The organism is Lysinibacillus sp. FSL P2-0066, from assembly GCF_037969495.1.
GTDB classification, from domain to species: domain Bacteria; phylum Bacillota; class Bacilli; order Bacillales_A; family Planococcaceae; genus Lysinibacillus; species Lysinibacillus boronitolerans.
Window position 1 is genome coordinate 2,078,344 of record NZ_CP150202.1, and the last position, 57,671, is coordinate 2,136,014.

A 57,671-nucleotide genomic window follows, 5' to 3' on the forward strand; every position below is an offset into this window, starting at 1 on the left:
GGGCATTCATGAATGGTCGATAGGAAAAAAACCTTATCTTTTTAGCCAAACGATGAGCGAGTACGCAAGTAGCGATATTGTCGATAAAGCTGCTGAATGGCATCTACAATTGCATAAGGAAAACAAGGTTGATTTGAGCTTTACCCGCATTGCAGAAATACGTGAGCGCTTAGCTGATCAAAATATACCATTTATCGCTTTTTACCCGTCTCAATATGCAATGCAATTAACATTAGATCATTTTCTCAATCAACTGCGAATTCGACAGCTTAACCAAAATAAAGTAGTGGTAGTGCATATTTTAATTCCGATCGATAAATCGAATATAGAAGACTTAGAATATCGGCAAATTGCCTTATATAAAACTATATTAGATTTCAAACAACTGTATGCTAGCTCATTTATCGTACATCGTGAGGCATCCTTTATTGCAATTATCACGACGTATAAGCAATTTTTAAGTACAACAAATCGTTATTCACATTGTCATTTAGTTGATTTTTTAAATGAGAAGCTATCGTTTCCTGTCAGAATAGGGTGGGGAATTGGTGACTCTCTAATTGAAAGTCAGGAGTTTGCTAAAAAAGCCGCAACCCTCTGCTCTTCAAAGGAAACACAGGGATACATTATTGAAAATTCAAGAGAAATCGGGCCTTTACTATATGGAACGATGCTACAGTTTGACGATGAAAAACAACAGCATCTAAAAAATTTAAGTACGACATATGATATTCCCTTATTACAATTACAAAAAATAGAAGCGATGCTGGAAAAACTAACGACAACGATCGTCAGTGGAGAACTGCTCAGTACACATCTTGGCATTACGGTACGCTCTGCAAACCGTATTTTAAAGCAGCTCCATGAGAAAAATTTAGCACACGAATTACCAAGCAACACGTCCACCACGCGTGGACGCCCAAAAAAGTATTATCAAATTCATTTATATTAGTCAGGATGGAATGGTTCATACGGTGGGGCTACCTGTGCAAGTTGATAGGATGAATAAATCCTGACACAGGAAAAAGAGACATCCATTTACGAATGTCTCTTTTTATATGCACGTCTATGTTAAGTGAAGATTATAGTTTCACTACATTCGTTGCTTGAGGTCCACGGCTGCCTTCTTCTACGCCGAATTCAACTTTTTGGCCCTCTTCTAAAGTTTTGAAGCCATCAGATTGGATAGCTGAGAAATGTACGAATACATCATTGCCACCTTCAACTGCGATGAAGCCAAAACCTTTTTCTGCGTTAAACCATTTTACTGTACCTTGTGTCATGTAAACACCCTCCCAAAAAAATTCAACAATCAATTGCTTCTATCACATATAAAAAACGTATTCAAAAGCTCGTATTACTTTTGAATACGTGTTTTTAATCATAGCAATGAAGTAATGTAATTATTACCCTTATTATAGTACAGAATTGTTTGTATATCCAGTAAATTCCGTTTTTAGTAAGGAAAAATTTACATTTGTAATCTAATAGTAAAGAAACGCTATTTCCTTATTAATTAATCCATGCTTTTTCCTTAGCAACGATGACAGCCTCTGCCCGCGATTCTACATTCAGCTTGACGAATAGCTTGGATAAATAGTTCTCCACCGTACGCTGGGTGACACCTATTGCAGAGGCGATGGCTTTATTTGTACAGCCTTGGGCAACGAGCTGTAGAATTTCCTGTTCCTTGTCGCTCAGAAGAACCTCCTGTTGCACATTCGGCAGATTAGTGCGTTGCTGAACAAAGTCTAAGAAATCGGCTGCAAGTAAAATCTCACCTCTTATGGCTGCTTGAATGGTTTGGATCACTTGCTCCTTTGTCGCTAGCTTCGATAATAGGCCGTCAATTTTTTTCTCAATCAATAGCTCATAATAATCGGAAAGTTCGTAGCCTGTATAAAGAATGATCAGTGCATCTGGTTGTTTTTTCTTAATCATCTCTGATAGTTGAATGCCGTTGATTGGCTTCATATTGATATCAATGAGAAATAACTGAAAGGTATCTGTATCCATTCTTGATAAAACGGCCGCGCTATCCTGCTCTGTTTCGATGTGAACATTGGCTAAATCCTGCAACAATGTTTTCGTACCATCTAAAACGACAGGATGGTCATCTATAATAAGTATGTTCATCATATGAATCCCCGTCCTCTTGTATTTGTATATAAATATGCATGCCCTCGTTAAGGCTCGATTGAATGGTAATGTCACCATTAAAAGCACGGACACGTTCACGAATGCCATTAACGCCCATTGATGCAGAGGACTGTATTAAATCGTCAATATCGCAGCCTATGCCGTTATCATCGTATCGAAGGATAAAGCCTTGAGGGATTGCTTGTAATTGAAGCGAAACCTCTGTTGCTTCGGCATGCTTGATTGCATTATTTAACAGCTCCTGAACGAGACGATAGACAACGAGATGCAGGGTGACATCCTGAAATTCTACACGATCAATTTGTGCGCTTAATAAAAAATCAGCCCTTATTTTTACCTTTTGAATGAGTTTTTTTAATGCCATTTGTAAACCAAAGGTATCCAATAGTGGGGGACTTAAGTTCTCACAATATTCTCGTAAGTCCTTCGTTGCATTTAATAGCTGCTCGCGTATAGCTAGCACGGTTTCCTTTTGAATAGTAGGAGAGCCTGCAAGAACATCAAGCTCTCTGGCTAAATGAAGCTGCTCCTGCAAAATGGTATCATGTAATTCCTGTGCTAAAATGCTCTTTTCTTTCTCAATAATGTTCCATAGCAATTTATCGAGCCAAGGAAGCGGTGTATCACTGGTATTTTTTATATGCTGAATTTCACGTACTAAATCCTCAATTTGCCGTAAGTTATTGATAAACATCGACACATACAGAGCAAGCAATTCTAACCAAAGTAGTTCTTCCTTTTGCAGCGCATGGCGTATTTCTAACATGATCTTTTCCTCACCAGCATCATGTAGCAATAATTGGGGATAGTGGCTTACATGCTTTGGAGATTCGTCTGTTATTGTACGGATATGAAACGCAGTTGTTCCAAGCTTCTCGGTGATTTCATATTTAAAACGATCCAATAATTCTTGTTGGTTTTTTGCTTTGCCCATGCGCTGAACGGCTGCATATAAATTATGTACATAATTTCCAGTAGAGGAGAAGATAATTTTCCGATACTTAAAATCAATGCGTTCTTTTATATAGAAGCTCGCAATGATCACCATAAAGACAAGTAAAAAAATACTTGTGACATGGACGATGGATAGCTGCCCCATAAATAACAGGGCAATTCCTGCTGTTAATAGAAGCGCACTAAAAAAGGCTAATGTTGAATAATAGCGTAATCGTGATAATTGATATTCAATATCGAATAATCGTTCGTTCACCTGAATGAACAGAAAAGAGAACGGAATAAATAATAAAAACAATGCGGCGATTTCAGCGTGTAATATCGGCTTATGTCCTAATATTTCAGGTGTAACGAAGAATAATAAAAAGGGTAAAAACGGCACGATAAAGGCAAGCGCAATTAAACGAATTTTCGCCAATTTTGTGCGTAAATAACTCGTTAATAAAATATAAATTGCATAGACTACCAGGACAGCAAATAAACTTAGGTTCAATATAGGTGTGAACTCACGTAATGATGGCTCAACTTCCTCCATTACATAACAGCCAGGGATGAACAGTATTAATAAGTATAGCCATTTGCTGTGAGGGTAGGTCCACTTAATTTGTAGGTACTTGAAAAAGTGTTGTAAAAAGTGAATAAAGAGAACCAGACATAAAATAATACAAATGCCAATGACAAACATTCCGATCATATTTCCTCTTGCTGATGCGCCAGTACTGATATAGGCCATCGAGCAGGTTAATAAAAATAGGATCAATAAAAACGTTGAAAGATTATTTTGATTGCGTCGCCAAACATAAAGTGCGACACCAAAAGCTAGGAAAAAATAAAAGATAGGGAACAAAATTTGCAAATATAATTCTTCTGGCATGTCTCGATGTTTGACAGCAATGGTTTGAATACTCTTATCAGCCTTTTGGATCGTTAATGCATTGGCGCTTCTAACGATCATTTGCTGTTGAACGTAGCGATTCTCCATGGCTGGCTGCCCATCGATAGCCACAATAATATCCCCTTTTTCAATATTTTTTTGCTCTGCCCATAGAGGGTAATAGCTATCCACAAAAACAGGCTGACCGTTTGTCGTATCGAGAGTGAGACTCACAAAGGGTGTTTTGATGGTAATACCTAACACATAAATACCGAGTATTAAGTATGTAAGAAAAATACAATAAGTATATTTTTTCATTGTTAAACCTCTAATTTGCTTATGATCATAATCTCCTATATATTATCGCTAATTATTGATAAATTTGGAATACCGAAATAACGGGTTTCGGAAAACCACTATTGTTTTTTCGGAATAACGAAATAGTGTTTTCGGACATGGCTATGATAGGGTAAATTTAATCATTAGTGACGAATAGGGGGACTTTTGCGTGAAAAAAGGCATTTTAACACTTATTCTTTTTTTTCTCATCGCTATGATCACCATTCCATTGACCACGAAGGCCAAAACGGTGAATCAGGATAAAGTCGAGGTAGAAATCGGTCTCATTGGCAGCGATCATCATTTTGTTTATAAGATTCCGAAGCATTTACATAAGGATATGCCCTATACAGAAATGAAAAATGGCATTCAAGCCTCCTTAGCTAATCATTGGAAAATTGGAGAGACCCGTTACGAGGCCAATAAATCCGATGTTGCCTATACCTTCTATATTCAGGATTTATTTCAAGAAAAGCAGGATGGTCAGCTAAAAGTAGCCATTCCCTATCGTCATCTAGTAGGGATGTTTGGCGAGCAAGATCCTATTCAATTGCGTATTTTAGCAAGTAAATTGTCCAAGTGGACTGTTAATACAAAGGATTGGACAGCGCTTGGCTTTATGGAGCCATTTACTTTTTTAAGTGAACGTGAATATGTCTATGAGGGAGCAGTCCAAGAGTTATTAAACCAAAGAGTGGGTCATTTTGATGGCACCATTCAAAAAAGTCAGCTGCTTGTATACAGTGTTATCTATTTTAGCTTTATGGCTATTCAACTGCTTGCTTGTCTTATTTTATCCAGACGGTTAAAAAGGAAAGTCATTAAAAACCCAGACAATCTGCATCAGTTCCGTAAACTCAATTACATGTATCAATTGGTGCCAATTTTAATCATTGTCGCACAAATCGTGTTCCTTGTATTATCGGGTCTAATTACAGCATTTGGATTATATTTTAGTCCTGGTATTGATTTATTAGTGATCGTTGGACCTGTTTTATTAAATATCATCTTGCTGCCCACTTTTTTCGTCACAACGGAGAGTGAAATTTCAAGGGAGCTCAACAATAATTCGTTGTGAAATGGTATAATGGTCAACAGCAAACTTGAAGGAGCTGTTGAAGAAAAATGACGCATCCAGAATTCGCGTACTTAAATTTACTACAACATATATTAGAAAATGGCACAAAGAAAGAGGATCGAACAGGGACAGGTACATACAGTGTCTTTGGGTATCAAATGCGTTTTGATTTAAGCAAAGGTTTCCCTCTTCTAACGACAAAGCGTGTGCCCTTTAAGCTTGTAGCAAGTGAATTATTATGGTTCATTAAAGGGGATACCAATATCCGTTACCTATTGCAGCATAATAACCACATCTGGGATGAATGGGCATTTAAAAAATGGGTAGAATCTGATGAGTATACTGGCCCTGATATGACAGATTTTGGTCGACGCTGTTTAGTTGACGAGTCATTTAATGCATTGTATCAAAAAGAGCTTGCTTCATTTTGTGAACGTGTCTTAACAGATGATGACTTTGCACAGCAATATGGAGATCTTGGAAATGTCTATGGCAAACAATGGCGCCATTGGACAACCTCTGATGGCGAAAGCCTTGATCAGCTACAGGATGTCATTCATCAGATTAAGCATCAACCTGATTCACGCCGTATCATTGTCAATGCATGGAATCCTGAGGATGTTATTAATGCGGGCGCAAAAGGCAGTAAAGCTGCATTACCACCGTGCCATGTGATGTTCCAATTTTATGTAGCAAATGGTCAATTAAGCTGCCAGTTAATGCAACGTAGCCTTGATACATTATTAGGCTGTCCATTCAATATTGCATCTTACGCCTTATTAACACATTTGATCGCACATGAGTGTGGCCTAGAGGTTGGCGAATTTATTCATAGCATTGGGGATGCCCATATTTATGCAAACCATGTGGAGCAAGTAAAAGAACAGCTATCACGTGAGCCAAGAAACCTACCAACATTGCACATCAATCCAAATAAAGCATCCATCTTTGATATAGAGCTTGAGGATTTATCGATTGAAGGATATGATCCACATCCTGCGATTAAAGCACCGATTGCCGTATAATGCTAACAGCAGCCATTTTGGTTGCTGTTTTTTTAAACGAATAGCTAGGTCTACCTATTTATTTTGCTAAATAGGTAAGTAGATGGATGACTGGATGAAAAGAAATTGATTATAGTTATTATGGTATAATTAGAATTATTTGGTATAATAGGAATAGTCCATTATATTGTAGGGGTGATAGTTGTGAAAAATACAATGGTACTTCTAGTAAAAGAATATGATCGACAGCAAAGTGAGCCAGAACAAAGCATGGGTTCTGAGCAACATGCATATTCTTGTAACAAGATCGAATTGTCGCAGCAGCAAATTCAAGAAATGATGCAAATCATCGAAAAGATTCGTTTGAAAGGTTATAAAGATACACTATAAATGTAAGCGCCTTCTAAGCTATAATGGCTGTGGAGGTGTTTTTTTATGAATGTTATTTTTATCGATTCTTATTCTGGGGAAGAGCTGCTACATATGGTGTCACAAGATGTAGCAGGCATTTTGGCAGCAGCACAAGGAGAAAGTGTGACATTTCCAGTAGGTCACTTTAAATATGAATTTCATAATTTAGATTTTTATGAGGACAACGGTCAAATACGTCAGGAATTAGTCATTTACGTAAAAAAAATATAAGTGATACATTAGCAACAGCATAACGGGAACAATACATACAGGTGACAGTGCTTGACTTTTTTCTGCACCTGTAACTATAATAGTTACAACAGGTGGTGATACATATGGTGAACAGTCGATTTTCGGTGGCGATCCATATTCTTTCGCTCATTGCTACAACATCTGATAAAAGTCTCCTTACGTCCGATTTTATAGCTGGAAGTGTGAATACCAATCCAGTAGTCGTAAGAAGAATGATTGGTGTGCTAAAAAAAGCAGGGTTACTTTCTTCTCATTCTGGCATGGCTGGCTATGAGCTATTAGTAGAGCCAAAGGATTTAACACTGTTAGCTATTTATCAGGCAATTGATGGGCCAGAGCAGCTATTTGCCATTCATGATGAGCCAAATCCAGCGTGTGCAGTAGGTCAAAAAATCCAGCATACATTGGAGGGAGTCTATACATCTGTTTGGCTGGCAATGGAAGAGCAATTACAGGCACAGACGCTACAGGATGTGCTAGATCAGCTTCGTGCTTAGACGGAGATGGTCTTCTTGTATCTAACCTGTAACTAAAATGGTTACAACTAAACCTTAGGAGGAATAAATCATGAAAATTGCCGTAATTGGTGCAACAGGAAAAGCTGGACAAAAAATAGTAGAGGAAGCGGTACAACGTGGTCATGAGGTCACAGCCATCGTTCGTTCAGCTGCAAAAGTGACAGCTGCTCTTCCAGTAATTGAAAAAGATGTGTTTGATGTGACGCAAGAGGATGTAAAAGGCTTCGATGTCGTTGTCAATGCATTCGGTGCTCCAGCTGGACAAGAAGATTTACACGTCAAAGCGGGTCGTCATTTGATCTCGATTTTCCAAGGTATTTCCACAAAATTAGTAGTTGTAGGGGGAGCGGGCAGTCTATTTGTGGACCCAGAGAAAAAAGTACGTGTGATGGATACACCCGATTTCCCAGCCATGTATTTAGCAACAGCGCAAAATCAAGGACAAAACCTACAGGATTTACAACAATCATCCATTACTTGGACATTTATTAGTCCATCTGCATTTTTCGATCCAGAAGGACCACGTACAGGTCACTATACAGCAGGAGTCGACCACTTATTAGTAAATGACGCGGGGGAAAGCTATGTCAGCTATGCCGATTACGCAGTGGCTGTCGTCGATGAATTAGAAAACCCACAGCACGTTAATAGCCGTTTCACAGTAACGTCAAATAAATAATAAAATGCAACCGAGCGTAGGAAATGCGCTCGGTTTTTTGTGATTTTTTTGCTTTTTTGAAGGATTTTTTTCGTTTACAGAAAAATGACTGTTTACAATACGACTTTTATTAGCTACTATCAAGTGTGAGTATTACATAAAAGGAGACGACAATAATGTCAACACAACGAATAGAAAAAGATTTTTTAGGTGAGCGCGTATTACCAGCAGAGGCGTATTACGGAATTCAAACACTACGTGCTACGGAAAACTTCCCAATTACAGGCTACACAATTCACTCTTCCCTTATTAAAGCAATGGGGATTGTGAAGAAGGCAGCTGCATTAAGTAATATGGAAGTACACCTATTATCAAAAGAAATTGGTGAGGCAATTGTCGAAGCAGCACAAGAAGTGATTGATGGCAAATGGGATGCTGAATTTATCGTAGACCCAATTCAAGGTGGAGCAGGTACATCCATCAATATGAATGCCAATGAAGTCATCGCTAACCGTGCCCTAGAAATTTTAGGGAAAGAAAAAGGTGACTATCACACAGTAAGCCCAAACAGTCATGTCAATATGTCACAATCAACAAATGATGCTTTCCCAACAGCTATTCATATCGCTGTGTTAAATTTAATAGATGAATTATTAATTACGATGGATTATATGCAATCGGTTTTCCATCAAAAAGCAGAGCAATTTGCTCATGTCATTAAAATGGGACGTACGCATTTACAGGATGCCGTGCCAATCCGCTTAGGACAAGAGTTTGAAGCTTATTGCCGCGTGATCAACCGTGATATCGTACGCATTCGTCAAACACGTCCAAATTTATATGATGTGAACATGGGTGCAACGGCTGTCGGAACAGGATTAAATGCCTTCCCAGACTACATTAAATCTGTTGATGAGCATCTTGCTGAAATTTCTGGTTTACCATTAAAAGGGGCAACGCATTTAGTGGATGCTACACAAAATACAGATGCCTACACAGAAGTATCAGGCGCTTTAAAAATCTGTATGATTAATATGTCTAAAATTGCTAATGACTTGCGCTTAATGGCTTCTGGTCCACGCGCAGGCTTAGGAGAAATCCTGTTACCAGCTCGTCAACCAGGTTCTTCAATTATGCCAGGTAAAGTCAACCCAGTAATGCCAGAGGTACTGAACCAAGTAGCCTTCCAAGTAATTGGGAATGACCATACGATTTCTCTAGCATCAGAAGCTGGTCAATTAGAATTAAACGTAATGGAGCCTGTATTAGTGTTTAACCTAATCCAATCCATTAGTATTATGAATAATGTCTTCCGCGCGTTTACTGAAAACTGCTTAAAAGATATTGAAGCAAATGAAGAGCGCATGAAAGAATATGTAGAAAAAAGTGTAGGGGTGCTAACAGCAGTTAACCCTCACATTGGTTATGAAGTAGCTGCTCGTCTAGCACGTGAAGCCATTTTAACAGGTCGTTCTATTCGTGAGCTTTGCCTTGAAGAAGGTGTCCTAACAAAAGAACAACTTGACTTAATTTTAGATCCATATGAAATGACACACCCAGGTATCGCGGGTTCTAGTATTATGAAATTAAAATAAAACGAGCACTAATGAACTGTAGACATGCCCTAGGAGGCTGTCTCCAGTCTTTTTTTGTAGACCTTTCCTCATATAAAAATAGAGCGTATCCTTATGCGTTTTAGGATATTTCAACTATAATAATGGTATAGAAGACATATTTTAGTTGGGGGAATTTGTAATGAGTTTACGAAAAAAGAGTTTACTTGGCTTTTCCGTTTTAAATGTTTTAATGATTATTATTTTATTTATCGATTTAGCCAATGTAACGACATTGGATTGGTTTTCTACCGTGTTAACGATTGTAGGAATTGCTATTACACTATCTTACACAGTGTATGTCCATTACAAAGTGATACAGCCTATCAAACAAATCACAGAGGCTGCACAAGGAATTACGGCAGGTCAATTAGATACCGTTGTCATTGAGGTTCGTGATAATGGTGAAATTTCTCAACTAGCACAATCCTTTTTAGAGATGCAGAAACAATTACGAACAATGACACAAAAAATTGCGCACAGTTCTACGAATTTATCGGCAAGCATCGAGGAATTATCTGCGAGTACGAATGAAATTACGCTTGCTGTGGAAGAAGTAGATCAACAAATGGAGAAGACGTCAGAGGGCTTGAAGCAAGCAGCACAATCGGCTAATGATAGTGCTAAATCTATGCAAGAAACCGTTGATGGCATTGAGCGAATTACAGTAGCCACACAAGATGTGTTTGTGCATGCGAAAGATGCTAGCGAGATAGCAGGAAATGGTGCAAATATTTTACATGTGGCAAAAGAGCAAATGCAATTTATTTCCTCTTCAACAGAAAAAACAAGTGGATTGATGCAGCAATTATCCCTTAAAATGTCAGATATTAAATCAATGACAGATATGATTACTACCATTACAGATCAAACAAATCTACTAGCATTAAATGCGGCCATAGAAGCAGCACGCGCTGGGGAGCATGGTAAAGGCTTCGCCGTTGTAGCTGAAGAAGTGCGTCAATTAGCAGAACAATCAAAGCACTCTGCTACGCAAATTGTGGATTTAGTTGTAGGAATAGAAAGTGATACAAAACAAGTAGCCTCATCAGTAGAAGATGATTTGAAAAATGTTCAACAAGGCGTTTATGTCATTGACGAGGCGACAAAATCCTTTGGCACGATTTCACAGCATGTTAGTCAAATGACGAGTCAGCTTGAGGATATTTCGACGACAGCAGAGCAGCTTTCAAGTAGCGCCAATGAAGTGGCATCCACTGTGACAACCATCGCAGCTGGCATGGGCAAGCTATCGAATTATACAGAAGCTGTTTTACATTCAATGGATGAGCAAACAGCCTCAATGCAAGCAGTTAATCATGTCACACAGGATTTAAGTGTCCAAGCGGATAACTTACAAAAGTTAACAAATCAATTTCATGTCTAGGTAAGAAATTGATATTTTCAAGATTTTTTAGCCCTGAAATAACTATCACATATTAATAATTTTATAAGTTTTTTAGTATAATTTTTATCTTCCTGTCACACATTCGAAAAGAGGCTTTTTTACAGACGACCAATTTTCTGTAAAATATGCCTCTTTTTTTATTATTTATTTCATAAACTTGTAAATTAACAGATAAAGAACGGTTGCGTCCATATGGCTCGGAATATTGTTGATCATGGTGTTCTCAGTAAAGCTTGGCTAATTTCCTTCATCGGGAATGAATGATGTACGGGGGAATGGAGGGATAGTGGATCGACTATACCAAATGGTCCTTCCTTTAACAGTTCTTGTACTGTCGCATGTAGGGGTATTCGCTCGCTTTTTACAGGATAATGTGAAGGCTGAGAATATAGCTATTATGTCCAAGTTGCCTGAGCCAACGGGGTGCCAGAGCGTGAAATTTGCAAGATGATATTACGCAATGCCATCATACACTGACATACAAAAGGTGTTCGAGCAAGGTAAAGTAAAAGGAGTCCTTTAGTCTAAATGAAACCATCATTTTTTGTCGTAGCTCTTGTACGTTTGTAATACATTAAATAAACGAGAGCGAAAGGGGACAGATAGTGGGCTTATTTGATGGATTGATCGGCAATGCAAGTGAGGTGAATTTAGAAAAATTACAGCAGGAAGTAAAGGATTTATTAATTCCAAACGAGACAGTCAAGAATGCCTATAAAATTATTAGAGATACGTTTATTTTTACCAATAAGCGATTGATCCTCATTGATAAGCAAGGAGTGACTGGCAAGAAAACGGAGTATCATTCCATTCCCTATAAAAATATCGTTCATTTTTCAGTAGAGACAGCTGGGACATTTGATTTAGATGCAGAGCTCAAAATATGGGTGTCTGGCAGTCCATTACCGATTCAAAAAAACTTCAATAAGGCGACAAATATTTATAAGGTGCAAAGTGTCTTAGCGCGGTATGTATTGGGGACGTGAGGATTCAATAGGTTATGAAAGCCCGCATTTATGTGTGGCTTTTTTTGTTGTAGAGGACTAGCACTTCGTTAATTCGATTAAGTAATACCCTTTCCAACATAGTATAATAAAGCAATAAATAGTCTCTTGAAGAGATAAAGGGGAATCTATAGTGTGGAATATGAAGAAAAGACCTCAATTGAATTTTTAAACGAAGTTGTTTTGAGGGCAGGTGAAAAAATTGAGAAGGTTGAATACCAAGGGCCTATTCAAACAGTAACGATTGTAAGAAGGTCCGCACGTATTTACAAAAAGGTTGCCCAAATCAAAGTAGCAAAGCAGCCAATTTGGAAGACAACTATTCCACAAGAGCTTGTGAAATATAAATTTTCACCCAAAGTAAATCGCCTATTAAATGAACCATTTGAAACGATTCAGGACTGGCTCCAGGAAGGGTGGATAATACGAGAGATTCGTTATCATGTAGATGGTATAAGTATCAAAGATGATGTCTATCGGATGGGTCCCGTCTATCTGTTTGCTCTTAAATATCGTAAAAGTAAAGAACAACAGCAATATGAGCTTCAACTAGAACAGTTACGAAAGCAAGCGGATGACCTACAAATGTCGCCACTGTTTCTACATGCACTGTCAGCGGAAGCAATGCCTCGTTATTGGAGTCGTGTAAAGCAATTAAAGTTTATGCAGTTTTGTATTGCTATGTACCAGCTTGCTCAGCAAAAAGACTTATTTGATTTTAAAGAAATAGGTGCGACATATGAAGATCGAATTGGTGGTTCGAAAATGTTTGATCAGGAGCGAGAGGAATTTTTAGCCCATCTCGCACAATTAGGCATTGATGCCCCGTCTTATGGCCTTGTAAGCTCAGGGAAGATCGTGCCAATCTATTTTACTGGACATGCACAGTCAGAGCTAGCCTCCTATCATCTTGGTGCAGTTCATGCAACAACAGATAATACAGTGTTACAAACGACATTTACAACTTCCAACACGACACTATGGCTTGTGGAAAATAGGGCTATTTTAACACGTATGGCAACGGAAAGTGAATTTCTACGAGAAAGCCATTCATTTGTGCTTTGTTTGGATGGGCAAATTCGATCCGCTCATAAGCAATTTATCAAACAGTTGCTTAAAAGTTCCATACAACAAGTACTGATTTGGACGGATTATGATGAGGCAGGACTAACGATTGCTAAAAAAGCTATTCAGCTTCTTCCTTGTCCCTTTAAAATTATTGGACGAGATTCGCAAATTTTTACGGATATTGAAACTTACGAGCAGTGGCTTCAGCATGAAAATCGTCATGAGCAAGAGCAACAATTGGGAGGAGTGAACGAATGGAAAATGTGGATGTAAATGCACCCATTTCGATTTTTCACAGTGATTATTTTTCAGCTGAATTTATGAAATCAATGCGAGATTTAGCTTCTCTGTCAGCTGTCTTAAAAGACTTAAGCACGGAAAAAATGTATGATTCACCAATGGAAATTATCCGCTTTTTAAATATTATTCAATTATTAAATACGGCATCTTTAGGTATTGGAGATCCGATTGATCATGAAGATACGCTTTATTATCGCTACCGCCATACATATGAGAATGACTCTGAGCCACCGACGCTTCAGTACATTCAACGTGTGCTCCATATTTTAGAACGCAATAATTGGGTTGTAAAGCAGACGCGGCAAATTAAATTAATGGACAGAGGCAAGCGTATGATGGATGGCTTAATTCGTATGGGAAATGATGCACTTGCTTATTATTTACAAGATGATATTGGCCGTTCACTATTTCAGGCAAGACGTGATGCAGAAATTAGTGCAGCCTATGATGATAAAGGCATTTCAGGTGGAAATAAAATTGCGTCGATGATTTATAATGTAGAGCAAGCCGTTGAGCAATTAGAAAATAGACAGCTTGAATTTTTGGCTGATCGCAATGCCTTGCCACAACTAGAAAAAATCAATCAGTTAATGTTGGGGCTAGAGGAAAAAATGACGGAGCGTTTAGCACAATTCCAAACGATAGAGGAAAGTCTTGTAATGAGTGACTTGATGCACCGTGGAACGGCAGCCATTACAAAGGGCACAACATTAAGTTTAAGCGTATTAACTAAATATGTGCGTTTCGTTACGATGCAATTAACACCGATGGAAGAGGCTATTTCCCCTGAAAAAATACGAAATTTCATCTTGGCGATGTATAACCCACCCTTGCATAGTAATATCCCGACAGCACATGATATCTTTAGCTTTATGGAACAAAATCAATATGAAGAAGAAACATTTGATGGCATGTGGATGCCGGTAAAGTTTGCTGCACCTATAGGACATCAAGATATTAATGATGCTATCCATTATTTAGCCACCTATGAGCCAAAACGTGAGGGCGATATCATTGACCGGGAGGAGCCAGAATACAGAGAAGTAGAAATGGTGGGAGATTCCATTGAAGAAATGTTTGATCAAGCTGCTTGGCAAATGACAAAGGCCCAAATCGATACAACGAAAATAGAAAGTTACTTAGATGACCATGGAGAGAGTGAAATAGAGGAATTAATCGTGCAAGCTAGCTCGAACAAATGGCATGATGCCGTTTTATCAATGCTCGCTGTTTCTGCTTTAACGAGCAGTAAAAAAATAGACAGGTCACCTAAAGCGGAGACGGCAAACTTTGAAAAAGAATGGGAGTGGATTAATGATGACGACAAACGATATACCATATATAAGCTCTTTAGCGATGATTGATCATCTAAAAGGCTATTTAACGACAGAGGAAGAATTGGCTTTTATGCAATTACTGTTTTCATCATCTGCCTCTATTAAGGGAGCGAATTATGGTTTGCGTCGGAAGGAGTTAGAAAAATTATTAGGTATAAAAAATGACGACAATGCTTTGCAATCCTTTATAGACCGTGTAAATGGAGCTTTAAATCGCTATTTCAAAATTATTTATGATGAGAGGCGAGATCGTGTTGTTGTCATGATGCGAATCACAGCGAAAAATGCAAAATCTACATTGAGTAGTGAAGCATTGGCGATTTTACTCTATATGTTTTACCAGCAAGAAGTATTAGGCCATGAATTTACATTAGTACATCAAATTTTAGTTGATTTTGGCCATGAGTCTTTAAATGCTAATAGAAGAATGAAAAGTAATATCGACCAATTAAAAAAGGTGGGAGCTGTTGAAGATTATGAAGCATCTTCAGAAGAGGCATATCAATTAACAACAATAGGTGTTCATTTATTCTCCGAATCTTTTTTACGTCGTACAGTTGAATTTGCACAAGAAACAAAGTTGAATAAAGAAGAAGTGATGAAATTTTTTAACCGTTATAACTTACATGTGGAGGAGGACAAAGAATGATTCCTTACGTGTTGAAAATACAGGGTGTACGTGACTATCCACCAACAAGGGTGATACTAGGTGAAGCCGATGAACATGTATTAATAACAGGTCCAAATGGTGTCGGAAAGTCAACATTAACGTTTTGCATAGGGGCTATATTATATTCTGCAAAAGTAGATATTGAAGGGCTACGCTCGAGTAATTTACAAGCAAATGAAGCATGGTATGCGAAATTATCGTTAGTGTTTAAAAATGAAGGCATGACCCGCATTGATGCGCCGCCATTTATTGCATTTGAATTAATTGTACAACAAGCTGTGAAAAATGGTGCCTTGCAAAAAGAGTATCGTATAACAACAGGAGATTCAGAAGATACGTTAACGAACATAACATCTTATACTTCTGGCAATATAGCAGGACGGAATTTCGGAGCTTACAAAGAAGATTTACAAATTAAATATAAAATTGATCCAGATTTGTATCATTTAATTTGGTATCAGCAAGAGGTGAACCAATTTGCCGCCATGAACCCTGAGGAAAGATTTCGTCAATTTAGTAATATGTTTCATATTGCTGATATGCAAAAAGAATGGGAAGCGGCATTAGAAGGAATTAGAGAAGCTAAACAAGAAATCATCCATTTATCGTCCATTGTAAAAACAGCTGAACATAATCTAACCATTGCAGAAAATGATCTCAACGCCTTTTTAAATAATAAAAAACGTATTCTGGAAAACGGTCGTCTGTATTATACATATACAAATGTTCTACTGCAAAAATATTCAAATGAATGCTCTGATACACAAGCTATTCTTCAGCAATTGCAGGAAGAAGAAGCACAAATAGGGACAAAGCAAAAATTACTGTTGCACGAAAAGGAGCGTACAGGTCAACATTTAATTCAAGTAGTGAATGAGTGCGAACAGGTTGAAGCACAAATTATTGAGACAAAGACCTTATTAAATGAGGAAGTACAGCAGGAAAAAACACTACTAGGGCGATATAGTGAGCTTTCTGCACAGCTAGAATCAATTTCCGATAAAGCAAAGCGACTACGTTTCGATGAACAAACAACCTGGGAAAAACAAAAAGCAACAGCGATTCTACTAAAACAAGTTGAAGAGCAAGATAAGCAACTAAAAACAAAAGAACAACAATTAAGAGATAACGAACGACTTTTGAATAGTGAAAGCGCACGAGTGACGATACATTTCGAAAACCTGAAAAAGGATCTAGTGGAAGCACGTAAGATCGTCCATTTATATCAAAGTAGCCGTTTTATTTTAAGTCAACTAGATGCTGCAAATCTCCAGCAACATCAATTTTTAAAGGAAAAACAGTTATTATCTTCCGCCATCCAAGAGAAGCAGAAAATCATCCAGCAGCTACAACAAAATAAAGTAAGATCTGCTCGTCAACAACAAGGACTAGAAGACTTGCATAGACAAGGTATAGAGGCATATACATTACGTGATTTAATTTCGTTGACACCAAGTGCGCCTTTAAAGTTAGAGTCAAGTATTGAAGCGATTAAATACGCTATTTTTTATAATGCGGTGAGCTATAAGCCACTGAATGATTTGTATTATGTTTCATTAAAGCAGCTTATACCGAATCGTATGATTGACAATATCCCTCATTTAGGATTACAAATGCGTAGCGGACTATCTGAGCAACTACAAAACTATGCCAATAAAGCATTGTGGTGGATCGAGCAATTTTTCACTTCGACGCCTCGAATTGAGGCAGGTACGCTTATAGATGAACGTGGTGCTAGAGGCGCACAGGAACAACTGCAATTTATTCTAAGTGATGCAGCTATTCAACAAACCTTACAAGACCAGGCGAGTAACTTAAACAACCTGCAAGAGCGTCAAGTACAGTTAAATGCTCAGTATGATCATAATATCAAGCAAATTAACCAATTGCATGGAGACTTGCGAAAAATTCAACAGGCTGAAAGTACGCTATTGAAGGAAAGCGAACTGCATGCCTATGAAAGTCAACTGAAAGCTTTAACAGAGCAATTGTTAGCAATTTATGATGAGCAAGTGGAAATGGAAGCACAGCGGGAAACAGTTAGAAAACATCAGGCAGCACATTTTCAAGAGCTGCAATTGCTAGAGAAGGAATGCCGCATTTATGAGGAGCTAGGGGCAGTGGCAGAGCAACAAGTCCAGTTACAGCAAATGGAACAAACATTAAAAGAATTACGCAAAACCATTAATGATTCCAAAAGAGAGCATCAGCAATGGACAGAGCAATTGGAGGAGCTGTCCAATGATAAACGTCAACTAAAATTACTAATACAAAATCATGAATCAGAGCTTGAATTAATAAATAGTAATCTAACAAACTGTCGGCTACGTACAGCGAGAGCGCAAGAAAAAATCGAACAATTAGAGGCTAGCCAAGCAAGTCTAGTAATAAAACTACAGGAATTAGAGCATATTTTACCTGTCGAAGCATGTGTTGTTGATGAATCCATCTCCATTAAATGGTCTGAGGCAAGGTTAATTCATGGTAATGCAGAAAAAGCTGCAGCATTCGAAGCGGCACGCCTAGAAAAGGTCAATATTCATGCTGAAGTAAATTTTGAAAAAATGAAAGAAGATTTTGAGCGTAAAAATGCAGAATTAGCAAGTGCTGAAATACTTCTTGAGCAAAATGCGGGTTTTGCAGCAGATTTAGAAGATAAACTAGAAACGACCATTAATATGTATTTAACAAAGATTAATATGTTGTTCCAAAAGTATATGGATATTTTTCATTTTGAGGGACATATCGAAAAAGAAAGAATAGAAGAGAAGGCAGGGCGCATTAAATACTTGCTTTATGTGAAAGCTCGTAAAATCGGTCATCAGGGTACTATGGAGGATGTTAGCTTAAAAGCACGAAATGGCAAAGTAGGTAAAGGTGTCTCAGGAGGGGAGGAATCGTTAAGCTCGCTCCTCTTTGCCTTAGCTTTATTGCAAAACCTCTCGATTGCCCCAAGCTATATCGTACTTGATGAATTTGATAGCGCACTAGATGATGAACGCAAGGACAAAGTATTTCATTTATATGCAAAAGAGTTAAATCGAAAGTTAATTATTTTATCTCCAAAAGCTCATGATAAAACCTATTACGACCATTTTTCCAAGGTATTTATCATTGAACATAATTCATCTATTCCACAAAGTAGGATTGTTGGTTTCCAAAAGGTGTAGGACCATTTCGATGAATGAAATAGTGTTTAAACGAGCAAGAATTGACTTCTAAATGGCACTCCTTTACAATTAATTTAATACTTTAATAGGAATACGAGGTACTCTCGTTTCCTTACCAACTGAATAGCGTGTAGTAATAGGTGTAAATTGCGTGCAATTTGCTTAAAAGGGAAGTCGGTGCGAATCCGACACTGTCCCGCAACTGTAAATGTGAGCGACTTTTCAGTATCCACTGTCAAATGATGGGAAGGAGAAAAGAAGCAATGACCATGAGTCAGGATACCTGCCTGTTACGAGTACACACCATAAACCTACGAGGAATAGGAGGTGGCATGTTGACAAAACAGAATGCTCTGTTCGTCACAGTACGTCAAACGCCCATAGTAAATGAAAGGGTTCACAATCGAACTCGTTCACACATACTTAGGGTTTGTTTGGCATTGTGTGATGAAAGAAGATAAAATGAAGGATTTCCTCAAAAGTAGGGAGTCCTTTTTGTTTTGAAAATATGTACGCAAAGGGGATGCACGTATGACAAATATTCATGGAACGACAACGTTGGAAACGCCTTATGAAGATCTGAACATTTGTAAGCAACCACGCACAGAAGTTGCCAAGAAAGCAAAAACAAGAATGGTGGTCGAATCGCTAATCGATCAATTATTAGCAACGAAGCTGATACGCAACGATCGCTTCTTTGAGCAAATCTTATATAATAAAGAAATTATTTGGATACAAAATGGGGATGTGGACGGTCATCTTTTAGCGAAAGCAGCCATAGCAGATGAACTCAAAACAAAGACGAATAGTTTTATGATGTACATGCCGACCAATCCGATTGTCTATGAGGTCAACGGAGAAGCGTATCACTTAATTACGCGCATTGATTCTACACGCGCAAAGCCCAACCTCGACCGTCTATCATTGGAGCCAAAGCCTGTTTTAAGTGCCGCTCGTGTCAATGACTTATTATGCTCGATTGTCATGCGCTTTTACGAAACATATTTATATGATTTAGCATCTCATCATGACAAACTCATTGCATTTGTGCAGCAGGAATATGCCCAATTTATTGAAGCGGTGCAAGCGTTAAATGATTATCATTTCAACTGGCATCCACGTGGCAACGGTCACGAGCTTTTACTGCAATTAATTGACCATCTCCAACTATTAAAAAGTCGACCAGGAAAGGTACTGATTGATTTTACGAACAAGCATGACTACGTGGTAGTGGAACCCGCTTATTTGATGGACAAACCAACAAAGAAAGCTGTCGGTGCACTATAAAAAACAAGCCCTCCATTTTTGGAGGGCTTGTAATCATTTTATTGCAGGGTAGAGATATATTTACGCCCAACCAAGAAATACCCGCGCTAGAGCGATGAATACCCGCGGAAGCAAGTGAAATACCCGCGCTAGAGCGACTAATACTCGCGGAAGCAAGTGAAATACCCGCGCTCGAGCGATGAATACCCGCGAAAGCAAGCAAAGCCTTCACGCGAACCAAATCACCCCATTTTACAGGCAGTGCATGGCTGCCTGTGCTTCTTGCCACGGAACCGTATATCCTTTGCCCTTTGCACAAAAGATACTGGAGGAACTATACTCAGGGTCGGCATTTTTATCATAGCCAATCTGTGCAATCACCTCCTCTGTATTATGGCACACATCATAGCCATCAAATTGGAGTGTGAGTGCACCCTTCCCATTTGTATAGGCGGCAAAGGTTGCACTGTAGCTCATTAAAGTGGCAACAGGCGCACGACCTGTTAGGATAACATCCGTTTCAGATAAAATCGGGTCATCGAATGTGCCTGCTGCTTGCTGAATATCAGTCATCATACGGCCGATATAGTCGTTTGAAGCCTTCATTTTAAAGCGATAATAGGGTTCTAGTAGTACATTTTGTGCCTGCTCCAGCCCCTGGCGCAGAGCACGGAAACTGGCTTCACGGAAATCTCCCCCTGATGTATGCTCGTTGTGCCCGCGACCTGTTAGAAGTGTAAAATGAATATCTGTTACAGGGAAGCCTGTCAGTAGCCCATGATGGTCACGCTCAAACAGGTGCTTTTCAACAAGGCGCTGATTGCCTATGGATAAATGATCGGCATGACAGGCATTGCTGAAGGTATTACCTGTTCCACGTGGATTTGGCTCCATTAATAAATGAACTTCTGCATAATGCTTGAGGGGCTCGAAATGACCATAGCCCGTTACGGTTGTCGCAATGGTTTCCATATATAAAATTTGCGGCTCACCAAAGGAGACAGCTATTGAAAAACGCGTCATTAATACCTCTGTCAGGACCTCCAATTGAATGGCACCCATAATATGCACATGGATTTCCTGAAATTTTTCCTGCCAGACCACACGCAAGGACGGTTCTTCTGCTTCGAGTAAACGGAAAATCTGTAGCACTTCCTTGATATGTTGATCACCCTCATATTGAACCTTTGCCTGTAAGGTTGGGACAAGCTCATAGGGCTGTGATAGCATCGTTGTACCGATTCGATCCCCAATGTTTGCCTGGCTCAGTCCTTTGACAGCGAAAATTTCTCCTGCCTCTACCTGTTGAACGGTCTCAAAGCGACTGCCGTTATAAAGGCGAATTTCGGTCACTTTTTCTGTTACTTCGTCAAATGAAAATTCATCTCGTACATGCAACGAGCCCTTGGTTGCCTTCATAAAGGTTAAACGCTGGTGCCCATCATGACGAATCTTAAAAACCTCGCCCTCAAACGGGGCATCCTTGTCAAAATGGGAAGCCGTTAACAGCGGGAGCTGGTCAAGAAATTCCTGAATGCCCTCATCCTTTAAGGCCGAGCCAGCAAAGCAAGGGAAGGCACCTTCATTTTTAATCATTTCCTTTAATTGAGCAAGACACTGTTCATGCTCCAATGACTCATTTAGAAAGGCATCAAGCAATTTTTCATCGCGCTCCGCCAGCCATTCCATGATGCTATTTGATACATAGTCTGCTCGCAGCGGTTCATCGATGAACAACACATGCTGAGAGCAATCTTTGTGAAGCTGACTCATGACAGCCTCCACATTGGCACCTTCACGATCAATCTTATTAATAAAGAAAAAGGTAGGAACATGGTATTGACGTAAAAGTTGCCACACTGTTTCTGTATGGCCTTGTATCCCTTCGACAGCGCTAATGATAATAATGGCATAATCCATTACTCGAATGGCACGCTCCATCTCAGGGGAGAAATCGACATGCCCTGGCGTATCAATCAATGTGTATGTATCGTCGCCAATGCTCATGCGCCCCTGCTCAGCAAATATTGTAATGCCTCGTCTACGCTCTAGCTCATGATGATCAAGAAAGGTATCCTGATGATCGACTCGACCACGGGCTTGAATACTATTTGTATGAAAAAGTACTTGCTCAGAGAAGGTCGTTTTCCCTGCATCCACATGCGCAAGTACACCGATTGTTTTGTACATAGGAAATCCTCGTTTCTATAGATTGCTATCTTTTTATTGTAACAGAATACTAGCTCCTTTATTTCTTGTAAAATAGTTCGTCTTTATGTCGAAATAGTGCTAATATAATGATGATTATACTATTAGCATCATACTACTGATTGCGCGATAAATTTTCTTCTGCTAGTCTATCAATAGTATTGAACATTATAGAACGTATTGGTGCAAATGGCATTTGTCATTTGCTTAAAAGGGAAATCGGTGCAATTCCGATGCTGTCCCGCAACTGTAAATGGGGAGTCTATACAGCATGCCACTGTAGTGAAACTATGGGAAGGCGTATAGATGATGAACCTAAGCCAGGATACCTGCCAATATGTATTTTTTGACTAAGAACCACGAGGATGGGGATAGTGATATAGGTAATGATACCGTTATTTCACTATGCTACTCTCTTGGCGACAAGAGGGTTTTTTTATGCCCTTCCAACCACCTGGGTAGTAAAGAAGTCTCTGATTTCTTTCTATATTTTAACAACAAAGGAGAAAAGGACATGAAGAAATGGAAAAGTATCTGGCTGATGATAATCATTGCCTTGGTCGCTGTTTTAGGGGCTTGTAACGCAAAGGACAAAACAGAATCAGCAGCACAAGGTGAAAAGGTTGAGCCATCCGAGGCAGCAGCAGAAGTAACCATTGAAAATAATGACACAACACAAACATATAAGGAAGCACCGACAAAAGCGATTAGCTTAAATCAACATGTAACAGAAATCATGCTAGCGCTTGGCTTAGAGGATTCTATGGTAGGGACGGCTTACTTGGATGATAAAATTTACGAGCCACTGCAAGAGGCATACGATAAAGTCCCTGTCCTTTCCGATCAATACCCAACGAAGGAGCAAGTCATTGATGCCGAGGCAGATTTCCTATATGCGGGCTGGAAAAGTGGCTTCGGGGAAAAGGGTGTTGGCACACCAGAAGAGCTTGAAGAATTAGGCATTCATACGTATTTACATACGGCTTCCAACATGACAAAGCCAACATTAGAGGATATTTTTACCGATATTCGTAATATCGCGAAGATTTTCCGTATTGAGGATCGTGGTGAAGCTTTAATTGAGCAGATGACGAAAGATGTAGAGGCAGTACAAGCTAAATTACCAAAAGATAGCGAAAAATTACGGATTCTTGTGTTTGATAGCGGTGAAAAGGATGTATTTACAGCGGGTCAAAACTTTATGAATGAGCTAGTGACAATCGCGGGTGGACAAAATATCTTTGGTGATGTGGAATCAGGCTGGACAACTGTGTCGAAGGAAGATGCAGTGGACCGCAATCCAGAGGTAGTTGTCGTAATTGATTACGGTGAAACAACAGCAGAACAAAAGATCCAATTCTTAAAAAATGATCCAGCATTGAAGGAGATGGAAGCTGTTAAAAATGAGCGCTTTGTTATTCTACCACTTTCAGCAGCGTCTGAAGGGGTTCGTGCGGCAGAGGCGATTGAAATTTTAGCAAAGGGCTTCTATCCTGAAAACTTTTAATCCATTCGAGCTAGCGTTTTGCTAGCTCCTTTTTTATAAGGAGCGATAAAAATGAACGCATTTCAAAAAAATGTACCAGATCAAACTTTTGAAACATTAAACCGTCATGGTGAATTCACACGTCTTGCAGTCAGCCCCGGCATTATCAATAAGCATTATACGCCTGCGCAATTTCAAAAAATAGCCGAAATTGCAGGCGAAAAGGGAGCAATAAAGTATTCGGCCTCCTACAGTATTCTCGTATCCATTCCAACAAGTGATGCGTCAGAAGCGATACAAGCCTTACAGGAAGCGGGTCTTTATGTTGTGCCCTCAGGTCCTATCATTGCCATGAGGGCCTGTGATTTTTGTGATGGTGAGAAAATGGAGGCTGCCCCGATAACCGAACAGCTCTATCATGCCATGGTGGGGATGACGGTACCTGCAAGAGTCCGTGTCAATATTAATGGCTGTGCATCAGCTTGCTACAATGCAGTCTATGATGATATTGGGCTCGTTTACCAACAAGAAAGCTTTGATGTCTATTTAGGAGCAGTACCGATGGGAGCAAAGGCACAGGCTGGCAATTTATTCGCTAAGAGGGTAGACGTCACACAAATTGAAGATGTTTTCCTGCACCTGATAAACCTTTATAAGGAGCATGCTCGCCCAAATGAACCCTTTTATAAATTTTATCGCAGAACAAAGTCCGCAGAATATTGGGAACTAGTAAAAAATTCGATTAAATAGCAGGAATATTACTTAGGGTGTCGAAGTATTGTAGTAAGGCACAGAATATTACAATACAAAGGAGCAAGAACATGACATCGAAACAAGGGATTCAACCAGAAGATCTTTATCACTTAAAATCAGTAGCAGATCCACAGCTTTCACCAGATGGGACAGAGGTAGTTTATGTAGAGACACGTATGGACGAGAAGAAAAACGACTATATATCGAATTTGTTTTACATAAACTTGAAGGACAAAACACCACAGCAATGGACATTTGGTGAAGATAGAACGAGTTCCCCTGTTTGGTCACCAGATGGCAGTCAAATTGCATTTTTGTCAACGAGAACAGGTAAGTCGCAAATTTATGTTCTTTCGAAAGCTGGTGGAGAGGCAAAACAGGTGACACATTGTAAAAATGGAGCGACATCCCCTGTCTGGTCACCATGCGGCAAGAAAATTGCTTTTTCAGTCGTGCTAGGGAAAGATGAAACCATCCTAGATAAAGCGGAGGATGAGAAGAAAAAGGATAAAGAGCTAAAGCCACTAGAAATCGAGAAAATGAAACACAAATCGGATGCTGGTGGATTTATTGATATGGAGCAGTTTACCCATATTGCCATTGTCAATGTGGAATCAGGAGAGCTAGAGCAAGTGACAGAAGGTAAAGAGTACTTCCATCTGAGTACTTGGTCGCCAGATGGCAAATACCTTACGTACTTAGCAGATAAGGCGGAGGATTTAGATTTCTCATTCAATGTGGATATCTATTTATTGGATTTAGAATCTAAACAGAGTCACAAGCTAACAGAAGGTTCGGGTGCATATTACCAAACGGCTTGGTCTCCGAATAGTCGCTACCTTTCTTTTGTAGGTGGAGAACGTGAATTTGAAAATGCCACACAAGCAAAGCTTTGGATTTATGACATGGAGCAAAAACTACTAAACTGTGTAACAAGTGAATTTGATGCGCCTGTTGGTGATTATGTCATCGGTGATTTCCTGCAAGGTGTAGCGTCACCACGTGTGCAATGGATGAATGATAATCATAGCTTCTACTTCCAAGTCACAGATCACGGCAATGCGGCGATTTATTACGGAAATGTAGATGGCGAAATTTACCCAGCTATCCATGATGATCAATATGTCTATGGCTTCTCACTTGATGCGCAAAATGATCAGGCTATTGCGGCTATTAGCACAACGACCAATCCAGGCGATCTGTTTTATGTGAACCTAAAAACAGGTGACAAAGAACAGTTGACGTCCATTAATGAAGATTTTTTAAAAACCAAAACATTAGCTGTTCCAGAGAGTATCGAATTTGAAGGTGCAGAAGGCTGGAAGGTCAATGGCTGGATTATGAAGCCAGTTGGCTATGAAGCAGGGAAGAAATATCCTCTCATTCTTGAAATCCATGGTGGTCCGCATGCAATGTATGGTAATACCTACTTTAATGAATTCCAAATCCTTGCTGCACAAGGCTTTGCAGTGCTTTATACTAATCCGCGTGGTAGTCATGGCTATGGTCAAAAATTTGTGGATGCAGTACGTGGTGATTACGGTGGTAATGATTATGCGGACCTAATGGCAGCGGTAGACTACGCTCTCGAGCACTATGATTTTATTGATCAAGATCGTCTAGGTGTAACTGGTGGAAGCTACGGTGGTTTTATGACCAACTGGATTGTGGGCCATACAAATCGCTTTAAAGCAGCTGTGACGCAGCGCTCCATTTCGAACTGGATTAGCTTTGCTGGTGTCAGTGATATCGGCTATTACTTTACAGACTGGCAAATTCAAGCAGGACTCGATGATATTGAGAAGCTATGGCATCATTCACCGCTGAAGTATGTAGACAAAGTGGAGACACCATTATTGATTTTACATGGTGAAAAAGACTATCGATGTCCAATTGAGCAGGCAGAGCAATTGTTTATTGCCTTAAAGTATCGTAAAAAAGAAACAAAATTCGTGCGTTTCCCTGAGGCGAACCATGAACTGTCAAGAAGCGGCAAGCCCACATTGCGAATTAATCGACTTGAATATATTCGTGATTGGTTTGTGAAATATCTATAATCGGGTGGCCTAAGAAGAGGATTTCTTCTTAGGTCACTTTTACTATATAGGACGTCTTTTGAAAAAGCTCTTTGGCGTATCCTGACAGCATCAAAATTTGCGGAAATCTTTACTGAAATCATCGAATGAAATGGTTTCGAAATGCATTTTTTTCGTTATTTAATGTAGGAATAGTACCAACTAAAGCAATTTTTAAGTGCGCCCTCAGGAATAAACCTTTTTTCAGGTTTATCTACCTTATGTTCATTATTTGGTGGAAGCCTCTCCGCCCCATAAAAAAAGAATCACAACAGGTGTGATTCTACATTGCTTAGTCGATTTTCTGGATGAACACGACCTTCAGATAATTAAATTCAGGGTATTCACGTGGTACACGGAAATCCTTTGGTAAACCATATTCCTCGACGATTTTATAGCGTGTACGAGTCTCTTTAAAGGCTTGGTCGATAAAGCCTTTGAACTTTTTCATGCCGAAGCTGGCATTATTTGTGGAAGCCACAATCATGCCATTTTTAGCGGTAATGGCAATCGTGTCCTTCAGTAATTTTGGATAGTCCTTTGCCGTTGAAAAGGTCATTTGCTTTGTACGTGCAAAGCTAGGTGGATCTAATACAACAAGGTCAAACTGTAAAGCATGGCGCTGCGCATATTTAAAATAATGAAAGACATCCATGACTTTTATATCCTGTGCCTCATAATCAATATGATTGACACTAAATTGCTCAATTGTTTTGGCTAGACTGCGCTTGGCTACATCTACACTCGTTGTTTTGATGGCACCTCCTAGAGCAGCTGCCACAGAAAATGCTCCTGTATAGGAGAACGTATTTAGCATGTCAGTATTGTTTGCATAACGCTCACGAATAGCCAATCGCACCTCACGTTGATCTAGGAAAATGCCTGTCATGGCACCATCGTTTAAATGCACCGCAAAGGTCATGCCATTTTCTTTTACCATGATAGGAAATTCACCTGGTGTGCCCATTACAAAATCATCCTGCTCGATATACTGTCCTTTGCTATCAAAACGTTTTTTCTCATAAATCGCTTGATAGTTCACTGTCTCAGCAAGCGCCTCATAAACGACTTCTTTAAATGAGTAAATGCCCTCACTATACCAGCTCACCATGTAGTAGCCGTTAAAAAAGTCAATTGTGAGACCACCGATGCCATCTCCCTCACCGTTAAACACACGAAAGGCTGTTGTGTTTTCATTGCTGAAGAATGCAGCACGATTGTCGATGGCCTTTTTGAATTTCTTCGTAAAAAAAGTTTGATCGATGGTTTCATTCGCATCGGTCGTTAGCACCCAGCCAATCCCTTTATTTTGGATTCCGTAGTAACCTGTTCCGATAAAACGATTATGGTGATCCAAGAGCTTTAGGAGCGTTCCTTGCTCAGCAGGTAAATGTCGTGCATCAACTGCATCCTTTGAAATAAGTGGGTAGCCTTTTTTTAATTGATCAGAAAAGGGCTGTTGTATTTGTAGTGCCATTGTTTGTGTCATAGTGTCATCCTTTAAAAACGTTTTGCTCTATTATCGCACTGTTTGAGCGGGATAGCCAAACTTATTTCAGGAATTGCGCAATTTTTGTCACGGTTTCAATCGTTGCGTCTTCAAAATAATTCATTTTACTGAAATAGCTATGGATTAATCCTGGCATTGTGATATGTTCGACTGTCACACCTGCAGCCGATAACTTTTGTGCATAACTTAGACCCTCATCAAAGAGAACATCTGCCTCTGCGGCTAAAATGAGTGTTTTTGGCATTTTACGGACATCCTCTAGCTGAAGGGGGGATACAAGCGGATTGGTGAAGTTTGCTTCCTCTGTATAGTGATGAGAGAACCACTGCATGGCTTGTGTATCTAAGCCATAATTTTCACCATATGCTAGATAAGATACTGTTGAAAAATCAACATTTGTAACGGGATAGATCAGTGCTTGAGCTTGTAGTGTTGGACCTTCCCGTGTAGTAGCTAAGTGCGCAACGACTGTAGCCAAATTTCCACCTGCACTATCCCCAGCAACCGACAATCGACTTGCATCTCCACCTAAGGCTTCAATATGGTCATGTACCCACACTAGGCTATCGTAGGCATCATATAAGGGCGTTGGGAAGGGATATTCAGGTGCTAAGCGGTAATCCACTGATACCACAATTGCCTGTGCCTGATCTGCTAATAGCTGACAGCCTGCATCGACAGATTCTAGATTGCCATAAACCCAGCCTCCACCATGGTAATAAACAATAACAGGTAAAGTTTTGCCGAAGACGGGCGTATAAAGCCGTACTGTAATTTGCGCTCCATCTCGCACCGTAATGTTGTAATTCTCAATCGATGCTAGCTTCGGTTTGTGCACGGATTGCCATTGCGTAACCGTCCGCATGGCTCTCGCTTCCTGCGGTGTAACTTTGTAATAAGGTGTAGCAGTACGCTGAGCTTCTAGATAATGAACAGCTTCTTTTCTTAAAGTTGTCATCTTCATCATTCCTTTATTGTGAGTTTGTTATTCTTATTATAAACTATTCATATAATTTTACTAGGATTTAATTTAATTGTAGCATAAGCTTTTTTATTTATAAATGAGGTGAAATAAGCACATTATGTTTATAATAAAAGGGACGAAAGTATTTGGAGGGACAGTATGATTTCTTTAATTGTGGCACATGATGACAATCACGTTATCGGTTATAACAATGGGATGCCTTGGCATTTACCTGGGGATTTGCAGTATTTTAAACAAAAAACAATGGGCAAGCCTATGGTTATGGGACGTAAAACATTTGAATCCATCGGTCGACCACTTCCAGGGCGACGCAACATTGTCATTACGCGTGATGAAAACTATCAGGCAGAGGGCATTGAAACTGTGACAAGTTTGGAAGAGGCATTAGCGCTAGCTGGAGATGTTCCTGAGGTGATGATTATTGGTGGCGAGCAGATTTTCCGCTTAGTGATGGAGATGGCTGATCGCTTGTATATCACAAAAATTAATCACGCCTTTCAGGGAGATACTTATTTCCCGAGCTATGAGCAGGATTTTGTTCAAGTCTCTTCAGAAACGCCTGAAACAGCACCAGAAGGCTATACATTCCAATATCAAATTTTTGAACGTAAATAAACGAAAAAAGCAATCGCTCATTGTGAAGGGAGCGATTGCTTTTATTATAGATAAAAATAAACACAAGCATACATAGAGGCACAGCCAGCTAATACAAAGAGATGCCAGATTGCATGGTTAAAGGGCAGTGAGCGCCATGCATAAAAGATGGCCCCAATCGTATAGAACAGCCCACCTGCTAGCAGTAAAGCAAAGCCATGTAAACCTAAATAGAGATAAACGGGCTTAATGGCAAATATAATTAACCAGCCCATGCCGATATAAAAAATCAATGAAAGTACTTCAAAGCGATTAATAAAGAAACATTTAAACAACACACCAAGCACAGCCAGTGACCAAATAATACATAATAGCGTCAATCCTAGCGTACCACCAACGGCAATTAATAAAAACGGCGTATAGGTGCCGGCAATTAAAATATAAATGGACGAATGGTCCAAAATAGCGAAAAAGTGTTTATATTTTTCTGGCATACTGTGTAGTAATGTAGACATTAAAAACAGAATGATGACAGACGCACCGAAAATGCTGAAAGTTGTAATATGTAGTGCATTTCCTGTTTGGACGGCTGCTAACAGTAGAACAACCAGTGCTGGAATACTAGCAATGAAACCAATACCATGTGTAATGGCATTCCACAGCTCTTCCCTCCAAGATTTATAGTCAAATGAATCAACCATTTGAAACACTCCTTTCGTTCATACATTTACTATACCCCAATAATTTAGAGATGAACATTTACATTTGTCATATAGTTCATATCAAAAATGTCATAAGCCTGTCATATTCTTTGAGGGGCATTGATAGACAAGAGGTAGGCGAAAACGCTATAGTATCCAAGGTAGCGTTTACATGCAAGCTAGGACAAGGTTTTCCCTAATGACAAATGTCATGTTTACATAATGATTCATTAGTCTATATAATAAATTTTAATGAAGTAAAAGGATGTGTCGAAGTGAGACGAATTCATATAGTAACGGACTCAACTTGTGATTTAACAAAAGAAGAAGTAGCACAACATGGCATACATATCGTGCCTTTAACGATTCAAATTGATGGTCAAACATATACGGATGGTGTGGACTTGGAGCCACAATCATTTTTAGGCTTAATGAAAAATGCGAAAAATTTACCGAAAAGTTCGCAACCAGCTCCAGGGAAATTTAAAGAATTATATGATGAGCTCGGTAAAGATGGCGATCAAATTATCTCCATCCACATGACAGGCGGTATGAGTGGAACAGTAGAATCAGCACGCCAAGCGGCACAAATGACAGATTCCGATGTGACAGTCATTGACTCTCGCTTTATCGCGATTGGCTTGGCTATCCAACTACGTGAGGCAATCCGCATGCGTGATGAAGGGGCAACAGTAGAGGACATCGTAGCACGTTTGGAAAAGGTACAAGACAATACGCATTTATATGTGATTGTAGACACGCTCGAAAACTTAATTAAAGGCGGTCGAATCGGTAAAGGAACAGGCTTTATCGGTTCCCTTCTAAACATCAAAGTGATTGCCAACCTTGAAGGTGGCGTATACAACCCAGTGTCAAAGGTACGTAGTCATAAACAAGTAGTTAATTTTTTATTTAAACAATTCCAAGCAGATACAGCCGGAAAAACAGTTAAGGCAGTCGGCATTTCCCATGCAGATGGCCTAGTAACGATGGGCAACCCATTAAAAGCGCTGATCGAAGAAACTGGCTTTAACGATGTTGAAATTGCCTTTACATCTCCAATCATCTCGACACACACAGGTCCAGGAGCAATCGGTTTTATTTATTTTGCAGAATAACAGGAAGGAGCTACTACATAAGTAATTGTAGTGGCTTTTTTATACTGTAACACTTTGAAGACATGAATGAGCGTTTTAATCAAACAATGATCAATTTGCTCCTAAGAAAGAGCGACTTCGATTATATGGTGACTACTTTGCCGCCAAGCAAGAGCGGCTCCAATCAAATTGTGAGCGTTTTCCCACAAAGTATGAGCGGCTTCAATCAGAGTGTGATCGCTTTCTCACATGAATTGAGCGCGTTTAATCCAAAGAAGAGCGGTTAACCATTAAGTATGAGCGGCTTCAAATAAATAGTGAGCGTTTTGTCAGCAAGTAAGAGCAGCTTCAATCAAATAGTGATGCTTTACCACCAAAAATAATCAGAACTCCTCTAATTATCATCACTTCTGCATAAAACCATACATTCATCAAAAATTTGTGAAGAAATTTGGCAAGAGCACAAAATTATGGAGAACTAAGGGTAAGTCACTTTTCATTGAAGCATGAACTATTCTATAATAGAAGTAATAGAAAGGGATGGAAGGTGGTCAAATGGACATTTGGCGATTTATGTTGTCATGTTTGACCGTCTTAGTACTAAGTGGTTGTGCAATATCAATCGATGAACCGAATCCGCAAGCAGAGCCAGAAGGTGAGCAAGCAGGAACGGAGCAAGATATGCCGCAGGATGAGCAACAAACAGAAGATGAGGAAAAAGCATCTAAGAATATGTTGACGCAAATTTTTGAACATTTTTTTGAGCCATCAGCAGAGGATTTATCGCAAATTGATGAAGAACAAGCAAAGCAACTACATTACTTGGCACTGGGAGATTCGTTGACAGATGGTGTCGGTGATGAGTATAGTCAAGACGGTTATGTTGGAAGATTAGCAGATTCATTGCTCGCATGGCCTTCGATTTCAGATGTAGAGGTCGATAATCGGGGCAAACGTGGTAGACGCAGCGATCAGCTACTAAAATTAGTGAAAAAAGGGCATTATGATGAAGAGCTGCAGGAAGCACAGTTAATTTCCTTAACAATGGGTGGCAATGATGTCATGAAGGTCGTCAGGCAGGATTTATTTAACCTGAAGCGTGATGCTTTTGATAAGGAACTGCTGGCTTATAAAGAACGTTACAGCAAAATCGTAGAAGGCATTCGCGCAAAAAATCCGACAGTGCCCTTATTACTCATTGGTTTTTATAATCCATTTTCAATTGTGACCAATGAGGCGAATGAATTTGATACCATTATCACAGAATGGAATAATGTGATTGAGGATGTAGCCAGCAAGGATTCCAATGCTTGTTACGTATCAGTAGAAGATTTGTTTGATTCCAATGAAGAGCTCGTCTATCATACAGACTTTTTCCACCCAAATGCAAAGGGGTATGAAAAAATGACAGAGCGTATACTTGCAGCAATGGAGCAGTGTGGTATGGAAAAAAAGATTAAAAAGGCAATAGGCTTCGAGGAGTGACAAAATGAATAAATGGAAAGTCGCGTTTTTCGCCTTAGCGGGCACAGTGCTTTTTGCAATCCTCCTCGTCGTTTTTTTAGCAACTAGACCAGTGGATGGCGGCCATGTTGCGAAGAGTTCAGCAGGTGAAAGTGAAAGCAAAGGAAATGTACTCGTGGTACAAACCACAACAAAGGAATTAGAATCGATATCAAAAAAATACTTAAAGGATGCAGCGAAAGGCTCGCCTTTACCACTTGATTTCACAATTGGGGATGATATTCAATTACGTAGCACACTCACGGTATTTTATACGGAAATCCCCATTTCCATGAATTTTGACCCCATTGTGGATGACAAGGGGAATATTATTTTAAAACAGACGGGCATGAATGTAGGTTTATTAAACATTCCACCGGAGACGACGATGAAAATCATGCGCGATTCGGTGGAATTTCCCTCATGGATTACCGTGAATCCGAATAAAGCCGAAATTTATATTGATTTATCGCGCATTAACATTGCTTCTGGATCACGTGTACGTGCTAAAGAGTTGGACTTACCAAAGGATAAAATTTTATTGGAAATTATTGTTCCTGGTGAATAAGGAGTGAAATGAATGGCAAAGCAATATGCAACATTTGCGGGAGGCTGTTTTTGGTGTATGGTCAAGCCCTTTGACGAAACACCAGGCATTGATTCTGTGATTTCAGGCTATACAGGTGGACATGTTGTGAATCCTACCTATGAACAGGTTTGCTCGGAAACAACAGGGCATGTAGAAGCTGTACAAATTACATTTGATGATGAATTATATAGCTACGAGCAGCTACTTGCGATTTACTGGACATTGATTGACCCAACAGATGCAGGGGGACAATTTTATGACCGTGGAGAATCCTACACAACGGCCATTTTTTATCATGACGAAGAACAGCGTGAGCTTGCTGAACGTTCAAAGGCGGATTTACAAGCATCTGGCAAGTTTGATAAACCAATTATGGTAAAAATCTTACCAGCCACTACGTTTTATCCGGCTGAGGATTATCATCAGCAGTATTATAAGAAAAATCCAATGCACTATGAGCGCTATTCGATTGGATCAGGTCGTCGAGCGTTTCAGGAGCAACACTGGGGGAACAAACATGAATAAAGAACAACGTTTAAAAGAATTAACAGAGATGCAATACTATGTGACACAGGAAAATGGCACAGAGCCACCATTCCGTAATGAGTACGATGACCATTTTGCAGAAGGCATCTACGTAGATATAGTTTCTGGCAAGCCTTTATTTAGCTCACTCGATAAATACAACTCTGGCTGTGGCTGGCCAGCCTTCACAAAGCCGATTGAAAAAGAACAGGTGACCGAGCATTTCGATACATCTCACGGTATGCGTCGTGTGGAGGTACGCAGCAAAGAAGCGGATTCGCATCTAGGACATGTCTTCCCAGACGGCCCAAGTGAGCAAGGCGGCTTACGCTACTGCATCAACTCAGCAGCGCTTCGATTTATCGCAAAAGAGGATTTAGAAAAAGAAGGCTATGGCGAATACCTAGCACTATTTAAATAGTGCTAGGTTTTTTTGTGGTAATGAGACACAGCAGATTAGAAGGATAGAAATCTGAAAGTGAAGGATAAACCAGAAAAAGTAGCGGATAGAATGCTCAAAGTGGAGGATAGCCTAGCAAATTAGAGGGATAGCCCTCAAATAATTGGATAGAAATCTGAAAGTGAAGGATAAACCAGAAAAAGTAGCGGATAGAATGCTCAAAATGGAGGAAAGCCCCGCAAATTAGGGGGATAGCCCTCAATTAATTGAATAGAAATCTGAAAGTGAAGGATAAACCAGAAAAAGTAGCGGATAGAATGCTCAAAGTGGAGGATAGCCCCTCAAATTAGGGGGATAGCCCTCAATTAATTGAATAGAAATCTGAAAGTGAAGGATAAACCAGAAAAAGTAGCGGATAGAATGCTCAAAGTGGAGGATAGCCCCTCAAATTAGGGGGATAGCCCTCAAATAATTGGATAGAAATCTAAAAGTGAAGGATAGACCAGAAAAAGTAGCGGATAGAACGCTTAAAGTGGAGGAAAGCCCCGCAAATTAGGGGGATAGCCCTCAAATAATTGGATAGAAATCTGAAAGTGAAGGATAAACCAGAAAAAGTAGCGGATAGAATGCTCAAAGTGAAGGATAGCCCCTCAAATTAGGGGGGAAAGCCCTCAAATAATTGGATAGAAATCTGAAAGTGGAGGATAAACCAGAAAAAGTAGCGGATAGAATGCTCAAAGTGGAGGATAGCCCTCAAATAATTGGATAGAATGCTTAAAGTGAAGGATAGCCCCGCAAAGTCAAGGGAGAACCAATAAAAAATGGTTCTCCCTCTCCCGTTCAATTCGCTTAAACTTTAAACTCGCTCACGAGGTTGCGTAGGCTATCTGCTTGTTGGGCAAGCTCAGTGGCTGCGGCGTTGATTTCCTGCATGGATGCGGAGCCTTGTGTGGCTGCTGCCGCAGATGTCACGGTGTTGGCCGCAGATTGTTCTGCGTAGGCATTGACATGTATGAAGTCACTTGCCACCGCATTGCTATTTTCAAGCGTTGTCGCAATTTTATCCACCATGGCTGCAATGATTGATGTTGTTTCCTCGGTATGCGATAAAATGTTGGCTAAGGATTGATTTGTTTCATTTGTCACTTCAACGCCTCGGATAACGGTTGTCACGCCCTCGTGATTTTGGGCAATGATGGATGTGACCTCTTCTTGGATGGATGTGACAATCGATGTAACCTCTTTCGCTGCACTTTGGGATTGCTCTGCCAGTTTGCGAACCTCATCGGCTACGACCGCAAAGCCACGTCCATGCTCGCCAGCACGTGCCGCTTCAATCGCCGCATTTAAAGCGAGGAGATTCGTTTGCTCAGAAATGGCCGTGATCGTGCCAATAATGGACGTAATATCCGCAGATTTACGACCCAACGCCTCCACAGTGGATGTTGTAGAAGCCATTGTTTCTTCAATAGATTGCATCACAAGTGATGATTGTTCCACAGAGCGGCTACCTTCATCGGCTGCTTGCTGCATGGCGATAGAGGCACGATGGACAGCACTCGCTTGCTCATTTAATTGATGCATTGAATGCTCTAAGTCGCTCATTTTTTGCTGCGCACTATTCATACTGGAAATCGTATTGTCACTATCACTCGCAATATCCGCTGTCGCATCTGCAATATCCTGAATTGTACGCGCATTTTCATCTGCTAATGACATCAGCTCCTGACTACTGCTTGATACATGATCCGCCAATTCACTCACGCGTCGAATTAAGTTAGAAATCGACTCAATTAACGTATTCGTCGAGGCTGCAATAATAGAAAATTCATCACGATTACGCACATTTACACGTCTTGTCAAATCGCCTCCAGCTTGCGCAATATCAAGGATAGAGTCATTAATCGCCTGTGTATTACGTTTTAATGATTTAAATAGCATAAAGCCAAAAATTACAATCGCTAAAAAACCGACGATTGAAACGAGAAAGAATGTAGTGATAGAAAGGTTTACCTGCTGGTTAAGCTTGTCTAATTTTGTTTTATTGGCATCGTCCATGACAGTATTGATGGTCTCAATATTTTTATCGATATGGGTTTTCATAGTTTCCCCAGTAGCACCCATCATCAGCTTACGTGCCTGCTCAAGACCAAGCTCATCACGCATTGTCATGACTTTATCTGAATAATCAAGGTAATTTTTATAATATTGCTCGATTGCCTGCATATGACCGAGTTCTACTTGTCGATCTTGAAATTGATCTTTTAAAGCAGCCAGCTTTTTATTAATGGTATCAATTTTTAAATGATAGGAAGTAGAATAAATGCCGTTACCTGTAATTAAATATGATTGCTCTAAATTGGTCAGTCTAGCAATCTCATAGGCAAGTTGATTCACCGTTAGTTGCTCCTGCACATTTTTCTTTGTAAAGTCTTCCATTTGGTGCTGCAAGTTCTGTATATTGACGTAGGACAATATACCCATTATACCGTTAATTACAATAAGAAGTGCAAACATAATAAGCACTTTACCCCGAATTAAATGGTAAAAACGTTGTCGTTTTTCTTTAATAGGAGGGGGATTTTTCCCAGTTTCCCCTTGTGTAGAAGCTTTCCTCTTCTTAAAAAAGCTAAAAGTAAAGAGAGACGGGCGTTTTTTCGCTGTATCATGAGTTTTTTTAGTCTTTTTCATCGCCATCACCTTCCTATTTTTTTAAATAATCGATTTCAATTTTATCTTATTTTACTAGATTTTTCTATCTTTATTTCTAATAATTAAAATTTTTCAGATAAAACAACTATGACAAAAGTCAGGATAGACCATGAAGATAGTTCTAAAATCATAAGTGGGTACAATATAGTAGTAGTGGAAATTATGACGAATGCTAATTTTTTTGATACACTAGCGAAAAGCCAATGCATAAAAGGGGAAATTGTTTGATGAAGAAAAGTTTTTATTTATACGTCCTAACCTATCGAGGTGGCGATTGGTCCGACCCTAAAGTACGCTTTGCAGAGGAAGTGTTTCATGAGCATAATTTTCCAAAGCAGAGCACAGACTTTCATGAGTTGTCCGACTATATAGAAACCTATGCAACGGAAAACTTAACAATCCAGACCTTTGATTCTTTGTGGACACTTTATGAGGAACAAGCATAATTGTACGAAAACTATAAATAATTTTGCAGTTGCTAGACGTCTAGCATTGCGTAAATGACAGAAACACAGTATTATTTATAGTGATAACTGACAGAAAAGAGGGATTGCAGTATGAGTATTCATATTAATGCAAAAAAAGGTGAAATCGCTGACACAATTTTACTTCCAGGAGATCCATTACGTGCAAAATACATTGCGGAAACATTTTTAGAAGATGTAACTTGCTATAACGAAGTACGTAATATGTTCGGATATACGGGTACGTATAAAGGAAAACGCATTTCTGTACAAGGAACTGGTATGGGTGTGCCATCTATTTCAATCTACGCAACAGAATTAATGCAAGAATATGATGTTCAAAAATTAATCCGTGTAGGTACTTGTGGTGCAATTCAAAAAGATGTAAAAGTGCGTGACGTGATTTTAGCGCAAGGAGCAACATCTGATACACGTATGAACCAAATCATTTGGGGTGGTGCTATCGATTTTGCACCAATCGCTGACTTTGATCTTTTATTAAAAGCATATAATGCAGGTAAAGATGCAGGTCTTAACTTACAAGTTGGGAATATCTTCACAGCAGATTTATTCTACTCAGATGAGCACCAAAACGAAAAATTAGCTCAATACGGTGTACTAGCTGTAGAAATGGAATCAGCAGCTCTTTACACATTAGCAGCAAAATTCGGCCGTAAAGCACTTGCTGTTCTAACAGTAAGTGACCACATCATTACAGGTGAAGTAACAACAGCTGAAGAACGTCAAACAACGTTCAATGACATGATTGTGGTAGCATTAGACGCAGCGATTCAAGACTAAGCTAACTTTAGACATATTTAATTTTATAATGAATGTAGGCAACCGACAAAAAAACCGACCATTTTTCTAAGATGGGTGGAAGTAGTCGGTTGCTTTTTTTGTGGGAATTATAGACAGATTGTTCCAGTTTTGATGCCAGTAGGCCCGTTAAATCCTGGGATTGTGGCGATTACCATGTTTGTTGCTATGTCGATGACAGACACCGTATTGTCTACTTGATTTGTAACATAGGCAAAAGTACCATCTGGCAAGATGGTTACTTGGTCTGGAGATGCACCTACAGGGATAGTTGCAATCACCGTATTGGTGGTTGTATTGATGACAGATACGGTATTATTGCCTTTATTTACAATGTACACAAGCGTTCCATCAGGGGTAATCGCTGTTCCTACAGGTCCTGTACCAACAGGAATGGTAGCCACTACTGTATTGGTAGTGGTATTAATAACCGATACCGAATTGCTATTTTCATTTGTCACATAAGCAAATTGCCCGCTTGGAGTCAACACAATGGATCTAGGACGAATTCCTACAGGGATTGTAGCAATCACCGTATTGGTTGCAGTATTGATAACCGATACTGAATTGGAATTCTCGTTGGCAACATAAGCAAACGCACCGTTTGGCGTAAAGGCAATACCTTGAGGTTGTAGCCCTACTGGAATAGTGGCTGATACGGTATTGGTGGCTGTATTAATGACCGATATAGTGTTTGATCCGTGATTGGATACATAAGCAAGCGTTCCATTTGGCGAAATGGCAACACCAAGAGGGTTAACACCCACGGGAATGGTAGCGATTGGCAAGTTTGTGGCAGTGCTAAAAACCGTTACATTATCTGAGAAGAACGCTGGAACATAACCAAACGCACCATTAGGTGTAATCGCTACTTCTAGCGGAGCAGTCCCTACTGGAATGGTAGCGACGATTGTGTTTGTTGCGGTATCAATTACAGAAACTCTATTATCAGGCGTTGCTAGCTGCCCAGCATCTGTCACATAGACGAGATAATGGCAACTTGGTGGTATGGGTAAAAATGGGGGCTTACATTTACAACGACAACAAGGGCAACAACAGCGACAATGACAATTTGGATTTGACGTAAACTTGAATTTTTTTAAATATTTATGTTCTTTCCCCACACAGGACATCCTTTCAGTCATATATGGCTACTTTATGCGTAAAGAGCTAGGCTTGTTGTACGTTTACCTAGCCATTCTCTTTTATCATGTTTTGGTAAAGTTCTAAACTTTTAAGTAAGGTTCTTCTAAAAAAAAGCATAGGAGACAGGAGGAATTATTCTTGACGTTGATGAAGTTTTCATAGACATTAAGACGGTAGGTAAAATTTTGTATCGTATTGATTGATCTTATGATGTTAAATATATGGAAAGTTACCTTTAATCGGAATGATAAGATGTTCTACAGTTTATTTACTTAATAAGGTAAAATGTGAAATGTATAGGTTTATGGTGGTATATTTTTGAAAAATAAGTATATGTGACATTTTAATACTTATTATCGTGTACGTATGACCGCTTCAAAATAGAAGCTCTCTTTTACAGATAGATTTCAGCAGCCGATTCTTAACCAGAGAAGGAGGAGGGTGAGCTTTGAAAAAAATAGGTTTACTACTAGCAGCTCTTTTCGTAGTAAGTGCGGTCTTTATTGATAGAAATAAATTATTATATCCTCCTTTGCCAATCGATTCCCTTACACCAAAGGAAGCCATCCAAAAATTAAATGCATCCCCCGTTGATTTAGTGGTGCTCTCTAATGATAAGAAGGCAACTTGGTACCTCACAGCCATTTCAGCTAGGGGCATACAGAAGGTGGACGAGGACATTCAGCAAATGATGGCTAATGAAGGTTGGGCATTTCTTGAAAAAGAGGGGAGCGGGTTATTTTTCGAAAAAAATGGGGAACGTTCCATTGTGACAACGGAAATGTGGACGAAGCAGTATGTGCTTGTTCAAATTCAGAAATGAGGTGTTCTATGGAAGTCTGGGATATCTATGATAAAAATCGGCAAAAAACAAATAAGCGTCATGTACGTGGGACAGCATTAGCAGCTGAAGATTACCATATCGTTGTGCACGTATGGATTCGCAATAACAAGGGAGAATTCCTTTTAACAAAAAGACACCCCAATAAACATTATCCTCATTTATGGGAATGTCCGGGAGGCTCTATAGTAACGGGTGAAAGCAGTTTGGACGGGGCTATTCGTGAGGTGGGAGAGGAAATAGGGATACCATTATTGAGGACCAATGGACAATTAGTAAAGAGTGAACGTCGTGATTGCTTCAATGATTTTTACGATGTGTGGTTATTTGACCAAAGCTTTGAAATTAGTGAGACCATCCTTCAAGAGGGGGAAGTGACAGCAATTCGATGGGTCACAAAGCTAGAGCTTGAAAAAATGTTTCACGCGAATAAAGTAGTACCGACACTAGGCTACTTTACATCCATTATTAACGATAAGACTACGCGGTATTAGTGATCTATGTCAGCATATTTTTGATTCAGTAGGTTAATCTATACTTAAACAGGATAGAGGAGCGTTAATATGAACAAGCGTATTCTTATTGGACTAGCTTTATTTACGTCTTTTTTCCCTCTTAATTTCGTTTCTGCTAAGGACAGTGATTCGCCACAACCTCTTGAGGTGTTTCTTCCTGAAATCGGCTATAAAACAGTAGAGGTAGCCGTAAAAGAGTTCGAACACCACTATAATAAAGAGCTGAAGCTACCTCTAAGAGTACCGCCGATCAGCTTTACACATCATGTTGGTAGATTTAGTGATTTAGAAGGAGAAATGAATGATCAGCTGGAGGTGGTAATGATTAGTGATCAAATGCCACAAAATCATTTCAAAATCAAGGTTCGACCAGTTGAGCATAAAATGCCATTTGAAAAATATATAATGGATGTATTCAAGCTGAAAAATGGCAGTGAGGCAGCCTATATTGAAAATCCAAGAATTGGTTTTCATTTACTCGTTTTTGAAAGAGACGATTGGCAATATGTCTTTAGTATTGATCGTGATGTTGCAGATCAAGTAACGGCTGAGGTCCTGATTGATATTGCTAATTCAATTGATTATCCAAAGCAAAAGTATTAGCTCTTCTAATTTTTATTCTTGCCTTTCAGCTCTTCTCGTAATTTCTTTAGTTCCTCCGTTTGCTCCAAAATAGTATTGTTGACTCGTCTAATCGAATCATATATAGCAAAAATCCCCACAAAAATAAGAATGATAACTAATAATTCCATCTTGCACCTACTTTTTATTTTTACATTGATTGTAACAGGAATTTCCAAATGATTGAAGAATTAGTTAGGTGGAGGTGCTTGTTATGCAGAGATATGTTTATCATATGGTTCCAAGGGAAATGGTCGGTCAGGAGCTGATGCCACTGAATAGGTTAGGGGCAATGTATCCAGATTTATATGAACGCTATGCGAAAAAATATTTTGATCATCCAGAGAGACCGAAGCTATTAATGAAAGAAATCCCTCAACTGAATTGCTTGTGGAATGATGTTGTCCATTTTCTACCAATCCATCCTAGTCATCTCTATAAGGCATTAACAGAGCTAGATATTGAAACGAAAGAAAACCTAATGTTTTATCAAATTCCAATCCAAAAACTAGCAGCTAATCAAAATGCGATGTACTTGTATTCAAAGGAACGCTATAACGGGCCAGCAGGGGCAATTGCAGCAGAGGATATAATACTTCTGTCGTTACATGATTATAGAGAACTAGAACAGCTACCAGCAGCAACCATTGACTATTTCCAAACGGAAAAAGGAAAAGGGAAGAACTTTGGGCTTTTTTCATATATTCCGCATCTCTTCAGCTTAGGCAATGTCAATGTAGACGATGCGGAAATCATTACGTGGAATCAACTTATTCCTAGCATGAATACTAATTGAGGTGGGAAATGAAATAGGGTTTGCCTAATAGCTTACCCTTTTTTTGATGCTATTTGAAGAGAATTAAACCAGTGTCGATGACCACAATAAGCAGTAATACAAAATAATGGGTAGGAAAACAATCGATAGCACATGATCCCTTACTTCTGATAAGAACGATAAACGCTTCATAGGAAATCATGCCAGCAGCAAAATTTCTGTTATCTTCAATGGATTATTCATCCTCCTGATCATTAGCTCTAATTCGTATTAGACTTTTGAAAAACGAGTTGAAGCAGATAGACAATCAATCGAATAATGAATAGATAGATAAAAGCTTCAATTAAGCTTGTTGAAAGTATCATTACATAACGACCGAAATCTTCTAATTCATGAAAAGTATATGTTTGTATATGCCAATCAAAAAATAATGCTTTGTAACTCGTCCCCAAAAAGATAGGGATGAAAAGTAGCCAATAAAAGAAAGGTAAACTAAATTTATAGCCTTTAGCCAGCAAGGTACACCCTCCCCATTTTTTAAGCCATCATAGCATAAAAGAAAATATTTTGGTATATTATGGAGGTATTTAGTGATAATACGAATACGTTATTTACAATTATAGTAATTTAAAGGTATTATTAGTAAGTTGAGACGATGTCCAGAAAGGTAGAAGTCCATGAAAATGATCCATTCAAGCAAGATACATCCCGAAGTGAAAACATTATTATCCTATGCCACATCCGAAAAGAAAGTGGAGAAGGAATACTCATTGTACATTGCATGGCCTGAAAGAGTGTTATATGGCTATACTATCGAACAAGACATTGTCGGTTGTATAGGAATTGTTAATAGAGAGGCAAAACGGTGTGAAATTAAACATATTGCCGTATCGCCGGCTTATCGTGGAAAAGACATTGGGCGTGAGATGATTCGGTATGTGGAAGAACATCATGCATTTTCTTCTATTTATGCAGAAACAGATCAGGACGCGGTGAATTTTTATAAAAATATTGGCTTTCATATTACGAGTTTAGGAGAAAAATACCCAGGGGTGGAGCGTTTTGCCTGTCTATTAAACTGCACTACCTAATGGTCAATTCGTTGTACTGTCGATAATCGTCCACTTAGGTGCTTTTTACGCCCTGTTATTTGATTATATTAAAGGTAGTAAATTTGGATGATAGACTAGAATAGAAAGGAGCTATAAAAATGCAAAAGAGGTTGTGGTGGTTGATCGTATGTGGCTTGGCCTTGTTAATAGCGGGTTATTCGATTGTTCAATATTTACTATTCGATGCACGACAGGCGGGATTTGTTCAATTAAAGCTTATGCTTAGTGCAACATTGAATTCATTTTGGTATATCATGCTCTATCTACATATTGTATTCGGTGTATTAGCCCTCGTCATTGGTCCTTTTACGTTGTCATCAAAGTTACGAGAGAAAAATGTGAAACGCCATAGACTACTAGGCAATATCTATATGGTTAGTATTTTGTTTGGTGGCTTGGCAGGACTTTATTTAGCACTAAACGCAACAGGTGGATGGGTGGCACAGCTAGGCTTTGCTTTATTATCTTTAGGGTGGCTCTTTACCATGTTTCAAGCGCTGGTCCAGATTAAAAAAAGAAATATCCAAGGCCATCAGAAATGGATGCTAAGAAATTATGCATTAACCTTTGCAGCTGTCACATTGCGAATCTGGCTACCATTGTTTACTGTATTATTTGGCTTTGATAATTTTGAGTATAGTTACGCCTCCATCGCTTGGCTATGCTGGGTGCCCAATTTTATCGTGATGGAATGGTATATCCAACATAAACTTACTAAAGTTGCAAATTACCGAGACATGACAAAAGCTAATGGATAGTTTTGAAACATATTCTGAGCATTAGGTTCTAAAGGAGCCTAATGCTCTTTTTATTTTAAGATTCATATTTATTTCATTCTAATATTCTAGGTGCATTCATTATCCTTACAATTATACCTTTGAATATGATGAAAAAGGACAGGAGGTGAAATCTCATTGAGGTTTAGTTACATCCGTAATTTTGATAATTTTAAATGTGATGCAAAATGTAATTATCCATTGAAATATAAATGTAATGAATTTGGTTGTAATGGATATCCCTATGTTTATGGAATTCAAGAACCAATAGGTGTAACAGGAGCAACAGGCGCTACTGGTCCTACAGGTGCCACAGGTCCCCCGGGAGCGCGGGGAGAACCGGGACCTCAAGGAGTAGCAGGAGTCACGGGTCCACAGGGAGAAATTGGTCCTCAAGGTGTAGCAGGAATCACGGGAGCAACGGGTCCGCAGGGAGAAATAGGTCCCCAAGGAATAGCCGGAGTCACTGGAGCAACGGGTCCGCAGGGAGAAATAGGTCCCCAAGGAATAGCCGGAGTCACGGGGGCAACGGGTTCTCAGGGAGAAATAGGTCCTCAAGGAATAGCAGGAGTCACGGGAGCAACAGGTCTACAGGGAGCAACAGGTCCTCAAGGAGTAGTCGGAGTCACAGGATCGACGGGTCCACAGGGAGCAATAGGTCCCCAAGGAATAGCCGGAGTCACGGGTCTGCAGGGGGCAACAGGTCCACAGGGAGAAAAAGGTCCACAAGGAATAGCAGGAGTCACGGGGGCAACGGGTCCGCAGGGAGCAACAGGTCCTCAAGGAGTAGTCGGAGTCACAGGATCGACGGGTCCACAGGGAGCAACAGGTCCTCAAGGAATAGCAGGAGTCACGGGTCTGCAGGGAGAAGTAGGTCCTCAAGGAGTAGCAGGAATCACGGGAGCAACGGGTTCTCAGGGAGCAACAGGTCCTCAAGGAGTAGTCGGAGTCACAGGATCGACGGGTCCACAGGGAGCAACAGGTCCCCAAGGAATAGCAGGAGTCACGGGTCTGCAGGGGGCAACAGGAGCCCAGGGAATAACAGGAGGTACAGGGGCAACGGGAGCCCAAGGAATAACAGGAAGTACAGGATTGACAGGAGCCCAAGGAATAACAGGAAACACAGGAGCAACAGGAGCCCAAGGAATAACAGGAAACACAGGGGCAACAGGAGCCCAAGGTATGACAGGAAGCACAGGGGCGACAGGAGCCCAAGGTATGACAGGAAGTACAGGGGCGACAGGAGTCCGAGGAATAACAGGAAGCACAGGAACGACTGGGTTGCAGGGAGTAACAGGAGCCACTGGAATAACTGGGGCAACAGGAGAACGAGGTCTAGTAGGAATGACAGGGGCAACAGGAGCCCAAGGCGTAACGGGTAGCACAGGAGCGACTGGATTGCAGGGAGTAACAGGAGCCACTGGTGCCATAGGGACTACAGGTGTTACAGGATCAACGGGTCCAAGTGGTTCAGGTTTAATGGAAGTTTTTCTCTCTACAGATCAATCAGTTAGTAATAATGATTTTCTTGGTACTGGTAATTCTTCGGCTTCATTTGTTAGGAGTTCTATTGTTATTCCTGAAAATGCTATAATTAGAAGCTTAACTCTGAATATACGGGATCATGCTCTAAGCGCAGGTCAAACAGCTTCAGCACAAATATTTGTCAGTACAAATTGTGGTTTTACTAGCGTTGCTACAGGTATTATTGCGTCTGTGTCAGGACCAAATTCATCTACAACACTAAATTGTTGTGCAAAAGTGGTAGCAAACTACCCAATTACTAGTTGTACACTTCTCGCTGTACAAGTAAGTACAACTGGAGGAGCGTTTTCAAATGGTGTTTCAGCAACGATACTTTTTAATACAGTTTAATTATTCGATTTAAATTTTGGATTTTTGAGGGAAAAGTTACAAGAGGATTAGGGGGAAAGCATCTTTACTTTAGCTTTATGCTCGTAAGGACATTTTAGCTAATAGGACATCTTCTATTAAAAAGTAGTTCTGATGGGGACATTTGTCACAGGGGAGGATATGGTAAAGTTCTAGTGTGCACTCATGAACTTTAAGCTGTTAAACGAAGATTTAACGAATCAACTGCTTTTGCTTCATGTAGAATTGAATGAAAGTGATGGTTATGGCTAGTGTGTCTGGATGAAGAACAACCGTGAATAAACGATACTGAAATACCATCATCAAAGTTGTCGTTCAAAGGGAGCATTTAAGATGATGAAAGGAATAGGGCTTGTCTGTAAAAAAGATTACAGACAAACCTTGTTACTAGTTATTAAGTAATGCCACCATATATATTACAATAATATTCGACCTCAATTATATGAGGTGAGGATACACCATTATATGAATAGTAGCCACCGATCGTAATATTGTAAGCACTGCCCTGATCTTTAATGGAAGGGTCATATCCTGTTTGTGTCCAGTTACCCTAGCCCTGTTCAATTTTTGACGACAATGAATGCATAACCGAGAATAGCTGTCTTCCACCAGGCATATCCTTGCTTAGCTGGGTGTCAAATGAACCATCAACACGAATGATTGTTTGATGTGACCCCATATGTAATTCAACGAATTTTGGTACTTTAACTGGAGAAAAAACTTCCTTATTATCGATCACGACATATGAAGTGTCTATTCTACCTTTTAACATCTCCTCAAAATCTTTTAATTCAAGCCAATAATCCGCTGAAAATGTTGTAATAGGATCTAGCTTTAAGCTTGTACCATACTTTTCATTTAGTTGATTGACAATAGCCAAATATTCTTTATAGTAATGTTCTTTCTGTGCCAGGGTTAAAACTAATGGAACAGGTGCTATGACATATTCCTTTTCTATTATTTGTTCATCTACCGATGTAGGTAGCGGTAAGGAGGCTTTTTCATCCTTATCACAGCCTGTCAGGAAGATGGCTCCTACTACAATGCTTGTCACCAAATACTTTTTCAACACCTTCACCTCCAAAAAATGAATAAAATCTATTATACCATACATAAATGTGTATATTTTTCATTTATCTGGTAAAAATATAGTTTCGTAGTATATTGTAAAGAGAACAACGATTAAGCAAGTGTAAGGGGCGGTATAGTGGCAATTTTAAAAGATGATTCGCGTCATCCTAGTTGTGAGGTAGAGCTAAATATTTTAATGGTGAACGAGGAAAGTGTAAAGTTTCGTATTGAATTTCGCTTTGGGCCAGCTTTCCCAGCGATAAATACGGAGATTTATTGTTTAAAAAGAGATTTCCTTCAATTATTAGAAGACATAACACAATTGGAGCCTGCTTATTTAAGTATGCTGGAGCCGCATGATCCTGGCCTATGCATCTATCATATCCCTCATTATGGTGAATATTTTTTTCCTGGATACGGTATCTTTCAAATTCCTAAAGAGGAGAGGGAGGAAGCAGAGCAACGTTATAAATTAGTATTTGTACTAGATGCTTATGAGAAGAATCATCATGGTGCAAGAGAATGTGGGCCTGCATTATGTATTATTGTGACGATGGAACAAATCCGAGTGTTCATTACCACTTTGCGAGAACAAGTAAAGAAATTCAAAAGTAAAAGGTGATACAACGGTCATTCATTCTCTTCTACAACGATGCTATAGGATAGGTTGAGACGATCACATACCCAATTTTTAAATAAATGATCAATTTGTTTTTTTATTTCATCGCTAGGTAATTGCTCATTAATCCCTAATTGTTCAAACGAAAATGTTTCCTGAATTTGATCGGTATATTTCGTATTAAAGGTAAACGTAATGAGTTTAGACACGTTGATTTTCCTCCGTTTTCTAGCGTGTACATTCATGGGCGAATTATTAGAAATTGAATGTCGTTGATATTTGTAAATAAACTTTTTTTCTTTGGTAAAAAGAATAGAAAATGCTGTCGGCTGAATTATCATTAATATAGACAGTGTAAGTAGCATAATTTTCTAGCAATTGCTTTAATTGTTGATTATTTGTTCGATGTTTCAGCTTTTGTTTCTTTTTCTAATTCAAAAGTGATTGCTGTTGTCATAAAATAGCATCGATTTCTTCAGGTGTAAGATCTCATTCTGAAATATTTTTTCCTCCTCTCCAATTCATTGTTTGTCAAAAGGCAACTTAACTAGTATAAAATTTATTAAGTATTTTTGTTAAAATTTAGTATAAACTTTTGTGCATGTAGGTGCAATTGTTACCATTAAGGAGCAGTGTTCTTCTGTTTTCTTCGTTTCTTTTGTTTATAGGTAAGATAAGAAGTTTTTAAGGAAGCATAACTCCCAATTGCTGCATAGCCATAAAACCAGCCCATGAATAGTCCAGCAAGAAGATTATGTCGGTGGCTGATGAAAATGGAAATGAGTAAGCCGATAATTAATGCAATGCTTGGAACCCAAAAAGGCTTTATATGACACATTTTCTTGATTAGCTGGGTAATAATCATAACAACAGGGACTGCAACGACGGCATCCCAAAAATTTGTATGTATTAGTGGAAAGTGTTCCATTCCGTTCACCTCTCATTACTATTTAGGACTTATTGTGGGCAAATAGGCCAATTTTATGCAGTCGTGTGTTGAGAACTCGTTGAAGGTTTGTTGAGAGAATCTCTAGATTGCTGTGGGAATCTTCATCCTTTTTATCAAAGTGGCATCAAATGGAAATAAAGATTGCAATAGTTAGTTGGCAAATGTAAAATTTGGATTAATAAATCCACGAGATAAGAGGTATACGATGTTTCCAATATTACATACTGAACGATTAGAATTAAGAGAATTGACGAGTTCTGATGGACAAGCTCTCCTTGATTGCTTTTCGAATCCTGAAGTTTTGCGCCATTATGGACAACAACCCTTAACGAGCTTAGTTCAAGTGCAGCAAATCATTCAAAATTTCGCAAACAATTTCGCCCTAAAACGGGGTATTAAATGGGGCATTGCATTAAAGGATCAAGAAGGAATTATTGGTACAATCGGCTTTCAAGAGTGGTCAATAGTGCATCGAAGAGCAGAAATCAGCTACGCACTTGTTCCTGAATATTGGGGCAAGGGCTATGCTCAAGAAGCTGTGAAACGAGCCATTTCCTATGGTTTTGAAGAGATGGATTTACTACGGATTGGCGCCATTGTATTTAAAGAAAATGAAGCTTCTAATCTACTATTGCAAAAAATAGGCTTCGACCAAGAAGGGCTATTAAAAAAATATATGCATCAAAACAATGTGCCACACGATACTTATATTTACTCGCTCATAAAATAAAATGTTAACCAGATACCTACGTCGGCATCTGGTCATTTTTTTATTGTTTCTGTAAATGTTTTTCGACCTGGATTGATTTTGGCTACTTCCACATCAATTTTACTAATAGAATCCTCAGATAATGGAATTTTCCCATCTTTCTCAAACTTTTTCCAAGCCTTGACGTTATCGCGATAGAGATATTCAGACAAACGAAAGATATCGACATCTAATTTTAAGCCTTCTTTATAGGTATCCTGAATTTCCTTTTTCACTTCTTTAATAATAAGCTCTTTCAGCTCTTGTTCGGTGACGTTCCCTTTAAAACCATTGATGGTCGCATTAATTCTCAATTCAACTTCAAATGTTACATCCTCTTGTTTGACATGTGGATTCACATCGACATGTATTTTTTCAATACTGACCGTTAGTTCGTCCTGGTCATCTGAGTTTAATTGAAAGGTAATCTCTCCACGATTCGTATAGTTATGCATCCATTGACTGCCGCGCGCCGCAGTATCTTGCACGAACCCCTTAAAGCCATCTTTCGACAGGACACCAACCCCTGAAAAATAGGTTTCCTTTATTTGCTCCTTATCAGTTTGCCAAACCTCTTTAATGGACACATAGGGAATTGTTACTTCATGACTTGGCTCATTTAAACCAATGACAACATCTCTTAAGTCTTTTGGTTCAACAAATGTTTCTTGTTCTGTTGGGTTGATGGGGTTACTTAATTTTGATGAGGATAATGAATTCCTTAAAATAGGTGTGACAAGCAGTACTTCTTCGACTGGGTTTTTTGTACAGTATACCCAGATTTGATACCTTGTATCGCGAAAGCGTATGAATGTATCAATGACTGGAATAATGTGTTCATTCTCCATAGCTTGCTCCGAAAAGACCATAAACCGCATATGCCCCCAAAAGATTTCCTGATCCGAGGAGCGATACAATTTGTAAATCGCCTCTTCTATTGTTTTTCCAGTGGCACGCCCCACTTCAGCAGGCGCCACCGTTGCGCTAGGCTGTATAGATTTCGCGACATCGGCGAAATTAATCACTTGTAAATAGACAATATACTCGTCGTTTTGGTAGTCTACACCTACTGCATTTATATAGTACATTCTTTGCGGCTCCGTAATATCCCAGCATCCAGCGAGTAAGGTCGTCAATCCGATGATCAATAAAAATTTGAAATAAGTTTTCATGGTTTCTCCACTCGAATTGCTCTACAGTTGTATTTTATAGTGTTAGCTTAGACAAAAGATGGCTTTTTTATAAAGTGCTAGCTGAGGAAATGAAATTTGGAAAATTATATCCAATGAGACAACTTTCAGATATGATGAGGCAAGGAGGTGAGATTGTGACTCGTGTTTCATATTGTCTAATTAATACATTCACGAATGAGCTGTATAAAGGGAATCCTGCAGCAGTATGTCTATTAGATGAAAAATTTTCTGAGGAGACCATGCAAAAAATTGCACAGGAGATACCTGTCCCAACAACAGCCTTTATTGAAAAAAGACAGGTTGATTTTTCGCTGAAATGGTTTACGCCACATATGGAAATACCCATTTGTGGTCACGGCACCCTTGCTAGTGCCTTTGTGCTTTGGCAGCAAGGAATTGTAACAAAGGAGCATACAATTACATTTCATACAGCAGGTGGTCCTTTACATGCCAAGTGGCAACATGAACGAGTGGAAATCGCCATCAAAACGTATCCAATTGCTGAAATGGAATGTCCTTCAGCATTGGAGGACTGGTTAGGGTGTAAGCCCGTCTTTGTAGGGAGAACTGAATTAGATTTTATCGTGGAGGTAGGCAATGAAGACCAAATCGCACACTTTGAACCTGACTTTATTGCGATGAAGCAGTTTCCTGTTCGAGGAATATGTCTAACTAGCAAGTCGAAGGAAGAAGGCATTGATATCGTATCTCGCTTTTTTTCTCCAGCCCAAGGCATTGACGAGGATCATGTAAATGGTTCAAGTCATGGTGCACTAGGTCCATATTGGTGTGAGAAATTATCCAAACAACAACTTGTCAGCAAGCAGCTTTCTAAACGTGGAGGTGTAATGTATGTGACACCTCATCACGACAAGGTATTGATTGCAGGCGCAGCAGTTCAAGTTTTGAATGGGGAATTAAACATCTAGATACGGTTTAGAAGGAGATTTGTATTCAAAGTAAATTGTTCATTTTCTATATTTTGGTAATTACTCCCATTAGAAAAAGCGAGAAAAAAATTAAAAATTTGTTGTAACCTTTTTCAATATTAAACGACTACTCTATTAGTAGAATACAAAAGAACTAAAGCAAGTAGTAACATTCACTTTTCACAAAATGACCAGGGCTCAATTTTGAGTGCCTGGTTATTTTGTTGCCATAATAAAAAGAGGGCATGCACCTATGGCATGCCCTCCTCGATTTATTCGCTTAGCATAGCTTTTAATGTTCGTTTTTGCCAGCCTAGCTTGAAGTATGCATATTGCATAATGAAATGGACGCAGAAGGTGATTGGATAGGCTAACCAAACGCCATTTAATTCTAGAGATGTATAGTGAGATAATAGGAACGCTAATGGCACCTGTACAACCCAAATTGTAATGACTAAGAAGATGGTTGGCCATAATACGACACCTGTAGCACGCATAGTGGCAGATACAGTTTGTGTGTGCCCAAAAATTAAATAGCTCCAAAAGGCGATATATAAATAATTTTTGGCAATAAGCACAGTCTCATGTGAATCAATAAAGAAAGCCAAAATAGGCTCTGCAAACAGATACATAATGAGTATGATGGCCCCACCTAGAAGATAATTAATTCGCACACCCATTTGTCGAATTTTTTTAATCATCTCCGTAGAATTGGCCCCTAACGCCTGTGCTACAAAGACAGATGTAGCAATGGCAATACTCATAGCTGGGACTTGAGCATAACTAGCTACCTGATTGACAACGCCATAAGCGGCAGTGGCATCTGAACCATAGGCATTGACAAAGCCAATAACGGCAATTTCGGCCACTGAAATGGCAACCATGCTAATACTAGATGGAATGGCTAGCTTTAATAAGGACGTTAAAATATCCTTTTTTAATTTAAAATGCTGTAAAATTGTTTTATCAAAACGTAGTAAATGCTTTGTTTTATGCAAATAGGCTAACAATAGGATCATTGTCACCAGGTTTGATAACACGGAAGCATAGGCAGCCCCATTTAAGCCAAACGCAGGCAACCCCAACCATCCAAATACTAAAGGTGGTAGGAAGGCAATATTTAACACGACACTTATTACTAAAAATAGAAATGGTGTTTTGGAATCACCGACTCCACGCATAAAGGTTGTATACACCAAATACCAAAACATAATCGGTAACGTGAAGAAAAGTATTTGGGCATAACTAATACTCATATCTAAAATATTCGCAGGTGTTTGCATAAAGCGTAAAATCCATTCAATGAAAAAGCCACCAAAAATCGCGACAGCAATGGATAAAATGGTTGTAAAGGCGAGTGTTACGCCAACAACCTCTTTCATTTTGGCATGATTACCAGCTCCAAATGTTTGCCCGACTAAAATAGAGCTTCCTGAGCCAATGCCAATCGCAAAGGCCATTAAAAAGAAGAAAAAGGGAAAAAATGCCGAAATGGCTGCTAGGGCATCGACCCCTAAATTGCGTCCGACGATAAACATAGCAAAAACTTGGCCGACAGATTGCAGCACATTCGCTAGCATCACGGGAATTAAGAAATTAAAAAAAGCTTTGCGTAGCTGTTGATCATCCTGTAACATTTGTTCGTTCATAATTAAGTTCCTCTTGAGTTTTAATAACCCATTTCTTTTAAGATTCTTGATAGTGTGCGTAGGCGTTCTCCAATGAGCTCACCATCATTATTAAGTGCTTGCTGAAAAAGCTGAATATCCTCTTTAATCTGTTCATTTTCTGTGCAAACTTCCACTGTCATAGCATCTCCCTGTAAGCCTACACGATTAATCACGGGGTTTTCTTCATCATATAAATGCTCATGACGATAAGCCTCCTTAAAATAAAGCTCTGTTTCACACACTAAAATAGCGAGATCAAGCACGCGATGGAGGGGAAGTTCTTCTGATTGGCGAGACCATTTGCCACCTGTATGTCGCCAAACCTTCGCAGAAATATCAACCTTTCCTCGATCATTCCATTGGGCCAGACCAAGTGAAAGCCCTTGTGCATCTGTTTGATAAGCCGTGCGCCCATCAATATTGGCATAATTTTCGGCCACGATGACAGGTTTATGTTTTAAATGTGTTGGAATTTTCATGGATCCGTACTCCTTATCATTTCAAATTTAGTAATTTAGTAAATTACTGCTTTAGTAAATTTAGCATTCACGCTTCTATAAGTCAATCGAAAAGCGGAAAGTTGGAACCTTTTCTTTTGGGAGCAACTAAATAGGGGCTTGGCGTAACCAATTCAATACAATAAACGTTCAAATTCTGCAATGGTTTTTACAAAATAGTAAGTTATAATTTATAGAAGTATGATTGATTGGAGAGAAAGAGGATGGAAACAGCTAAATATCACCGAATGGTTTATACACGTATATGTGAAAATTTACAAAAATGGGATAATAGTGACTTTGTTAGAGAAGACGAGCTCTATTCATTTTTACATACGTTAAAAGGCACAGCTGGATCAATCGGTTTACATGAATTAACTTCGATTGCTAGTGAAAAGCTAGAGCTTTTGACTGGAGATCGTAACAAGCAATGGACCAAATCTGAATGGAAAAAGTATCTTGCTCCTTTTATAGAAAGCGTACATTTTTATCAAGAAAATGATTCAAGGGCACAAAATATGGAACATCCTGCAACCATCATTAAAAATCCAGCAAAACAAGATTTTATTCTGATTATAGATGATGATGTTGTATTTATTTCCTATTTAAAAAATGTTTTAGAGAAAAAGGGCTACTCTGTCATTGCAGCTCATAATGGCGAACGAGGATTAGCGTTAATTTATGAATTGCAACCATCCATTGTGTTTTTAGATATCATGCTTCCTGACTCTAGTGGCTTTTCAATTTTAGACAATATTAAAAAGACGAAAAAAGAGCTCATGTTTGTGACAGTGATTAGTAGTAATGATTGTAAAGAAAATCGCGTTCGTACATTGGAGATGGGGGCTATGGATTTTATGGCGAAGCCAATCGATGAAGAGCTATTAATCGCTTATGTTTCCAATCGCTTAGCCTATAAAAGAGAATTAGAGCAGGCCATCGTCATTGACGAATTAACCCAAATTTATAATCGTAAATTTATGGAATCTCAAATGAAGCTTTTCATTAAATACCATCAGCAAAACAAAGAGCATTTTTCAATTGCGATTATCGATTTAGATTATTTTAAAAAAGTAAATGATACATATGGTCACCTAATGGGGAATGAGGTGCTCAAGGGTTTCGCTTCATTGGTGAAGGAACTAAAAGGAGATGAGGAAATTGCTTGTCGCTATGGGGGAGAAGAATTTGTAATTTTAATGCCTCGTACAACAAATAAAGAGGCATTTATTTTTATTGAAAAACTTCGTACCTCTATGGAGAAAAAGATATTTACAGCAAATGGAACAAATTTTCATGTTACATTTTCTAGTGGAATCGTGGAAGCCACTTCTTCCAATTTACATCCTAAAAAGATGCTAGAAGAGGCAGATCAAGCACTTTATACGGCCAAGCAATTAGGGAGAAATCAGACGATCATCTTTGATCATGTAGCTGCTGTGGAGAAAAGAAAAGCGAAAATCAAGATCATTGTCATCGATGATGTGTATATTATTCGCGATCTAATTACCAATCGTTTTAAGCATTTGGAGGAAAATGAGGATTATAGGATTGAAACATTGGCCTTCCCTGATGGCATTAGTTTTCTGGAATCCAATTGGTATGACCCTCAATGTAAATACATTATCTTATTAGATTGGATATTACCGCAAATGGACGGCATCGAGGTGCTTAGTAAGATAAGAGAGCAGCATGCTTCAAGTGATGTAATCGTCTCCATGCTCACTTCACGTGTGGGGGAAGAATACGTCATGAAAGCTTTAATTAATGGGGCAGACGATTATATTGTGAAGCCATTTAATGTGGCTGAAGTATCGGAACGTATTATTCGTTTAATTCATCAAATGTTTCTTTAATGGGAAAGGGAGAAAAAGACAAGATGGCTAGAATTTTAGTAGTAGATGATGAAGAAATATTACGCATGTTAATACGTGAAACATTAGAAGACTTAGAGTTTGATATTGATGAGGCAGAGGATGGCGAAGAAGCCCTTAAGAAACTGAAGGAAAGCACCTACGATTTAATGATACTCGACTATATGATGCCGAATTTAACAGGGATTGAGGTGATTGAACTTCTCCCACAAGAAATTAAAAAGTCGATGCCTATTCTCATGCTGACAGCTAAATCACAGGAAAGTGATCGTCAAAAGGTATTTGATTTAGGGGCCGATTACTTTATGTCAAAACCATTTAGTCCCATTAAGCTAATGAATTTGGTGGAGGACATATTAAATGATTAAGTCGACACCCTTGCTGAATAAAAGTATACGCAGCCAATTCTTTAAAATGCTGCTTTTTCTTGTTGTTAGCTTTTTAATCATCATTGCTGCTTTTCTTGTCGTAGTCAATGCAAGTCAAAATGCCTTACAGCAGAAGAGAGAGCAAATGTATGAAAAATCAATGCTTGTGGATGAATTGGAAGAAAATTTTAATGGCATATTTTTTCGAGCAAGGGGCTACTATGCCTTTCAAAATGAGCAGGAATTAAAGCTATTGTATGAAAATTTGGAGAATTTCGAAGTTCTATTACAGCAGTTTTCGCAACTGGATTTAACGGAAGAAGAACGAGGGCTCTATAATGAGCTAGTTGATTTTCATTATAATTATAAAACAGTTACTCTCCCAAAAGCGTTAAGCTTTGCCAAGATGGGGGATTATGAGGCTTTGAGAGAGCTTTCGAATGGCGGAGCAAATGACCTTGTCAATAAATTTATTACCTATACAAAATCCTATAAGAAAAAAACAGACCACTCCTTAAACCAAATTTTTAGCAAGACAGTGGAGCAGGGGCAATTATTCACTTTTATTTCGTTAATGATCAGCGGTCTCATTTTCCTCTTTGTTGGCGTCATTTTACGAAGAGTGCTGAATAATATGATTCGACCAATTGAACAATTAACACTTGCGACAAACGCTTTGGCGTCAGGGAAATCTATTGATTTAGGTAATCTTGTACAAAAGGAAGATGAGTTAGGCATTTTAGCGAACTCATTTCTTAAAATGATACTCTCTATTCAGGATAAGGAAGAGGTACTGACAACCCAAAATGAGGAGCTTTTAGCGCAGCAGGACGAGCTTCAAGAAAATCAATTACAATTACAAAATTCATTAAATTATTTAGAAAAGTATAATCAATTAAATCATGTACTGACGTTTACGTTAAATAAACAGAAACTAATCGATAATCTCCATAATTATTTAAACGACATTTATCAATATGATACGAGTGTGCTTTATTGGATGGAGGGCAATGTGTATGCGACGAAAGGTTTATCACACCAATCTGCTGCAGCCCTAGTCGAGAATTTTGACATGGATAAACAAGCACGATTAAAGCAGGAAAAATCCTTTGTTATTAAACGTCAATTGACAGCGAAAGAAAAGGGAATTGCACAAGAGTCTTATTATGCCTATGACTTGTATTCTTCCGTGTTTAATTCTAAACGAGAGCTAGTCGCTATTTTAATGGCGACACGAGAGGGACATCCTCATAATGAGCGGGAAATAGATAGTTTAAACGGGCTATTAAATCGTGTGTCCATCGCATTTGAACGCATTCTTATGTATGAAGAGGTAGAAAAGTCGAGGACGTTAAATCAAACGATTATTGATAATGTTAACGAGGGCATCCAGTTAGTTTCTATTACAGGCGATACCGTTCTTATCAATAGAGCACTATGTGGCATTGTCAGCTTCCTTAACTTGACAACGGAAACAAGTATCCCTAAAAAGGATTGGCTCCAGCACTTCAAAAAATGTAGTGCCCAACCTGATGAATTAATTGAATTTTTAGAGGCGTCTATTATGGA

55 protein-coding genes and 2 riboswitches (2 of these 57 only partly in view) are annotated in these 57,671 nt (G+C 39.1%); of the genes, 39 read left to right on the top strand and 16 right to left on the bottom strand.

Annotated elements, in window-relative coordinates; all coding sequences use genetic code 11:
• A protein-coding gene (locus MKZ14_RS10300) for a hypothetical protein (RefSeq protein ID WP_339280901.1) crosses the window boundary here: on the top strand, positions 1 to 952 show its 3' portion. Its footprint begins 347 nt before the window's first position; 952 of the gene's 1,299 nt are visible here — the last part of the coding sequence; its start codon lies off the left edge, out of view; its stop codon occupies positions 950 to 952.
• A 130-nt stretch (positions 953 to 1,082) separates the two neighbouring features.
• On the opposite strand, the gene MKZ14_RS10305 is transcribed toward MKZ14_RS10300, so the two are convergent.
• From MKZ14_RS10305 to MKZ14_RS10315, 3 genes are all read right to left on the bottom strand, one after another.
• Positions 1,083 to 1,283: a cold-shock protein gene (locus MKZ14_RS10305; RefSeq protein ID WP_004230248.1), complete on the bottom strand. Its 201-nt coding sequence runs from the start codon at positions 1,281 to 1,283 to the stop codon at positions 1,083 to 1,085.
• Positions 1,284 to 1,512: 229 nt separating this feature from the next.
• Entirely contained in the window at positions 1,513 to 2,139 is a 627-nt protein-coding gene (locus MKZ14_RS10310) for a response regulator transcription factor (protein WP_036080687.1), read from the bottom strand.
• On the bottom strand, positions 2,114 to 4,306 hold the full coding sequence (locus MKZ14_RS10315) for an ATP-binding protein (RefSeq protein ID WP_339280902.1): 2,193 nt from the start codon (positions 4,304 to 4,306) through the stop codon (positions 2,114 to 2,116). The genes MKZ14_RS10310 and MKZ14_RS10315 overlap by 26 nt, the downstream gene beginning before the upstream one ends.
• A 190-nt stretch (positions 4,307 to 4,496) precedes the next feature.
• On the opposite strand from MKZ14_RS10315, the gene MKZ14_RS10320 reads away from it, so the two are divergent.
• From MKZ14_RS10320 to MKZ14_RS10385, 14 genes are all read left to right on the top strand, one after another.
• Positions 4,497 to 5,405, top strand: a complete 909-nt coding sequence (locus tag MKZ14_RS10320) for a hypothetical protein (RefSeq protein WP_339280903.1) — start codon at positions 4,497 to 4,499, stop codon at positions 5,403 to 5,405.
• A 47-nt stretch (positions 5,406 to 5,452) separates the two neighbouring features.
• Positions 5,453 to 6,430, top strand: coding sequence for a thymidylate synthase (locus MKZ14_RS10325; protein ID WP_036080678.1), 978 nt, complete (start codon positions 5,453 to 5,455; stop codon positions 6,428 to 6,430).
• A gap of 183 nt (positions 6,431 to 6,613) precedes the next feature.
• Entirely contained in the window at positions 6,614 to 6,799 is a 186-nt protein-coding gene (locus MKZ14_RS10330) for a hypothetical protein (RefSeq protein WP_339280904.1), read from the top strand.
• A gap of 45 nt (positions 6,800 to 6,844) precedes the next feature.
• Complete coding sequence (locus MKZ14_RS10335) at positions 6,845 to 7,051, top strand: hypothetical protein (RefSeq protein WP_036080672.1); 207 nt, start codon at positions 6,845 to 6,847, stop codon at positions 7,049 to 7,051.
• A gap of 104 nt (positions 7,052 to 7,155) precedes the next feature.
• Positions 7,156 to 7,569 (top strand): Rrf2 family transcriptional regulator, encoded by a 414-nt coding sequence (locus MKZ14_RS10340; RefSeq protein WP_339280905.1) that lies wholly within the window; start codon positions 7,156 to 7,158, stop codon positions 7,567 to 7,569.
• Between the two features lie 70 nt (positions 7,570 to 7,639).
• Positions 7,640 to 8,269 (top strand): NAD(P)-dependent oxidoreductase, encoded by a 630-nt coding sequence (locus MKZ14_RS10345; RefSeq protein WP_339280906.1) that lies wholly within the window; start codon positions 7,640 to 7,642, stop codon positions 8,267 to 8,269.
• Positions 8,270 to 8,424: 155 nt separating this feature from the next.
• Positions 8,425 to 9,843, top strand: a complete 1,419-nt coding sequence (aspA, locus tag MKZ14_RS10350) for an aspartate ammonia-lyase (protein ID WP_016992590.1) — start codon at positions 8,425 to 8,427, stop codon at positions 9,841 to 9,843.
• A 160-nt stretch (positions 9,844 to 10,003) separates the two neighbouring features.
• Positions 10,004 to 11,248 (top strand): methyl-accepting chemotaxis protein, encoded by a 1,245-nt coding sequence (locus MKZ14_RS10355; protein WP_339280907.1) that lies wholly within the window; start codon positions 10,004 to 10,006, stop codon positions 11,246 to 11,248.
• A gap of 626 nt (positions 11,249 to 11,874) precedes the next feature.
• The gene (locus tag MKZ14_RS10360; protein ID WP_339280908.1) at positions 11,875 to 12,255 is read left to right on the top strand and encodes a PH domain-containing protein; all 381 of its coding nucleotides are present in this window, start codon (positions 11,875 to 11,877) and stop codon (positions 12,253 to 12,255) included.
• 153 nt (positions 12,256 to 12,408) lie between these two features.
• Positions 12,409 to 13,614 carry a DUF2399 domain-containing protein gene (locus MKZ14_RS10365; RefSeq protein WP_333006297.1) on the top strand — a complete coding sequence of 402 codons (1,206 nt, stop codon included), beginning with the start codon at positions 12,409 to 12,411 and terminating at the stop codon, positions 13,612 to 13,614.
• On the top strand, positions 13,596 to 15,005 hold the full coding sequence (locus tag MKZ14_RS10370; protein ID WP_333006298.1) for a hypothetical protein: 1,410 nt from the start codon (positions 13,596 to 13,598) through the stop codon (positions 15,003 to 15,005). Before MKZ14_RS10365 ends, MKZ14_RS10370 begins: the two co-directional genes overlap by 19 nt.
• Entirely contained in the window at positions 14,959 to 15,627 is a 669-nt protein-coding gene (locus MKZ14_RS10375) for a hypothetical protein (RefSeq protein WP_205447477.1), read from the top strand. Before MKZ14_RS10370 ends, MKZ14_RS10375 begins: the two co-directional genes overlap by 47 nt.
• Complete coding sequence (locus MKZ14_RS10380; protein WP_333006299.1) at positions 15,624 to 18,818, top strand: hypothetical protein; 3,195 nt, start codon at positions 15,624 to 15,626, stop codon at positions 18,816 to 18,818. Before MKZ14_RS10375 ends, MKZ14_RS10380 begins: the two co-directional genes overlap by 4 nt.
• 121 nt (positions 18,819 to 18,939) lie before the next feature.
• Positions 18,940 to 19,124: riboswitch (cobalamin riboswitch) on the top strand.
• Positions 19,125 to 19,349: 225 nt separating this feature from the next.
• Entirely contained in the window at positions 19,350 to 20,105 is a 756-nt protein-coding gene (locus tag MKZ14_RS10385) for a hypothetical protein (protein ID WP_333006300.1), read from the top strand.
• A 231-nt stretch (positions 20,106 to 20,336) separates the two neighbouring features.
• On the opposite strand, the gene MKZ14_RS10390 is transcribed toward MKZ14_RS10385, so the two are convergent.
• A complete protein-coding gene (locus tag MKZ14_RS10390) occupies positions 20,337 to 22,274 on the bottom strand; it encodes a translation factor GTPase family protein (RefSeq protein WP_339280909.1) in 1,938 nt (645 codons plus the stop codon).
• A gap of 182 nt (positions 22,275 to 22,456) precedes the next feature.
• Positions 22,457 to 22,644: riboswitch (cobalamin riboswitch) on the top strand.
• Positions 22,645 to 22,806: 162 nt separating this feature from the next.
• On the opposite strand from MKZ14_RS10390, the gene MKZ14_RS10395 reads away from it, so the two are divergent.
• From MKZ14_RS10395 to MKZ14_RS10405, 3 genes are all read left to right on the top strand, one after another.
• Positions 22,807 to 23,799, top strand: a complete 993-nt coding sequence (locus MKZ14_RS10395; RefSeq protein WP_036080627.1) for an ABC transporter substrate-binding protein — start codon at positions 22,807 to 22,809, stop codon at positions 23,797 to 23,799.
• A gap of 51 nt (positions 23,800 to 23,850) precedes the next feature.
• The gene (locus MKZ14_RS10400) at positions 23,851 to 24,528 is read left to right on the top strand and encodes a precorrin-3B methylase (RefSeq protein ID WP_339280910.1); all 678 of its coding nucleotides are present in this window, start codon (positions 23,851 to 23,853) and stop codon (positions 24,526 to 24,528) included.
• Between the two features lie 71 nt (positions 24,529 to 24,599).
• On the top strand, positions 24,600 to 26,588 hold the full coding sequence (locus MKZ14_RS10405) for a S9 family peptidase (protein ID WP_339280911.1): 1,989 nt from the start codon (positions 24,600 to 24,602) through the stop codon (positions 26,586 to 26,588).
• 310 nt (positions 26,589 to 26,898) lie between these two features.
• Here the strand turns inward: MKZ14_RS10405 and MKZ14_RS10410 are convergent, their stop codons facing one another.
• Together MKZ14_RS10410 and MKZ14_RS10415 are read right to left on the bottom strand one after the other, a co-directional pair.
• Complete coding sequence (locus MKZ14_RS10410) at positions 26,899 to 28,095, bottom strand: class I SAM-dependent rRNA methyltransferase (RefSeq protein ID WP_312125459.1); 1,197 nt, start codon at positions 28,093 to 28,095, stop codon at positions 26,899 to 26,901.
• A gap of 61 nt (positions 28,096 to 28,156) precedes the next feature.
• Positions 28,157 to 29,074, bottom strand: coding sequence for an alpha/beta hydrolase (locus MKZ14_RS10415; RefSeq protein WP_339280912.1), 918 nt, complete (start codon positions 29,072 to 29,074; stop codon positions 28,157 to 28,159).
• A 165-nt stretch (positions 29,075 to 29,239) separates the two neighbouring features.
• On the opposite strand from MKZ14_RS10415, the gene MKZ14_RS10420 reads away from it, so the two are divergent.
• Positions 29,240 to 29,716: a dihydrofolate reductase gene (locus MKZ14_RS10420; protein WP_036080610.1), complete on the top strand. Its 477-nt coding sequence runs from the start codon at positions 29,240 to 29,242 to the stop codon at positions 29,714 to 29,716.
• Positions 29,717 to 29,760: 44 nt separating this feature from the next.
• Here the strand turns inward: MKZ14_RS10420 and MKZ14_RS10425 are convergent, their stop codons facing one another.
• Positions 29,761 to 30,396, bottom strand: a complete 636-nt coding sequence (locus MKZ14_RS10425) for a hemolysin III family protein (RefSeq protein ID WP_016993322.1) — start codon at positions 30,394 to 30,396, stop codon at positions 29,761 to 29,763.
• Positions 30,397 to 30,671: 275 nt separating this feature from the next.
• On the opposite strand from MKZ14_RS10425, the gene MKZ14_RS10430 reads away from it, so the two are divergent.
• The 5 genes from MKZ14_RS10430 (at position 30,672) to msrB (ending at position 34,531) form a co-directional block, all read left to right on the top strand.
• Positions 30,672 to 31,514 (top strand): DegV family protein, encoded by an 843-nt coding sequence (locus tag MKZ14_RS10430; RefSeq protein WP_339280913.1) that lies wholly within the window; start codon positions 30,672 to 30,674, stop codon positions 31,512 to 31,514.
• 534 nt (positions 31,515 to 32,048) lie between these two features.
• Positions 32,049 to 32,978 carry a GDSL-type esterase/lipase family protein gene (locus tag MKZ14_RS10435; protein ID WP_339280914.1) on the top strand — a complete coding sequence of 310 codons (930 nt, stop codon included), beginning with the start codon at positions 32,049 to 32,051 and terminating at the stop codon, positions 32,976 to 32,978.
• Positions 32,979 to 32,982: 4 nt separating this feature from the next.
• Entirely contained in the window at positions 32,983 to 33,564 is a 582-nt protein-coding gene (locus tag MKZ14_RS10440) for a YpmS family protein (protein ID WP_036080601.1), read from the top strand.
• Between the two features lie 12 nt (positions 33,565 to 33,576).
• A complete protein-coding gene (msrA, locus tag MKZ14_RS10445) occupies positions 33,577 to 34,110 on the top strand; it encodes a peptide-methionine (S)-S-oxide reductase MsrA (RefSeq protein ID WP_016993318.1) in 534 nt (177 codons plus the stop codon).
• Positions 34,103 to 34,531 carry a peptide-methionine (R)-S-oxide reductase MsrB gene (gene msrB, locus MKZ14_RS10450; protein WP_036080598.1) on the top strand — a complete coding sequence of 143 codons (429 nt, stop codon included), beginning with the start codon at positions 34,103 to 34,105 and terminating at the stop codon, positions 34,529 to 34,531. The genes msrA and msrB overlap by 8 nt, the downstream gene beginning before the upstream one ends.
• An 828-nt stretch (positions 34,532 to 35,359) precedes the next feature.
• Here the strand turns inward: msrB and MKZ14_RS10455 are convergent.
• Complete coding sequence (locus MKZ14_RS10455) at positions 35,360 to 37,201, bottom strand: methyl-accepting chemotaxis protein (protein ID WP_333004173.1); 1,842 nt, start codon at positions 37,199 to 37,201, stop codon at positions 35,360 to 35,362.
• Between the two features lie 248 nt (positions 37,202 to 37,449).
• Here MKZ14_RS10455 and MKZ14_RS10460 point away from each other — a divergent pair, with 248 nt between their 5' ends.
• Together MKZ14_RS10460 and deoD are read left to right on the top strand one after the other, a co-directional pair.
• On the top strand, positions 37,450 to 37,668 hold the full coding sequence (locus MKZ14_RS10460; protein WP_016995579.1) for a YozE family protein: 219 nt from the start codon (positions 37,450 to 37,452) through the stop codon (positions 37,666 to 37,668).
• Between the two features lie 111 nt (positions 37,669 to 37,779).
• The gene (gene deoD / locus MKZ14_RS10465) at positions 37,780 to 38,487 is read left to right on the top strand and encodes a purine-nucleoside phosphorylase (RefSeq protein ID WP_004230212.1); all 708 of its coding nucleotides are present in this window, start codon (positions 37,780 to 37,782) and stop codon (positions 38,485 to 38,487) included.
• A 107-nt stretch (positions 38,488 to 38,594) separates the two neighbouring features.
• Here the strand turns inward: deoD and MKZ14_RS10470 are convergent, their stop codons facing one another.
• Positions 38,595 to 39,629, bottom strand: coding sequence for a beta-propeller fold lactonase family protein (locus MKZ14_RS10470; RefSeq protein ID WP_339280915.1), 1,035 nt, complete (start codon positions 39,627 to 39,629; stop codon positions 38,595 to 38,597).
• A 470-nt stretch (positions 39,630 to 40,099) separates the two neighbouring features.
• Here MKZ14_RS10470 and MKZ14_RS10475 point away from each other — a divergent pair, with 470 nt between their 5' ends.
• From MKZ14_RS10475 to MKZ14_RS10490, 4 genes are all read left to right on the top strand, one after another.
• Positions 40,100 to 40,474, top strand: coding sequence for a hypothetical protein (locus MKZ14_RS10475; RefSeq protein WP_333004169.1), 375 nt, complete (start codon positions 40,100 to 40,102; stop codon positions 40,472 to 40,474).
• 8 nt (positions 40,475 to 40,482) lie between these two features.
• Entirely contained in the window at positions 40,483 to 40,986 is a 504-nt protein-coding gene (locus tag MKZ14_RS10480; RefSeq protein ID WP_333004168.1) for an NUDIX domain-containing protein, read from the top strand.
• 69 nt (positions 40,987 to 41,055) lie between these two features.
• Positions 41,056 to 41,610, top strand: coding sequence for a hypothetical protein (locus MKZ14_RS10485; protein ID WP_333004167.1), 555 nt, complete (start codon positions 41,056 to 41,058; stop codon positions 41,608 to 41,610).
• Positions 41,611 to 41,842: 232 nt separating this feature from the next.
• Complete coding sequence (locus MKZ14_RS10490; RefSeq protein WP_016995566.1) at positions 41,843 to 42,424, top strand: hypothetical protein; 582 nt, start codon at positions 41,843 to 41,845, stop codon at positions 42,422 to 42,424.
• 239 nt (positions 42,425 to 42,663) lie between these two features.
• Here MKZ14_RS10490 and MKZ14_RS10495 read toward each other — a convergent pair whose 3' ends face one another.
• Positions 42,664 to 42,921, bottom strand: a complete 258-nt coding sequence (locus MKZ14_RS10495; protein ID WP_339280916.1) for a hypothetical protein — start codon at positions 42,919 to 42,921, stop codon at positions 42,664 to 42,666.
• 159 nt (positions 42,922 to 43,080) lie between these two features.
• On the opposite strand from MKZ14_RS10495, the gene MKZ14_RS10500 reads away from it, so the two are divergent.
• The 3 genes from MKZ14_RS10500 (at position 43,081) to MKZ14_RS10510 (ending at position 46,166) form a co-directional block, all read left to right on the top strand.
• Positions 43,081 to 43,494 (top strand): GNAT family N-acetyltransferase, encoded by a 414-nt coding sequence (locus MKZ14_RS10500; RefSeq protein ID WP_339280917.1) that lies wholly within the window; start codon positions 43,081 to 43,083, stop codon positions 43,492 to 43,494.
• A 119-nt stretch (positions 43,495 to 43,613) separates the two neighbouring features.
• The gene (locus tag MKZ14_RS10505) at positions 43,614 to 44,273 is read left to right on the top strand and encodes a DUF2306 domain-containing protein (RefSeq protein ID WP_339280918.1); all 660 of its coding nucleotides are present in this window, start codon (positions 43,614 to 43,616) and stop codon (positions 44,271 to 44,273) included.
• A 156-nt stretch (positions 44,274 to 44,429) separates the two neighbouring features.
• A complete protein-coding gene (locus MKZ14_RS10510; RefSeq protein ID WP_339280919.1) occupies positions 44,430 to 46,166 on the top strand; it encodes an exosporium protein in 1,737 nt (578 codons plus the stop codon).
• A 568-nt stretch (positions 46,167 to 46,734) separates the two neighbouring features.
• Here MKZ14_RS10510 and MKZ14_RS10515 read toward each other — a convergent pair.
• A complete protein-coding gene (locus MKZ14_RS10515) occupies positions 46,735 to 47,253 on the bottom strand; it encodes a hypothetical protein (protein WP_339280920.1) in 519 nt (172 codons plus the stop codon).
• A 138-nt stretch (positions 47,254 to 47,391) separates the two neighbouring features.
• Here MKZ14_RS10515 and MKZ14_RS10520 point away from each other — a divergent pair, with 138 nt between their 5' ends.
• Positions 47,392 to 47,877, top strand: a complete 486-nt coding sequence (locus tag MKZ14_RS10520) for a hypothetical protein (protein WP_339280921.1) — start codon at positions 47,392 to 47,394, stop codon at positions 47,875 to 47,877.
• A gap of 8 nt (positions 47,878 to 47,885) precedes the next feature.
• Here the strand turns inward: MKZ14_RS10520 and MKZ14_RS10525 are convergent, their stop codons facing one another.
• Positions 47,886 to 48,083: a hypothetical protein gene (locus tag MKZ14_RS10525; protein WP_009371305.1), complete on the bottom strand. Its 198-nt coding sequence runs from the start codon at positions 48,081 to 48,083 to the stop codon at positions 47,886 to 47,888.
• A gap of 413 nt (positions 48,084 to 48,496) precedes the next feature.
• Complete coding sequence (locus MKZ14_RS10530; RefSeq protein WP_036078924.1) at positions 48,497 to 48,802, bottom strand: hypothetical protein; 306 nt, start codon at positions 48,800 to 48,802, stop codon at positions 48,497 to 48,499.
• Positions 48,803 to 49,028: 226 nt separating this feature from the next.
• On the opposite strand from MKZ14_RS10530, the gene MKZ14_RS10535 reads away from it, so the two are divergent.
• The gene (locus MKZ14_RS10535; protein ID WP_339280922.1) at positions 49,029 to 49,553 is read left to right on the top strand and encodes a GNAT family N-acetyltransferase; all 525 of its coding nucleotides are present in this window, start codon (positions 49,029 to 49,031) and stop codon (positions 49,551 to 49,553) included.
• Positions 49,554 to 49,585: 32 nt separating this feature from the next.
• Here MKZ14_RS10535 and MKZ14_RS10540 read toward each other — a convergent pair whose 3' ends face one another.
• Positions 49,586 to 50,743 (bottom strand): Ger(x)C family spore germination protein, encoded by a 1,158-nt coding sequence (locus MKZ14_RS10540; protein ID WP_333004157.1) that lies wholly within the window; start codon positions 50,741 to 50,743, stop codon positions 49,586 to 49,588.
• A gap of 155 nt (positions 50,744 to 50,898) precedes the next feature.
• Here MKZ14_RS10540 and MKZ14_RS10545 point away from each other — a divergent pair, with 155 nt between their 5' ends.
• The gene (locus MKZ14_RS10545; protein WP_339280923.1) at positions 50,899 to 51,693 is read left to right on the top strand and encodes a PhzF family phenazine biosynthesis protein; all 795 of its coding nucleotides are present in this window, start codon (positions 50,899 to 50,901) and stop codon (positions 51,691 to 51,693) included.
• Positions 51,694 to 51,965: 272 nt separating this feature from the next.
• On the opposite strand, the gene MKZ14_RS10550 is transcribed toward MKZ14_RS10545, so the two are convergent.
• Positions 51,966 to 53,342: an MATE family efflux transporter gene (locus MKZ14_RS10550; protein WP_312125494.1), complete on the bottom strand. Its 1,377-nt coding sequence runs from the start codon at positions 53,340 to 53,342 to the stop codon at positions 51,966 to 51,968.
• Between the two features lie 20 nt (positions 53,343 to 53,362).
• Entirely contained in the window at positions 53,363 to 53,842 is a 480-nt protein-coding gene (locus MKZ14_RS10555) for a DUF6530 family protein (RefSeq protein ID WP_016994140.1), read from the bottom strand.
• A gap of 242 nt (positions 53,843 to 54,084) precedes the next feature.
• Here MKZ14_RS10555 and MKZ14_RS10560 point away from each other — a divergent pair, with 242 nt between their 5' ends.
• The 3 genes in view from MKZ14_RS10560 to MKZ14_RS10570 are tightly spaced (at most 23 nt apart) and all read left to right on the top strand, a layout consistent with a single transcriptional unit that may run on beyond the window.
• On the top strand, positions 54,085 to 55,716 hold the full coding sequence (locus MKZ14_RS10560; RefSeq protein ID WP_339280924.1) for a diguanylate cyclase: 1,632 nt from the start codon (positions 54,085 to 54,087) through the stop codon (positions 55,714 to 55,716).
• Between the two features lie 23 nt (positions 55,717 to 55,739).
• On the top strand, positions 55,740 to 56,102 hold the full coding sequence (locus MKZ14_RS10565; RefSeq protein ID WP_036078932.1) for a response regulator: 363 nt from the start codon (positions 55,740 to 55,742) through the stop codon (positions 56,100 to 56,102).
• Positions 56,095 to 57,671, top strand: the 5' portion of a protein-coding gene (locus MKZ14_RS10570) for an ATP-binding protein (RefSeq protein WP_339280925.1). Its footprint extends 1,216 nt past the window's final position; the window shows 1,577 of its 2,793 coding nt (coding positions 1-1,577); it begins with the start codon at positions 56,095 to 56,097; its stop codon lies off the right edge, out of view. The genes MKZ14_RS10565 and MKZ14_RS10570 overlap by 8 nt, the downstream gene beginning before the upstream one ends.

What these genes read in the sequence shown, in the direction of transcription:
- MKZ14_RS10305 (WP_004230248.1), bottom strand. Translation starts at nt 1,283, where the DNA reads ATGACACAAGGTACAGTAAAATGGTTTAACGCAGAAAAAGGTTTTGGC.
- MKZ14_RS10310 (WP_036080687.1), bottom strand. Translation starts at nt 2,139, where the DNA reads ATGATGAACATACTTATTATAGATGACCATCCTGTCGTTTTAGATGGT.
- MKZ14_RS10315 (WP_339280902.1), bottom strand. Translation starts at nt 4,306, where the DNA reads ATGAAAAAATATACTTATTGTATTTTTCTTACATACTTAATACTCGGT.
- MKZ14_RS10325 (WP_036080678.1), top strand. Translation starts at nt 5,453, where the DNA reads ATGACGCATCCAGAATTCGCGTACTTAAATTTACTACAACATATATTA.
- MKZ14_RS10335 (WP_036080672.1), top strand. Translation starts at nt 6,845, where the DNA reads ATGAATGTTATTTTTATCGATTCTTATTCTGGGGAAGAGCTGCTACAT.
- MKZ14_RS10340 (WP_339280905.1), top strand. Translation starts at nt 7,156, where the DNA reads ATGGTGAACAGTCGATTTTCGGTGGCGATCCATATTCTTTCGCTCATT.
- MKZ14_RS10345 (WP_339280906.1), top strand. Translation starts at nt 7,640, where the DNA reads ATGAAAATTGCCGTAATTGGTGCAACAGGAAAAGCTGGACAAAAAATA.
- aspA (WP_016992590.1), top strand. Translation starts at nt 8,425, where the DNA reads ATGTCAACACAACGAATAGAAAAAGATTTTTTAGGTGAGCGCGTATTA.
- MKZ14_RS10355 (WP_339280907.1), top strand. Translation starts at nt 10,004, where the DNA reads ATGAGTTTACGAAAAAAGAGTTTACTTGGCTTTTCCGTTTTAAATGTT.
- MKZ14_RS10370 (WP_333006298.1), top strand. Translation starts at nt 13,596, where the DNA reads ATGGAAAATGTGGATGTAAATGCACCCATTTCGATTTTTCACAGTGAT.
- MKZ14_RS10375 (WP_205447477.1), top strand. Translation starts at nt 14,959, where the DNA reads ATGACGACAAACGATATACCATATATAAGCTCTTTAGCGATGATTGAT.
- MKZ14_RS10380 (WP_333006299.1), top strand. Translation starts at nt 15,624, where the DNA reads ATGATTCCTTACGTGTTGAAAATACAGGGTGTACGTGACTATCCACCA.
- MKZ14_RS10385 (WP_333006300.1), top strand. Translation starts at nt 19,350, where the DNA reads ATGACAAATATTCATGGAACGACAACGTTGGAAACGCCTTATGAAGAT.
- MKZ14_RS10390 (WP_339280909.1), bottom strand. Translation starts at nt 22,274, where the DNA reads ATGTACAAAACAATCGGTGTACTTGCGCATGTGGATGCAGGGAAAACG.
- MKZ14_RS10395 (WP_036080627.1), top strand. Translation starts at nt 22,807, where the DNA reads ATGAAGAAATGGAAAAGTATCTGGCTGATGATAATCATTGCCTTGGTC.
- MKZ14_RS10400 (WP_339280910.1), top strand. Translation starts at nt 23,851, where the DNA reads ATGAACGCATTTCAAAAAAATGTACCAGATCAAACTTTTGAAACATTA.
- MKZ14_RS10405 (WP_339280911.1), top strand. Translation starts at nt 24,600, where the DNA reads ATGACATCGAAACAAGGGATTCAACCAGAAGATCTTTATCACTTAAAA.
- MKZ14_RS10410 (WP_312125459.1), bottom strand. Translation starts at nt 28,095, where the DNA reads ATGACACAAACAATGGCACTACAAATACAACAGCCCTTTTCTGATCAA.
- MKZ14_RS10415 (WP_339280912.1), bottom strand. Translation starts at nt 29,074, where the DNA reads ATGACAACTTTAAGAAAAGAAGCTGTTCATTATCTAGAAGCTCAGCGT.
- MKZ14_RS10420 (WP_036080610.1), top strand. Translation starts at nt 29,240, where the DNA reads ATGATTTCTTTAATTGTGGCACATGATGACAATCACGTTATCGGTTAT.
- MKZ14_RS10425 (WP_016993322.1), bottom strand. Translation starts at nt 30,396, where the DNA reads ATGGTTGATTCATTTGACTATAAATCTTGGAGGGAAGAGCTGTGGAAT.
- MKZ14_RS10435 (WP_339280914.1), top strand. Translation starts at nt 32,049, where the DNA reads ATGGACATTTGGCGATTTATGTTGTCATGTTTGACCGTCTTAGTACTA.
- MKZ14_RS10440 (WP_036080601.1), top strand. Translation starts at nt 32,983, where the DNA reads ATGAATAAATGGAAAGTCGCGTTTTTCGCCTTAGCGGGCACAGTGCTT.
- msrA (WP_016993318.1), top strand. Translation starts at nt 33,577, where the DNA reads ATGGCAAAGCAATATGCAACATTTGCGGGAGGCTGTTTTTGGTGTATG.
- msrB (WP_036080598.1), top strand. Translation starts at nt 34,103, where the DNA reads ATGAATAAAGAACAACGTTTAAAAGAATTAACAGAGATGCAATACTAT.
- MKZ14_RS10455 (WP_333004173.1), bottom strand. Translation starts at nt 37,201, where the DNA reads ATGAAAAAGACTAAAAAAACTCATGATACAGCGAAAAAACGCCCGTCT.
- MKZ14_RS10460 (WP_016995579.1), top strand. Translation starts at nt 37,450, where the DNA reads ATGAAGAAAAGTTTTTATTTATACGTCCTAACCTATCGAGGTGGCGAT.
- deoD (WP_004230212.1), top strand. Translation starts at nt 37,780, where the DNA reads ATGAGTATTCATATTAATGCAAAAAAAGGTGAAATCGCTGACACAATT.
- MKZ14_RS10480 (WP_333004168.1), top strand. Translation starts at nt 40,483, where the DNA reads ATGGAAGTCTGGGATATCTATGATAAAAATCGGCAAAAAACAAATAAG.
- MKZ14_RS10485 (WP_333004167.1), top strand. Translation starts at nt 41,056, where the DNA reads ATGAACAAGCGTATTCTTATTGGACTAGCTTTATTTACGTCTTTTTTC.
- MKZ14_RS10490 (WP_016995566.1), top strand. Translation starts at nt 41,843, where the DNA reads ATGCAGAGATATGTTTATCATATGGTTCCAAGGGAAATGGTCGGTCAG.
- MKZ14_RS10500 (WP_339280917.1), top strand. Translation starts at nt 43,081, where the DNA reads ATGAAAATGATCCATTCAAGCAAGATACATCCCGAAGTGAAAACATTA.
- MKZ14_RS10505 (WP_339280918.1), top strand. Translation starts at nt 43,614, where the DNA reads ATGCAAAAGAGGTTGTGGTGGTTGATCGTATGTGGCTTGGCCTTGTTA.
- MKZ14_RS10530 (WP_036078924.1), bottom strand. Translation starts at nt 48,802, where the DNA reads ATGGAACACTTTCCACTAATACATACAAATTTTTGGGATGCCGTCGTT.
- MKZ14_RS10535 (WP_339280922.1), top strand. Translation starts at nt 49,029, where the DNA reads ATGTTTCCAATATTACATACTGAACGATTAGAATTAAGAGAATTGACG.
- MKZ14_RS10540 (WP_333004157.1), bottom strand. Translation starts at nt 50,743, where the DNA reads ATGAAAACTTATTTCAAATTTTTATTGATCATCGGATTGACGACCTTA.
- MKZ14_RS10550 (WP_312125494.1), bottom strand. Translation starts at nt 53,342, where the DNA reads ATGAACGAACAAATGTTACAGGATGATCAACAGCTACGCAAAGCTTTT.
- MKZ14_RS10555 (WP_016994140.1), bottom strand. Translation starts at nt 53,842, where the DNA reads ATGAAAATTCCAACACATTTAAAACATAAACCTGTCATCGTGGCCGAA.
- MKZ14_RS10560 (WP_339280924.1), top strand. Translation starts at nt 54,085, where the DNA reads ATGGAAACAGCTAAATATCACCGAATGGTTTATACACGTATATGTGAA.
- MKZ14_RS10565 (WP_036078932.1), top strand. Translation starts at nt 55,740, where the DNA reads ATGGCTAGAATTTTAGTAGTAGATGATGAAGAAATATTACGCATGTTA.